Origin of the sequence: Pseudomonas sp. AU12215 (genome assembly GCF_001675465.2) — a bacterium.
In the GTDB taxonomy this organism is placed as follows: Bacteria; Pseudomonadota; Gammaproteobacteria; order Pseudomonadales; family Pseudomonadaceae; genus Pseudomonas; species Pseudomonas nitroreducens.
The window spans coordinates 55,125-101,100 of record NZ_MACM02000179.1; the positions used below are offsets into that span (position 1 = coordinate 55,125).

At 65.7% G+C, this 45,976-nt stretch carries 43 protein-coding genes and 1 pseudogene (1 of these 44 running past the window's edge); 34 read left to right on the top strand and 10 right to left on the bottom strand.

The window, feature by feature from the left end:
- The 3 genes from xdhB to A9513_RS31010 form a co-directional block, all read left to right on the top strand.
- Positions 1–134: the final stretch of a xanthine dehydrogenase molybdopterin binding subunit gene (gene xdhB, locus A9513_RS31000; protein WP_065086397.1), read on the top strand. Its footprint begins 2,206 nt before the window's first position; only the last 134 of its 2,340 coding nucleotides appear in the window; its start codon lies beyond the left edge, outside the window; the stop codon is at positions 132–134.
- Positions 131–991, top strand: a complete 861-nt coding sequence (xdhC, locus tag A9513_RS31005; RefSeq protein ID WP_038803470.1) for a xanthine dehydrogenase accessory protein XdhC — start codon at positions 131–133, stop codon at positions 989–991. The genes xdhB and xdhC overlap by 4 nt, the downstream gene beginning before the upstream one ends.
- A 108-nt stretch (positions 992–1,099) precedes the next feature.
- Positions 1,100–3,028, top strand: a complete 1,929-nt coding sequence (locus A9513_RS31010; RefSeq protein ID WP_024766267.1) for a methyl-accepting chemotaxis protein — start codon at positions 1,100–1,102, stop codon at positions 3,026–3,028.
- Positions 3,029–3,499: 471 nt separating this feature from the next.
- On the opposite strand, the gene A9513_RS31015 is transcribed toward A9513_RS31010, so the two are convergent.
- The 4 genes from A9513_RS31015 to A9513_RS31030 all read right to left on the bottom strand — a co-directional run bounded on the left by A9513_RS31015 (position 3,500) and on the right by A9513_RS31030 (position 6,419).
- Positions 3,500–4,090, bottom strand: a complete 591-nt coding sequence (locus tag A9513_RS31015) for a YigZ family protein (RefSeq protein WP_037009957.1) — start codon at positions 4,088–4,090, stop codon at positions 3,500–3,502.
- Positions 4,087–4,755, bottom strand: a complete 669-nt coding sequence (locus A9513_RS31020; protein ID WP_024766265.1) for a TetR/AcrR family transcriptional regulator — start codon at positions 4,753–4,755, stop codon at positions 4,087–4,089. Before A9513_RS31020 ends, A9513_RS31015 begins: the two co-directional genes overlap by 4 nt.
- A gap of 160 nt (positions 4,756–4,915) precedes the next feature.
- A complete protein-coding gene (locus A9513_RS31025) occupies positions 4,916–5,398 on the bottom strand; it encodes a hypothetical protein (protein ID WP_065086398.1) in 483 nt (160 codons plus the stop codon).
- Between the two features lie 184 nt (positions 5,399–5,582).
- Positions 5,583–6,419, bottom strand: a complete 837-nt coding sequence (locus tag A9513_RS31030) for an outer membrane protein OmpK (protein WP_024766263.1) — start codon at positions 6,417–6,419, stop codon at positions 5,583–5,585.
- Positions 6,420–6,992: 573 nt separating this feature from the next.
- On the opposite strand from A9513_RS31030, the gene A9513_RS31035 reads away from it, so the two are divergent.
- From A9513_RS31035 to A9513_RS31135, 21 genes are all read left to right on the top strand, one after another.
- Positions 6,993–7,784, top strand: coding sequence for a helix-turn-helix transcriptional regulator (locus A9513_RS31035; RefSeq protein ID WP_024766262.1), 792 nt, complete (start codon positions 6,993–6,995; stop codon positions 7,782–7,784).
- A 348-nt stretch (positions 7,785–8,132) separates the two neighbouring features.
- On the top strand, positions 8,133–9,440 hold the full coding sequence (locus A9513_RS31040) for an MFS transporter (protein ID WP_024766261.1): 1,308 nt from the start codon (positions 8,133–8,135) through the stop codon (positions 9,438–9,440).
- 143 nt (positions 9,441–9,583) lie between these two features.
- Complete coding sequence (locus tag A9513_RS31045) at positions 9,584–10,207, top strand: ATP-binding cassette domain-containing protein (protein ID WP_065086399.1); 624 nt, start codon at positions 9,584–9,586, stop codon at positions 10,205–10,207.
- Positions 10,204–11,004, top strand: a complete 801-nt coding sequence (fetB, locus tag A9513_RS31050) for an iron export ABC transporter permease subunit FetB (RefSeq protein WP_024766259.1) — start codon at positions 10,204–10,206, stop codon at positions 11,002–11,004. The genes A9513_RS31045 and fetB overlap by 4 nt, the downstream gene beginning before the upstream one ends.
- A 49-nt stretch (positions 11,005–11,053) precedes the next feature.
- Positions 11,054–11,737 (top strand): SDR family oxidoreductase, encoded by a 684-nt coding sequence (locus tag A9513_RS31055; RefSeq protein ID WP_065086400.1) that lies wholly within the window; start codon positions 11,054–11,056, stop codon positions 11,735–11,737.
- Between the two features lie 278 nt (positions 11,738–12,015).
- Entirely contained in the window at positions 12,016–13,374 is a 1,359-nt protein-coding gene (locus A9513_RS31060; protein WP_024766257.1) for an 8-oxoguanine deaminase, read from the top strand.
- Between the two features lie 520 nt (positions 13,375–13,894).
- Complete coding sequence (locus tag A9513_RS31065) at positions 13,895–15,082, top strand: methyl-accepting chemotaxis protein (protein ID WP_065086401.1); 1,188 nt, start codon at positions 13,895–13,897, stop codon at positions 15,080–15,082.
- 181 nt (positions 15,083–15,263) lie between these two features.
- Positions 15,264–15,629 carry a response regulator gene (locus tag A9513_RS31070; RefSeq protein WP_024766255.1) on the top strand — a complete coding sequence of 122 codons (366 nt, stop codon included), beginning with the start codon at positions 15,264–15,266 and terminating at the stop codon, positions 15,627–15,629.
- Positions 15,630–15,640: 11 nt separating this feature from the next.
- The gene (locus tag A9513_RS31075) at positions 15,641–17,542 is read left to right on the top strand and encodes a chemotaxis protein CheA (protein WP_065086402.1); all 1,902 of its coding nucleotides are present in this window, start codon (positions 15,641–15,643) and stop codon (positions 17,540–17,542) included.
- The gene (locus tag A9513_RS31080; RefSeq protein ID WP_024766253.1) at positions 17,529–18,014 is read left to right on the top strand and encodes a chemotaxis protein CheW; all 486 of its coding nucleotides are present in this window, start codon (positions 17,529–17,531) and stop codon (positions 18,012–18,014) included. The genes A9513_RS31075 and A9513_RS31080 overlap by 14 nt, the downstream gene beginning before the upstream one ends.
- Positions 18,015–18,035: 21 nt before the next feature.
- A complete protein-coding gene (locus A9513_RS31085) occupies positions 18,036–20,060 on the top strand; it encodes a methyl-accepting chemotaxis protein (RefSeq protein WP_065086403.1) in 2,025 nt (674 codons plus the stop codon).
- A gap of 364 nt (positions 20,061–20,424) precedes the next feature.
- On the top strand, positions 20,425–21,267 hold the full coding sequence (locus A9513_RS31090; RefSeq protein ID WP_065086404.1) for a CheR family methyltransferase: 843 nt from the start codon (positions 20,425–20,427) through the stop codon (positions 21,265–21,267).
- On the top strand, positions 21,267–21,860 hold the full coding sequence (gene cheD, locus A9513_RS31095) for a chemoreceptor glutamine deamidase CheD (RefSeq protein ID WP_024766251.1): 594 nt from the start codon (positions 21,267–21,269) through the stop codon (positions 21,858–21,860). The genes A9513_RS31090 and cheD overlap by 1 nt, the downstream gene beginning before the upstream one ends.
- Positions 21,861–21,875: 15 nt before the next feature.
- On the top strand, positions 21,876–22,931 hold the full coding sequence (locus tag A9513_RS31100; RefSeq protein ID WP_038803468.1) for a chemotaxis response regulator protein-glutamate methylesterase: 1,056 nt from the start codon (positions 21,876–21,878) through the stop codon (positions 22,929–22,931).
- 190 nt (positions 22,932–23,121) lie between these two features.
- Positions 23,122–25,110: a biofilm regulation protein phosphatase SiaA gene (siaA, locus tag A9513_RS31105; RefSeq protein ID WP_024766250.1), complete on the top strand. Its 1,989-nt coding sequence runs from the start codon at positions 23,122–23,124 to the stop codon at positions 25,108–25,110.
- 10 nt (positions 25,111–25,120) lie between these two features.
- Positions 25,121–25,663 carry a biofilm regulation protein kinase SiaB gene (gene siaB, locus A9513_RS31110; protein WP_024766249.1) on the top strand — a complete coding sequence of 181 codons (543 nt, stop codon included), beginning with the start codon at positions 25,121–25,123 and terminating at the stop codon, positions 25,661–25,663.
- Between the two features lie 25 nt (positions 25,664–25,688).
- Entirely contained in the window at positions 25,689–26,069 is a 381-nt protein-coding gene (gene siaC, locus A9513_RS31115; protein WP_024766248.1) for a biofilm regulation phosphoprotein SiaC, read from the top strand.
- Between the two features lie 5 nt (positions 26,070–26,074).
- Entirely contained in the window at positions 26,075–26,863 is a 789-nt protein-coding gene (siaD, locus tag A9513_RS31120; protein WP_024766247.1) for a biofilm regulation diguanylate cyclase SiaD, read from the top strand.
- 89 nt (positions 26,864–26,952) lie between these two features.
- Positions 26,953–27,756 (top strand): NYN domain-containing protein, encoded by an 804-nt coding sequence (locus A9513_RS31125; protein WP_024766246.1) that lies wholly within the window; start codon positions 26,953–26,955, stop codon positions 27,754–27,756.
- Between the two features lie 87 nt (positions 27,757–27,843).
- On the top strand, positions 27,844–28,158 hold the full coding sequence (locus A9513_RS31130) for a DUF2845 domain-containing protein (protein WP_024766245.1): 315 nt from the start codon (positions 27,844–27,846) through the stop codon (positions 28,156–28,158).
- Between the two features lie 105 nt (positions 28,159–28,263).
- Entirely contained in the window at positions 28,264–28,689 is a 426-nt protein-coding gene (locus A9513_RS31135; RefSeq protein ID WP_024766244.1) for a GNAT family N-acetyltransferase, read from the top strand.
- A 108-nt stretch (positions 28,690–28,797) separates the two neighbouring features.
- On the opposite strand, the gene A9513_RS31140 is transcribed toward A9513_RS31135, so the two are convergent.
- The 3 genes from A9513_RS31140 to A9513_RS31150 all read right to left on the bottom strand — a co-directional run bounded on the left by A9513_RS31140 (position 28,798) and on the right by A9513_RS31150 (position 32,122).
- Positions 28,798–30,294: a CoA-acylating methylmalonate-semialdehyde dehydrogenase gene (locus tag A9513_RS31140; RefSeq protein WP_024766243.1), complete on the bottom strand. Its 1,497-nt coding sequence runs from the start codon at positions 30,292–30,294 to the stop codon at positions 28,798–28,800.
- 172 nt (positions 30,295–30,466) lie between these two features.
- Positions 30,467–30,775, bottom strand: a complete 309-nt coding sequence (locus A9513_RS31145; protein WP_065086405.1) for a cupin domain-containing protein — start codon at positions 30,773–30,775, stop codon at positions 30,467–30,469.
- Positions 30,776–32,122 (bottom strand): aspartate aminotransferase family protein, encoded by a 1,347-nt coding sequence (locus tag A9513_RS31150; RefSeq protein WP_024763736.1) that lies wholly within the window; start codon positions 32,120–32,122, stop codon positions 30,776–30,778.
- A gap of 137 nt (positions 32,123–32,259) precedes the next feature.
- Between A9513_RS31150 and A9513_RS31155 the strand changes: the two genes are divergently transcribed.
- From A9513_RS31155 to argE, 5 genes are all read left to right on the top strand, one after another.
- Positions 32,260–33,180: a LysR family transcriptional regulator gene (locus A9513_RS31155; protein WP_024763735.1), complete on the top strand. Its 921-nt coding sequence runs from the start codon at positions 32,260–32,262 to the stop codon at positions 33,178–33,180.
- 411 nt (positions 33,181–33,591) lie between these two features.
- Entirely contained in the window at positions 33,592–34,923 is a 1,332-nt protein-coding gene (locus A9513_RS31160) for an NAD(P)/FAD-dependent oxidoreductase (protein WP_024763734.1), read from the top strand.
- 3 nt (positions 34,924–34,926) lie between these two features.
- Complete coding sequence (locus tag A9513_RS31165; protein WP_015474916.1) at positions 34,927–35,337, top strand: RidA family protein; 411 nt, start codon at positions 34,927–34,929, stop codon at positions 35,335–35,337.
- A 124-nt stretch (positions 35,338–35,461) separates the two neighbouring features.
- On the top strand, positions 35,462–36,136 hold the full coding sequence (locus A9513_RS31170; protein ID WP_024763732.1) for a DUF1028 domain-containing protein: 675 nt from the start codon (positions 35,462–35,464) through the stop codon (positions 36,134–36,136).
- A 106-nt stretch (positions 36,137–36,242) separates the two neighbouring features.
- Positions 36,243–37,394: an acetylornithine deacetylase gene (argE, locus tag A9513_RS31175; RefSeq protein ID WP_024763731.1), complete on the top strand. Its 1,152-nt coding sequence runs from the start codon at positions 36,243–36,245 to the stop codon at positions 37,392–37,394.
- A 471-nt stretch (positions 37,395–37,865) separates the two neighbouring features.
- Here argE and A9513_RS31180 read toward each other — a convergent pair whose 3' ends face one another.
- From A9513_RS31180 to A9513_RS31190, 3 genes are all read right to left on the bottom strand, one after another.
- Complete coding sequence (locus A9513_RS31180) at positions 37,866–38,510, bottom strand: HAD family hydrolase (protein WP_024763730.1); 645 nt, start codon at positions 38,508–38,510, stop codon at positions 37,866–37,868.
- Positions 38,511–38,595: 85 nt separating this feature from the next.
- The gene (locus A9513_RS31185) at positions 38,596–39,735 is read right to left on the bottom strand and encodes a hypothetical protein (protein WP_052239099.1); all 1,140 of its coding nucleotides are present in this window, start codon (positions 39,733–39,735) and stop codon (positions 38,596–38,598) included.
- 195 nt (positions 39,736–39,930) lie between these two features.
- Positions 39,931–40,473, bottom strand: a complete 543-nt coding sequence (locus A9513_RS31190; protein WP_065086406.1) for a gamma carbonic anhydrase family protein — start codon at positions 40,471–40,473, stop codon at positions 39,931–39,933.
- Positions 40,474–40,549: 76 nt separating this feature from the next.
- On the opposite strand from A9513_RS31190, the gene prlC reads away from it, so the two are divergent.
- The 5 genes and pseudogenes from prlC to A9513_RS35900 form a co-directional block, all read left to right on the top strand.
- Positions 40,550–42,595, top strand: coding sequence for an oligopeptidase A (gene prlC / locus A9513_RS31195; RefSeq protein ID WP_024763728.1), 2,046 nt, complete (start codon positions 40,550–40,552; stop codon positions 42,593–42,595).
- Positions 42,595–42,864, top strand: coding sequence for a YheV family putative zinc ribbon protein (locus A9513_RS31200; RefSeq protein WP_024763727.1), 270 nt, complete (start codon positions 42,595–42,597; stop codon positions 42,862–42,864). The genes prlC and A9513_RS31200 overlap by 1 nt, the downstream gene beginning before the upstream one ends.
- Positions 42,865–43,103: 239 nt before the next feature.
- Positions 43,104–44,726, top strand: a complete 1,623-nt coding sequence (locus A9513_RS31205; RefSeq protein ID WP_255302911.1) for an inorganic phosphate transporter — start codon at positions 43,104–43,106, stop codon at positions 44,724–44,726.
- Between the two features lie 84 nt (positions 44,727–44,810).
- A pseudogene (locus A9513_RS31210) lies at positions 44,811–45,035 on the top strand (radical SAM protein); the annotation flags it as partial.
- An 85-nt stretch (positions 45,036–45,120) separates the two neighbouring features.
- Positions 45,121–45,976: hypothetical protein (locus tag A9513_RS35900; RefSeq protein WP_141678557.1), on the top strand; the 856-nt coding region annotated here is incomplete at its 3' end.

Sequence of the window (45,976 nt, forward strand, 5' to 3'; positions counted from 1 at the left end):
CGGTGTGGTCGGCGCTGCGCGACGCCATCGCCAGCCTCGCGGATTACCGCCTGAGCCCCGACCTGGATACACCGGCGACACCAGAGCGGGTACTCTGGGCCTGCGAGGCGATGCGCCAGGAGAACCGAGCATGACCCGAACCTGGATGGACGCCGTCGCCGGCCTGCGCGACAGCGCCGAGGGCTACGTGCTGATCACGGTGATCGGCGTGCAGGGCTCCACGCCCCGCGAGTCCGGCAGCAAGATGCTGGTCACCGCCGGGGAAATCTTCGACACCATCGGCGGCGGTCACCTGGAGTTCGCTGCCATCGAGCACGCCCGCAAGCTGCTGCTCGGAGGCCGCGACAGCCAGGCGCTGGAACACTTCCCCCTCGGCGCACGGCTGGGCCAGTGTTGCGGCGGGCGTGCCAGCCTGCTGTTCGAATGCTTTGCCGCGCGTGGACCCCAGGTCGTGCTGTTCGGTGCCGGCCACGTCGGCCGCGCCCTCGCGCCATTGCTGGCAGGTTTGCCGTTGCGCCTGGAGTGGGTCGACAGCCGCGCGGCGGAACTTCCCAAGGCCGTCCCTGACGGTGTGCGCATGCGCCTGCTGGAGGAACCCGAGGACGCCGTGCACGAAGCGCCGCCGGGCAGCTACTTCCTGGTCATGACCCACAACCATCCACTGGATTACGCCATTGCCGAAGCCGTGCTCAAGCGCGGCGACGCCGGCTTTCTCGGCATGATCGGCTCGCGCACCAAGGCGCGGCGCTTCCAGATGAGGCTGGAGCAGCACGGTTATCCACCGCAGGTGATCGAGCAGATGCATTGCCCCATCGGTCTTGGCGAAGTGCCCGGCAAACGCCCGCTGGAAGTGGCCATCTCGGTCGCCGCCCAGGTCATCGCCCGTTATCACCAGGACGCCCCTGCCCGGCAGACGCGCGAAGGCGTGGAATGGGCCGCGCTATGTAGCGAAGGTGCGTGCGGCGACACGCCAGCGGACGCAAAAACCTGACCAGTGGGACAACAGTTTTTCCCGCTGCCGCCGATACACTCAACGACCCCGTCTCTTCGCCCGCCGCCCGGCGGGCGTTTCGTTGTGCGTCCGGAGGAAAACAAGAAAATGCGCCTGCGAAGTATCCAGACCCAGCTCATCCTCAGCATGGGCGCCGCCCTGCTCATCAGCCTGCTCATCGTCCTGGGCCTCTATGCCGTGCTGGTCAACCGCCTGAGCGAGCGCTACCTGCTCGAACAGGCGCTGCCCGCGAGCATCCAGGCGATTGCCAATGACTTCGAGAAGCGCCTCACCGGCCCCATCACCGCAGCGGCCGGCATCGCCGACAACACCCTGGTGCAGGACTGGCTGGCCGCCGGCGAAAGCCCCGCGCAACTGGCCGAGTTCACCCGCTACCTGGGCGGCATCCGCGCCTCGCAGAAGGCCTTCTCCGCGCTGATCACCTCCAACGCCAGCGGCGCCTACTACAGCGACAAGGGCAAGGAACGCACGCTGAGCCGCAGCGAGCCGAAGGACAGCTGGTACTTCCAGTTCATCGACAGCGGCAAGCCGCGCATGTGGAACATCGACACCGACGGCAGCACCGGCGAACTGGCGCTGTTCATCGACCAGCGTGTGGAGCGCGACGGCAAGCTGCTCGGCATCGCCGGCCTGGGCCTGGAGATGCGCGAACTGTCGACGCTGATCAGCGACTTCCGCTTCGGCCAGTCCGGGCGCGTGTACCTGGTGAAGAACGACGGCCAGGTACAGATCCATCCCGACGCCACGCTGCCCAAAGGGCGCAGCCTGGGCGACCTGATCGGGCCCGGCGCGGCGAGCGCACTGCTCGGCCAGCAGGGTTTCCACAGCGCTCGCTTCGAACGCAACGGCGAGGCCTACCTCGCCGCCAGCCTGCCGCTGCATGACCTGGGCTGGACCCTGGTGAGCGAAGTGCCGGAGGCGGAAATCTATGCCGACGCCCGCGAGGCGCTGGCCTTCTCCGGCCTCGCCGGAGCAGTGGTCGCCCTGCTCTGCCTGGCGCTGGTGATACTCATGGCGCGCAGCCTCGCCAGGCCGATCCGCCAGGTGACCAGTGCGCTGCTGGAGATCGGCGGTGGCGGGGGTGACCTCACCCGCCGCCTGGACGACAGCCGCGCGGACGAACTGGGCGACCTGGCGCGCGGCTTCAACCGCTTCCTCGAAGGCCAGCGCGCGCTGATCAGTGCCGTGCTTGGCACCAGCCAGCAACTGCTGCGCACCGTCGGCGAAGTGGCGCAGGTGGTGGACAACACCGCCGACCGTGCCGGCCGCCAGCAGGAAATGACCGACATGGTCGCCACGGCAGTGAACGAGATGGGCAGCACGGTGCAGGAAATCGCCCGCAACGCCGAGCAGGCGGCCAGCGCATCGCAGCAGGCGCGCGACGAAGCCGGCGAAGCGCGGCGGGTGGTCGGCGGCTCGCTGCAGGTCGGCCAGCGCATGTCCGGGGAGATCGGCGAGGCGGCCGGCGCGGTCGGCGAACTGGCCGGGCAGGTGGCGAGCATCGACCAGGTGCTGGCAGTGATCCGCGGCGTCTCCGAGCAGACCAACCTGCTTGCCCTCAACGCCGCCATCGAGGCGGCGCGCGCCGGCGAACTGGGCCGTGGCTTCGCCGTGGTCGCCGATGAGGTACGCACGCTGGCCAGCCGCACCCAGGGCTCCACCGACGAAATCCTCACGATCATCCAGCGCCTGAAGGGCGGCGCGGAGGCCGCAGTGCGCTCGATGCAATCCAGCCAGCAGACCACCGGGCAGAGCCTGGCGGCCAGCGAACAGGCCGGCGCTTCCCTGGGCGCCATCGCCGACCAGGTGGAGCGCATCAGCGACATCAACCACCAGGTCGCCACGGCCACCGAGGAGCAGTCGGCGGTGACCGAGGAGATCAACCGCAACGTGCAGGGCATCGCCGATCTCGCCCACGCCACCACCCGCGAAGTGCAGCATGGCCGCGAGCAATGCCGCGAGCTGCGAACCCTGGCCGACGACCTGGCGCGGCAGATGGCGCAATTCCGTCTTTGAAGGCACTGGCGCCGGCCATGCGCCGGCGCCTTTTCCCCAGAGTTACCCACAGATTTTCAAAGCGAAGCGGCAGGCTTTTCGCCAAGGCTGGCGGTGGATGACGGCCGATAAACTCACGATGTGTCTCAACGACGAGACACCTTGCCCACACGTTGCCCACAGATTGTCCAGAGAGTTGCCCCCAACCTGTCGGGTGCCGTCCGCCCATCCAGCCAAAAGCCCGGACCCAGGCCCCGCAAGCCCTGCATCAATCCAGTGAATAATTTACCGAATGGTCAGGAGTGATCCCGAGCGGCGTTTCCGGCGCAATTCATCCACAACTTTTCCACAGCTTGTTCATATTTTGCTCAACAGGCCGGCGACGAATTGCTCAGAAAATGAGCGATGCCCTGCAGCCTCCGGACGGCGCAGGCAGGAGCCGACCTGCCACAGGTTATCCACAGGTGGTTCCACGGGATTTGGGGAGAAGAATCAGGCGTCCAGCAAGCGCGCCCGGATACGACCGCGGCTGAGGTCACCGAGCAGCTTCTGCAACGGCTCGATCCGGGTGGTCGGCAGGACCGCCGTCACCTGCACGCCCTCCCCACCGAAGGTTTCGTCCTCGATGCTGGCACCGAGCGCAAGGACTCGCGCCTTGAACAACGCATGCTCGGCGAAGGTGCAATCGAAGGCCAGCCGGCTGCTGGGCACCAGTTCGACCCGCTCGGCGTCCTGCAGGCATTTCGCCGCGCAACCCCCATAGGCGCGGGCCAGGCCGCCGGTACCGAGCTTGATACCGCCGAACCAGCGGCTGACCACGACGACCACGCGGTCCATGTCCTGCCCTTCGATGGCCACCAGCATGGGCCGGCCGGCGGTGCCGCCGGGCTCGCCGTCATCGCTGAAGCGGTACTGGTTGCCCAGCTTCCACGCCCAGCAGTTGTGCCCGGCACTGGCGTCCCGGTGCGCGGCGAGGAAGGCCTGGGCCTCGGCCTCGCTGGCAATAGGTGCGGCCACGCACTGGAAGCGGCTCTTGCGGATGTCTTCTTCGTAGCGGGCGAGGCCGGCCAGGGTGAAACTCATGCGGAGGTCGGCGGCGTCAGCCCGCAACCCTTGAGGATGATGCGGATGAGGTTGTCGCTGGCGTCGCTGAAGTCCTGCCTGGACATGCGCTTGCGACCGGTGACGAAACCGATCTGGGTAGCGAAGTCGGCGTAGTGCTGGGTGCTGCTCCAGATCAGGAAGATCAGGTGCACCGGGTCCACGGTGTCCATCTTGCCGGCCTCGATCCAGGCCTGGAACACGGCGGCGCGGCCGGCGAACCAGGTGCGGTAGTCCTGGCTGAAGTGTTCGGAGAGGCATTCGCCACCACTGATGATCTCCATGGCGAAGACCCGCGAGGCCTGCGGGTAGCGGCGGGAGAATTCCATCTTGGCGCGGATATAGGTGGCCAGGGCCACCGCGGGGTCATCATCCACGGTGAGGTGGTTGAAGGTGCTGTCCCACAGTTCGAGGATGTTGCTCAGCACCGCTACGTACAGCCCCAGCTTGTTGCTGAAGTAGTAGTGCAGGTTGGCCTTGGGCAGGCCGACGCGCTGGGCGATGGTGTTCATGCTGGTGCCCTTGAAGCCGTGGCGAGCGAACTCCTCCTCGGCGGCGGCGAGGATGGCTTCCTCGTTCTTCTGGCGAATGCGGCCGGCGGGCTTTTCGCCGTTGGGTGCGGTATGGGCGGGTACCTGGAGGGTCATGCGGGATATCCGTGCATTGAGCGGTGGCGCTGCATGGATAACCCAGGCGGGTAGCGGGATTCAAGCGCAACAAGGAAAAAGCTGGGAACCGGCCTGCGGGCAGCGGCCGGTTCCAGCCTTGAGACAGCGATGCCCCCGGCACAGACCGGAGGCACTGTGGTTAGCGGGTTGTGCCAGTGGTGCCGGAAGAGCTGTGGTGCCCGCCGCCACCATGGTTGCCGATGGCAGCACCGACGGCGACGATGGCGGCGCCGATACCGACGGCAGCACCTACCGACATATTGCCGTAGAGCGGACGAGCAAGACCCAGCCCCGCGCAACCGTCCGGAACCGGCACAACCGCGACACCGCGCTGCTTGGCATCCTGATCATCCTGGCGCGCCTGCTCAGCCGCCGCCTGGTCATCCTGCTTGCCGCCGCCCCACAACGGTTGGCATTCGGTCGTGGCGACCACAGCCTTTTCTTCCCGCGCTGGCTCCTCGGGAGCTGCTGGCTGCGTGTGCGTTACCACGTCCTGGTAGAAGCCGCCCGCGTGCGTCCTGTCGTGGAGCTCAGTGGGAGGAATGCTCGGATGCCCGAGCGGCGCTGCCAGCACGGGGGTGCATATGCTCGCGACGATGGTCGCGATCAACAGTTTCTTCATGGCTCACATCTCCTTGGTGAAGCTAAAGAGAGACAAAGCTAGAGCAGCGCAGCGCCTCGACCAATTGGGGCGCAGCTGTTCGGAATGTCGGCAATTTCCGAAGTTTTTGCGGGACAATCTACGAAAGGTGCAGCGGCGGCATCAGAAAGAACCACCCCGCCAGGCGGCGGGGTGAGTCGTGACATCAGAAGTGGTACTTGACCAGTGCGCTGACGGTGTTCTGGTCGGTGGTGAAGAACTGCGAGTCCTTGATGCCGTACTTGTCGGACCAGTAGTCGTACTCGATACCGACGTACAGGTGCTTGGCCTCGTAACCCATGGCCTTGCCCAGGTCGTACTTCACCTGCGGGTTGAAGTGCAGGTTGGCGTGGTAATCCGACTGGTTGCGGCGGCTGGAGCTGGCGTCCTTGTTGTTCACGACCCAGTCCATGAAGCCGTCGAACAGGATGTCGGAGTTGCCCACCGGGAAGGTGATGGCCCAGGCCGGGGTGATCTGCCAGGCGCCGGACGGCACGCGGTTGCCGTCGGGCTTGCGGTAGTAGAAGTTCAGCTGGAAGTAATCGAAGCCCGGCAGCGCCAGGTCGAAGCCCGGGCCGAGCAGGTAGGACTCGACGTCGCCTTCGCCGAACTCGTAGGTGCTGGCCAGCAGCACGTCCTTGATCGGGCCGAAGGACAGGTCGGTGCCGGTGATCTTGCCGAACGACAGGCGCGGGCTGAACTCGCCGTAGTAGGTGTTCTTGCCGTTGGTGGCGCTTTCCTTGCCGTTGTAGTTGATCTGGTCGACGAAGAACCAGATGTCACCCCAGGTCCAGGCGCTCGCGCTCTCGAAGGTGAAGGTCTGCTGGATCGGCGGGTCTACCTTGAAGTTCTTGCCCCACAGGTAGGTCAGGCTTTCGTTGTGCCAGATCAGCGGGCCGTCATTGGATGCCGGAGCCGGGGTCAGGTCTTCACCGCCAGCCATGGCCTGCCCGGCCGCGAGCAGCCCGCCGGCGAGCAGCAGGGATGCGAGAGTGCGAGTCATGCGTTGCTCCTAATCAGTGCAGTCGTGTTGCGTTTTTTAATTGTCGGTGGAACCTGTCCGGTCGGTCAGGCCTGGCGAGGAAAAGCAAGATTGGAGCCAATCCTGACCAGATGTTCCATTTTTATGACGAACCCCTCGGGATCCGCTCCTTTGGCAGAGAAGACGCAGGTGCACGGGCCGGGCCATTTCTTGACCCACAGGACAACTTCGCCTGATTCAAGGGCATCGCGCCATCGGCAAGCACAGGAATGGCAACCACTAACCGGCAGATTGGATACATGGATAACCTGTGTTGAAACGAATCAACACAAATTATGTATACAAGTCTCTTGTGGGAAATCTACCCAACAGCCCTCGGTGCACACCACGCGTTTTTCCGGGCGCGGATGATGCCAGACAAGAGCATCGACTACACCTGTCAGGTTGACTCGGGCCGCCGGGCGGTCTCGCTTTGCGCCGCCGCCGAGGGCACTGGACACTGCGGTTTCCCGGCACAGCCAGGCGCCGTGCTTGAGGCTCCAGGGCTGGCCTGCCAGACTTTGGCCATCAGCGACACTTTCCAAAGATGTACCGATGAAAGGACAACCCCCCGAGCTACAACGCCTGATTCCGGTGCTCGACCGCCTGCCGCGGCCAGTCTACGCGCGTGCCGAGCGGCTACGCGCGGGCTCCTGGACCAGCCGGCACCACCACGCGTGGGTGCAGCTGTCCTATGCCATCACCGGCGTACTGGGTGTACACACGGCCGAAGGCAGCTTCTTTGCCCCGCCGCAGCGGGCCATCTGGATTCCGGCCTTCCTTGACCATGAGGTGGTGACCTCGACCCAGGCGGAAATGCGCAGCCTGTACATCCGCGACGACGCCTGCCGTTGGGCGCCGGACCGCTGCCGGGTGCTGGAGGTGACGCCGCTGGCGCGCGAGCTGGTCAAGAGCTTCTGCGAGCTGCCGGTGGATTATCCACAGGGCGACAGTGCCGAATCGCGGCTGGTGGAAGTGCTCCTGGACCAGCTGCGCCACCTGCCGGAGGTCGCCTTCTCCCTGCCGATGCCACAGGAGGGACGGCTGCTGCAGTTGTGCCAGACGCTGATCGACCACCCCACCGACAGCCATACCCTGGGTGACTGGGCGCAGCGCATCGGTACGTCGGAGAAGACCTTGTCGCGGCTGTTCCAGCGCGAGACCGGCATGACCTTCCGCCTGTGGCGCCAGCGCCAGCGTCTGCTCGCCTCCCTCGGCTCGCTGGAGGCGGGCGACAGCGTCACGGCGGCGGCGCTGGATTGCGGCTACGACTCCACCTCGGCCTATATCGCCTCGTTCAAGGGGTTGTTCGGCTTTACGCCGGGGGATTTGTTCCGCCAGCGGTGACCGTGCCGGCGGGTACCGATTGCGGACGAAGTCCGCTCCCGCCCAAAGCCTGACCCCGCGTGGGAGCGGAGTCCGTCCGCGATTGGCTGAGCCCCCCAGACGAAGCTGAAGCGCCCTTCTACAGGCGCCCACCTATCGGCGGATTTCCGCTCAACATCCCCGCCAATCGGCGCCGCTTCGCCTGCCGCCGCCACCCCATAAATAGACAAGACCCTAGTGCCACGCGGCTTTCTGGCCTTGGCACGGTGCCTGCTATCGCCCTCGGCACTGCGCCGCCCTCGCGGCGCGCCGGCGTGACGTAACCCGTAGTCCGCACGCCTGACGACAACAACGACAAGAGGAATACCCATGGATAGCGCAAGCGCCGTCTCCGCTTCTGCCGCACCCCGCACGACTTCCCAGCGCATCAAGTCGATCTTCAGTGGCTCGGTCGGCAATCTGGTCGAGTGGTACGACTGGTACGTCTACGCCGCCTTCTCGCTGTACTTCGCCAAGGCATTCTTCCCCCAGGGCGACATGACCGCCCAGTTGCTGAACACCGCCGCGATCTTCGCCGTGGGCTTCCTGATGCGCCCGATCGGCGGCTGGCTGATGGGTATCTATGCCGACCGCAAGGGCCGCAAGGCCGCCCTGCTGGCCTCGGTCCTGCTGATGTGCTTCGGCTCGCTGATCATCGCCCTGACCCCCAGCTATGAAACCATCGGCGTCGGCGCACCGATCCTGCTGGTGCTCGCGCGCCTGCTGCAGGGCCTGTCGGTCGGCGGCGAATACGGCACTTCCGCAACCTACCTGAGCGAAATGGCCAACAAGGAGCAGCGCGGCTTCTTCTCCAGCTTCCAGTACGTGACCCTGATCTCCGGCCAGCTCATCGCCCTGGCGGTACTGATCGTGCTGCAGCAGACCCTGACCGTCGAGCAGCTGGAAAGCTGGGGCTGGCGTATTCCGTTCTTCATCGGCGCGCTGTGCGCGGTCGTAGCCATGTTCCTGCGTCGCGGCATGGAAGAGACCGAATCCTTCAGCACCAAGAAGGACGAGCCCAAGGAAAGCCTGATCCGCACCCTGTTCCGCCATCCCAAGGAAGTCCTGACCGTGGTCGGCCTGACCATGGGCGGTACGCTGGCCTTCTACACCTACACCACGTACATGCAGAAGTACCTGGTGAACACCGTGGGCATGAGCAAGAACGACTCGACCATGATCTCGGCGGCCACGCTGTTCCTGTTCATGCTGCTGCAGCCCATCGTCGGCGCGCTGTCGGACAAGATCGGCCGTCGCCCGATCCTGATCGCCTTCGGCGTGCTGGGCACCGTGTTCACCTACCCGATCCTCAGCACCCTGCACACCATCGACACCTGGTGGGGCGCGTTCTTCCTGATCATGGCCGCGCTGGTCATCGTCAGCGGCTACACCTCGATCAACGCCGTGGTGAAGGCCGAGCTGTTCCCCACCGAGATCCGCGCCCTGGGCGTGGGCCTGCCGTACGCGCTGACCGTGTCCATCTTCGGCGGCACCGCCGAGTACGTGGCGCTGTGGTTCAAGAGCATCGGCATGGAGAGCGGCTTCTACTGGTACGTCACCGCGTGCATCGCCTGTTCGCTGCTGGTCTACGTGACCATGAAGGACACCCAGAAGCACTCGAAGATCACCACCGACTGATTGGGCTCCTTGCCCAGGCCCCGGCGCACACTCTCCGGGGCTGTTTATCCACAAGGCCCGGCATACGCCGGGCCTTGTCGTTTCTGCGGTGACCCGCGACGCTGCGCTATCCTCGCCAGCGTCACGATCGCGTAGGCATTTCCATGAACCTCTCTCCCTTTCCTGTCGGCACGTTGAGCGCCCGCGGCCTGCGCGGCGCGCTCAGCGGGCCCTTCGATCTCGACCTGGAACCCGGCCACTGCACGGTCCTCAGCGGCCCGTCGGGCATCGGCAAGAGCCTGCTGCTGCGCATGCTCGCCGATCTCGACCCGAACCAGGGCGCGATCAGCCTCGGCGGGGTGAACCGCGAGAGCCAGCCGGCCCATGTCTGGCGGCGGTGGGTGACCTACGTACCGGCCGAATCCGGCTGGTGGGAAGACGACGTCGCCGCGCACTTCACCGATCTCGACGGCGTAAGCCGGCTGCTCCCGCAGCTCAATCTCGATCCCGCGAGGCTGCAGGCCCAGGTCGCGCAACTGTCCACCGGCGAGCGACAGCGCCTGGCGCTATTGCGCGCACTGGTGCAACGCCCGCACTTCCTGCTGCTGGACGAACCCACCGCCGCGCTGGACCCGGACAATCGCGAACAGGTCGAACGCCTGTTGCTGGCGGTCAAGGCGCAAGGCATGGGCCTGCTGGTGGTGACCCACGATGCCGACCAGGCGCAACGTCTCGGCGAGCGGCAACTGCACCTGGACCACGACGGACTGACGGAGCGACACCCATGACACCGCTGCAATTGAGCGTGCCGGAACTGGCCCTGGCGGCGCTACTGATCCTTGCGGCGGCGGCGCTGTCCTGGGCGCTGCGCCTGGGCCTGCAACGCACGCTGCTGGTTTCCGCTGCACGCCTGGTGGTGCAGTTGGTACTGGTCGGTCTGTTCCTGCGCCAGGTATTTGCGCTGTCTTCGCCCTGGCTGACGGCGCTGGTGGTCGCCGTCATGCTGGGCGCGGCGACCTTCGAGGTCGGCTCGCGGCAGCGTCGGCGACTGACCGGCTTCTGGCACCTGGGCATCGGCGGCGGCGCGGTCGGTATCGCCACCCTGGGCATCGCCCTGTTCGCCCTCGCCGGCAGCCTGCGCCCGACGCCCTGGTACGACGCGCGCCACGCCATTCCGCTGGTGGGTATCATCCTCGGCACGGCGATGAACGCCGCCAGCCTGGCGCTGAACCAGGTGTTCGCCAGCGTCACCCGCGAGCGGGCGGCCATCGAAGCGCGCCTGGCCCTGGGCGCCGACCGCCATACCGCGCTCAGCGGACTGATTCGCCGCGCGCTCTACACCGGGCTGATCCCCACCCTGAACCAGATGGCTGCCGCCGGTATCATCACCCTTCCGGGCATCATGACCGGTCAGATCCTCGCCGGCATGGACCCACTGGACGCCGCGCGCTACCAGATCCTGCTGATGTTCCTGCTCGCCGGCGCCGGATTCATCGCCGCGCTGGGCGCGGTGTACCTGTCGCTGTGGCGGCTCACCGACCCGCGCGAGCGCCTGCGCCTGGATCGCCTGCGTGCCGACGATTGAGCGGCGCTGGCGTATGCTGGGCAACCTTCCCCCGCCACAGGAGCCTGCCATGACCACCCCGAAATCCGCCTTGATCATCGGCGCCTCGCGCGGCCTGGGCCTGGGCCTGGTGCGCGAGCTGCTGGACCGTGGCTGGGACGTCACCGCCACCGTGCGCGACGCCGCCCATCCCGGCGAACTGGCCGCACTGCCGGTGCGCGTCGAGTCGCTGCTGCTGGACGACGTGCACTCCCAGGACCGCCTCGCCGAAGCCCTGGCCGGCACACGCTTCGATCTCATCTACATCAACGCCGGCATCTACGGCCCGCCGCACCAGTCGGCCATCGACGCCAATCTCGCCGATGTCGGCCACCTGTTCATGGTCAACGCCATCGCCCCGCTGCGCCTGGCCGAACGCCTGCTGCCGCGCCTGGACGGCGACAACGGCGTGCTGGCCTTCATGACCTCCGAACTGGGCAGCGTCGCCGGCAATGAATCCGGCGGCATGGCGCTGTACCGCGCGAGCAAGGCGGCGCTCAATTCGCTGACCCGCAGCTTCGTCGCCGAACTGGGCGAAACCGGCATCACCGTGCTCAACCTGCATCCGGGCTGGGTGCGCACCGACATGGGCGGCGAGTCCGCGCCGCTGGACGTGCCGACCAGCGTGAAAGGCCTTGCCGACCAGGTCGAAGGCCACGCCGGCCGTGGCGGCCAGTTCTACCTGGACTACCAGGGAACGACGATCGACTGGTGACGACGGCATTCGAGCCCGTTACTATGAGCGTTCTCTTGACCCCCATGTCAGGTTCTGCGAGCTAGAGCCAGGCAAGGCGGCGGTTGGCGAGAAAGCGCAGTTGACTCCAGTCAATGAGCATTTCTCGACAATCGCCAACGCCGCATGGCCGACGCGCAGCGAACCGCTAGGGTGCGAGGGAACCTGGATCAGCAGACAGGGTGAACACTGAGCTGGCTTCCCATGAACCCATGGAGCCGGCTCGAACGAACGGCTCCGTCCGTTTGGAGAATTCATCCATGTCTTCCCCGCGTCTCTGGCTGCGCAACCCGCTGGCCATCTTCACCGCTAATGATCAGGACGCTCGTGGCGGCATCGTCGTCCAGGACGGCCGCATCGTCGAACTGGTCGCTGCCGGCCAGCAGCCTTCGGCCCCCATCCAGCAGACCTTCGACGCCAGCCAGCACGTGCTGACGCCCGGCCTGATCAACACCCACCACCACTTCTACCAGACCCTTACCCGCGCCTGGGCGCCGGTGGTGAACCAGCCGCTGTTCCCCTGGCTGAAGACGCTCTACCCGGTATGGGCGCGCCTGACCCCTGACCAGCTCGGCGTGGCCACCAAGGTCGCACTGGCCGAACTGCTGCTCTCGGGCTGCACCACCGCCGCCGACCACCACTACCTGTTCCCCGACGGCCTTGAGCAGGCCATCGACGTGCAGGCCGGCGTGGTCCAGGAACTGGGCATGCGCGCCATGCTCACCCGCGGCTCCATGAGCCTGGGCGAAGCCGACGGCGGCCTGCCGCCGCAACAGACCGTGCAGAGCGCCGAGGCCATCCTCGACGACAGCCAGCGGCTGATTCGCGAGTACCACCAGCGCGGCGAAGGCGCCCAGGTGCAGATCGCCCTGGCACCCTGCTCGCCCTTCTCGGTCACCCCGGAAATCATGCGCGCCAGCGCCGAACTGGCCGAGCGCGAAGACGTGCGCCTGCACACCCACCTCGCCGAAACCCTGGACGAAGAGGACTTCTGCCTGCAGCGCTTCGGCCAGCGCACCGTGGATTACCTGGACAGCGTCGGCTGGCTCGGCCCGCGCACCTGGCTGGCCCACGGCATCCACTTCAACGATGAGGAAATCCAGCGCCTGGGCGCCGCCGGCACCGGCGTCTGCCACTGCCCCAGCTCGAACATGCGCCTGGCCTCGGGCATCTGCCCGACCGTGGCGCTGGAAGCCGCCGGCGCGCCGGTGGGCATCGGCGTGGACGGCTCGGCCTCCAACGACGCCTCCAACATGATCCTCGAAGCCCGCCAGGCCCTGTACATCCAGCGCCTGCGCTACGGCGCCGAACAGATCACCCCGGAGCGCGCGCTGGGCTGGGCCACCCGCGGTTCGGCGAAACTCATCGGCCGCAGCGACATCGGCGAGCTGGCCGTGGGCAAGCAGGCGGACCTGGCGCTGTTCAAGCTCGACGAACTGCGCTTCTCCGGCAGCCACGACCCGCTCTCCGCGCTACTGCTGTGCGGCGCCGACAAGGCCGACCGGATCATGATCGGCGGCACCTGGCGCGTCGTCGACGGTGAGGTCGAAGGCCTCGACCTCAAGCGCCTGATCGCCGACCACACCCAGGCGGCGCGCAAGCTGCTCGGTACGCTGTAAATACCTTCCGCGCCCATACGAGCGGAGCCCCTCACCCTAACCCTCTCCCGCAAGCGGGAGAGGGGACCGTTCGGTGCAGGGAGAACCTCCAGCGTCAGCCGGCACAATCTGCCCCCTCTCCCTATGGGAGAGGGTTGGGGTGAGGGCAAGCCCCGAGCGAATATCGGCTCGCCTGTAATCCGCTCTACCCAGCCTGCCGACAAGCTTCCTGACCGAAGACCATCACGTGGCTCCGGATGCCATTCCAGCCGGCACGTTTTGTCATCGAAAAATCGCTACAACCCGCGCCACACAAGGGCTGCGCACTACCGCCCGTCGCCATCCGAACAGCCGCGATAAACGGTCATTCAGTGAAAACCCCTCTAGATCAAGGGTCTATCCCTTGCGACGGGAATATGCCGTCAGTTTGACATCACCCATTGGCACTCTAGTTTTAAATCGCCGGGCCGAATTCCTGCTCAAGAGGTTGTCAGCAGCCGTTTGGCCCGGTCACCGGCGCCCGGCAATGGAGTGCACGTCAATGCGCGATTCACAGTTGGACCCTCTGGCGGTTCAAGGAGCCGGCCAGGATTGGCCGCGGCGCCTCATCATCCAGACCCTGCCCTGGGCGGTGGTCGCCGTGCTCTGCGCGGTCGGCGTGCCGTTCTGGTGGATGCTGCCGGTGGGCTGGATCTCCAGCCTGGTGCTGAGCAGCCTGCTGTGCGGCACCGGCAAGGCCGCCGCCGAGGCGCAGGCAGTCAAGCTGCACAGCGAGGAGCTGCCTCAGTGGCGCCCGCTGCAGGAAGCCGTGGAAGGCCACCTGGCCCAGCTCAACGGCCATACCCACCAGATCGACAGCCTCCTGCACCAGGCGATCCGGCAACTGACCGACAGCTTCCACGCCCTCGCCGATCGCATCGACACCCAGCGCGGCCTGTCCCACTCGCTGATCGAGCGCTACGATGGCCGCGGCCACATGGACGGCGACATCGATTTCCAGCGTTTCATCCACGCCACCCAGGAAACCCTCGGGCTGTTCGTCGAAGCCACCCTGGAGACCAGCCGCACCTCACAGCAACTGGTGGAGCGCATGGACCGCGTGACGCACAAGATCGCCGAGATCCTGCAATCCACCCAGGACATGGACGCCATCGCCAAGCAGACCAACCTGCTGGCCCTCAACGCCGCCATCGAAGCCGCCCGCGCCGGCGAAAGCGGCCGCGGTTTCGCCGTGGTAGCCGACGAGGTACGCGCGTTGTCCACCCGTTCCACGCACTTCTCCCAGGCCATCCGCGAGCACGTCGACGTGGTCTACCACGAGATCAAGGACGCCGAGGGCGCCATCAGCCAGTTGGCCGACAAGGACATGACCTTCGCCCTGGATTCACGCCAGAAGATCCAGCACATGCTCGACGATCTCGACGCCATGAATCAGCACACCGTGAAGGTAGTGCAGGAGCTGGACCGCATCTCCCTGGAAGTGGGCGACGGCGTCAACGCCGCGGTCACCGCCCTGCAGTTCCAGGACATGAGCAGCCAACTGCTCGGCCAGGTCGGCAAGCACAGCGCGCGCCTCGGCGCCCTCGCCGTCGGCCTCGGCGCGCTGGATGGTCGCGAACCCGGCGAGTGGGGCGAGCGCCTGCGTGGCGAAGTCGCCGAACTCGGTCGCCCCCTGAGCAACCCGGTCGCCCAGACCAGTCTCAGCGCTGGCGAAGTGGAACTGTTTTGACGTGATCCGAGCGCAGGAGGCATCGCCATGTTGCAGTCCGTCATTGCCCGCTTTAACGAACACTGGCTGGCCAACCTCGCCCTGATCGGCTGAGCCCCACACCCTTTCCGCGCGCCGGGATGGCGCGAGTTCCGCGCGCCTGGCGACAAGCAACGCATTGCACCCAAGGAGAATCAACGCAATGGGAAAACAGATTCTGATCGTCGATGACTCGGCCTCCATCCGGCAAATGCTGAGCTTCACGCTCAAGTCCGCCGGCTACGAGGTGGACGAGGCCGTGGACGGCAAGGACGGCCTGGGCAAAGCCCAGCGCAAGTCCTACCAACTGGTCTTCACCGACCAGAACATGCCGAACATGGACGGCCTGTCGCTGATCCGCAGCCTGCGCGACATGGCCGGCTACCGCAGCACGCCGATCCTGATGCTGACCACCGAGTCCAGCGACGCCATGAAACAGCAGGGCAAGAGCGCCGGCGCCACCGGCTGGCTGGTCAAGCCGTTCGACCCGCCGAAACTGCTGGAAGTGACCCGCAAGGTCCTGCCCTAGGGGAACCCTGAATGGCTACCGGTATGGAGCAATTCCTCCAGGTCTTCTTCGAGGAAACCGACGAACACCTGGCGACCCTCGAACTCCTGCTGATCGGGCTCGACCTCGATCAGCCGGACGCCGAGACGCTCAATGGCATCTTCCGTGCGGCGCACTCGATCAAGGGCTCCAGCGGCATGTTCGGCTTCGACGACCTGACCGCCGTGACCCACGAACTGGAGACGCTGCTCGACCGCATCCGTTGCGGGCAGACTGCCCTGCACGTGGACATGATCGGCGCCTTTCTCGAAGCCCGCGACGTATTGCAGCGCCTGCTCGACGCACACCGCAGCCAGGTACCCGATCCGGACGTGCCCGTCGCCGCCACCGTGGAGCGCCTGCGGGCCTGGCTGGCAGCACCGGCTGCAGCCACCGCCGATGACCACTCCGGCCTGTTCGAAGACACCCTTGTCGCGGCAGAAGCCGGCGCCAGCGACGAGGACTTCGGCTTCTTCGACGATGCGCCCGGCACGCCCGGCGCCAGCGCAGCGGTCGCCAGCAGCGACGACGATTTCGGTTTCTTCGACGACGCCCCCGGCGCGCCAGGCGCCAGCCCCGTCGAGCCCTACGGCATCTTCGACAAGGCACCGGGCGCCCCCGCCGCCGCTCCAGCCGCCGCCATCGAAGCGCCGAAAGCCGCACCGACCGTGGCGAAGGCAGCCGCCGCGCCGCGCACCGACAGTGAATCCAGCTCCATCCGCGTCAGCGTCGAGAAGATCGACAGCCTGATCAACCTGGTGGGCGAGCTGGTGATCACCCAGGCCATGCTCAGCCAGCTCAGCGAAGACCTCGACCCGACGCACTTCGAGCGCCTGCAGCAGGCCCTGGCGCAGCTGGAGCACAACACCCGCGACCTGCAGGAATCGGTGATGTCGATCCGCATGCTGCCGATCAGCTTCATCTTCAGCCGCTTCCCGCGCCTGGTGCACGACACCTCCGCGCGCCTGGGCAAGCAGGTCGAACTGATCCTCCAGGGCGAGCACACCGAACTGGACAAGAGCGTCATCGAAAAGCTCAGCGACCCGCTCACCCACATCGTGCGCAACAGCATCGACCACGGCATCGAAACGCCCGCCGAACGCCTGGCGGCCGGCAAGCCGGCGCAGGGCTCGGTGAAACTCGCCGCCAGCCACCAGGGCGGCAGCGTGGTGGTGGAAATCTCCGATGACGGCCGCGGTCTGTCCCGCGAACGCATCCTCGCCAAGGCCCGCGAGAAGGGCCTGCCGGTGCACGACGGGATGAGCGACGCGGACGTCTGGCAATTGATCTTCATGCCGGGCTTCTCCACCGCCGAAGCAGTCACCGAGCTATCCGGCAGGGGCGTGGGCATGGACGTGGTGCGGCGCAACATCCAGGCCATGGGCGGGCGGATCGACATCGACTCCGCGCTCGGCATGGGCACCCGCATGAGCATCCGTCTGCCGCTGACCCTGGCCATCCTCGATGGTCTGATCGTCGCGGTGGAGCAGGTCAACTACGTGGTACCGCTGACCTACATCGTCGAATCGCTGCAGGCCCGCGCCGACGATGTGCGCGGCCTCGCCGGCGAGGAGTCGACGGTGATCCGCGTGCGCGGCGAATACCTGCCGCTGTTCTCCCTCAACCAGTTGCTGCGCATCGGCGCCGAGCCCATGCCGGCGGAGCAGGGGATCGTGGTGATCCTCGAATCCGAGGGCAAGAGCTTTGCCCTGCAGGTGGACGAACTGGTCGGCCAGCAGCAGGTGGTGATCAAGAGCCTGGAACAGAACTTCCGCCGGATCGACGGGATCGCCGGCGCCACCATCATGGGTGACGGCAGCGTCGCCCTGATCCTCGATGTCGATGCCCTGCCACGTCTGGCGGCACAAGGAGAGCCCACCCATGAGCGCAGCTGAAGCCAGCGCAGCAAGCAACCCGGTGCAGGAGTACCTGACCTTCACCCTGGGCCGCGAGGAATACGCCATCGATATCCTGCGGGTGCAGGAGATCCGTGGCTACGACCAGGTCACGGCGATCGCCAACGCCCCCGCCTTCATCAAGGGCGTGATCAACCTGCGCGGCGCCATCGTTCCCATCGTCGACCTGCGCATCAAGTTCAACCTGGCCGACATCAGCTACGACCAGTTCACCGTGGTGATCATCCTCAACGTCGGCCGGCGCATCGTTGGCGCGGTGGTGGATTCGGTCTCCGACGTGATCGCCCTGGCCGGCGAGGAAATCAAGCCGCGCCCGGAATTCGCCGCCAGCTTCGACACCGAGTACCTGCTGGGCCTGGCCACCGCGGGTGAGCGGATGCTCATCCTGGTGGACATCGAAAAACTCATGACCAGCCGTGAGATGGCGCTGGTCGACGAAACCGCCGCCTGATCGCGACCGAGGACAAACAACATGGGTCTGTTCAACGCACACGCCGTGGCGCAGCAACGCGCCGACCGCATCACCGCCATCCTCCACAGCCTGGTGGACGGCAACCTCGACGTCGCCATCGGCGAAACCCCCGCGCCCGGCTACGAGCGCCTGTACGACGGGCTGCGCAATGTCCAGCGCAGCCTGCGCGAGCAGCGCACGGAACTGGCCCAGGCCGAAGCCCTGGAGGCCGGGCTGGTGGAGATGACGCGCCAGCACGAGCTGGGCTGGATCGACGAGGTGATCCCGGTGGACAAGTTCGCCGGCCGCCCGGCGCGCATCGCCAAGGGCATCAACGACCTGGTCGCCGCGCACATCGCGGTGAAGATGAAGGTGGTTGCTACCGTGACCGCCTACGGCAAGGGTGACTACTCGGTGGAGATGGACCGCCTGCCGGGCAAGAAAGCCATCATCACCGAGGCCATCGACGGCGTGCGCGACAGCCTCAAGGCCAACGCCGACGCCGCCGAGTACAACGCGCGGATCAAGAGTGCGCTGGATAACGTCTCGGCCAACGTGATGATCGCCAACAACGATCTCGACATCATCTACATGAACCGCACCGTCACCGAGATGCTCGGCAATGCCGAGGCCGACATCCGCAAGCAGCTGCCGAACTTCAACGCCAGCCGCCTGATGGGCGCCAACATCGACATGTTCCACAAGAACCCGGCGCACCAGCGCGGCATGCTCGCGCACCTCACCGCGCGGCATAAGGCCGAGCTGAACCTGGGTGGCCGCCGCTTCGCCCTGGACGTGGTGCCGGTGTTCAACGATGCCGGCGAGCGCCTGGGTTCGGCCGTGCAATGGACCGACCGCACCGAGGAGTTCCGCGCCGAGCAGGAAGTCTCGCAACTGGTGGATGCCGCCGTCGCTGGCGACTTCAGCAAGCGCATCGAGGCCTCCAACAAAGAGGGCTTCTTCCTGAAGATCGCCACCGGCCTGAACAGCCTGGTGGACACCGCCGACAAGGGCCTGCGCGATGTCACCCGGGTGCTCGGCGCCCTGGCCCAGGGCGACCTGACCCAGCGCATCGACGCCGACTACCAGGGCACCTTCGGCGAGCTGAAGGACTACGCCAACGAGACCGCGCAGAGCCTGTCGCGTATGCTCGGGCAGATCCGCGAGGCCGCCGACACCATCCACACCGCCGCCAGCGAGATCGCCAGCGGCAACGCCGAGCTCTCCACCCGCACCGAGCAGCAGGCTTCCAGCCTGGAAGAAACCGCCTCGAGCATGGAAGAACTGACCAGCACCGTGAAGCTCAACGCCGAGAACGCGCGCCAGGCCAATTCGCTGGCGGTGAACGCTTCCGAAGTCGCCACCGAGGGCGGCAGCGTGGTGCAGAAGGTGGTGGGCACCATGTCGGCCATCAACGACTCGGCGCGCAAGATCGCCGACATCATCGGGGTGATCGACGGCATCGCCTTCCAGACCAACATCCTCGCGCTCAACGCCGCGGTGGAAGCGGCGCGCGCCGGCGAGCAGGGCCGCGGCTTCGCCGTGGTGGCCGGGGAAGTACGCACCCTGGCGCAGCGCTCCGCCGCCGCCGCCAAGGAGATCAAGACGCTGATCAACGACTCGGTGGACAAGGTCGAGAGCGGCAACACCCTGGTCGCCCAGGCCGGCCAGACCATGAGCGACATCGTGGTCGCCATCAAGCGCGTCACCGACATCATGGCGGAGATCGCCGCCGCCTCCGCCGAGCAGAGCAGCGGCATCGAGGAAGTGAACGGCGCCGTGTCGCAGATGGACGAGATGACCCAGCAGAACGCGGCCCTGGTAGAAGAGGCCGCTGCGTCGGCCGAGGCCCTGCAGGAGCAGGCCGGCATGCTCAACCAGCAGGTCGGGGTGTTCAAGCTGGAGACCATCGCGGCCACCGTGGTGCCGCTGGCCTCCGCCCGCCCGGCCCGCGCCGAGCCGGTGGCGCACGCCTCGCGCGCCGCTCGCGGCGTGGCCAAGGCGGTACGCGCCAAGGGCAAGGAAGACGACTGGGAAGAGTTCTGATCGGGCGGGGATGAGGGATGGCGGCGGCCGGAGCAATGGGAGGGTCGGCTGCCGCGCGCGGGCCAGGGATGGTCAGGCGATGGTTGCTGGTGTGGGTGCCAAAAGCCCCTCACCCTCACCCTAACCCTCTCCCGGAGGGAGAGGGGACTGATCGGCATGGCTGGAAGTACCGCGACACCCGGACACACCGAACGGCCCCCTCTCCCTCCGGGAGAGGGCTGGGGTGAGGGCAATACCCCGCACAGAACCTTCCCGATCCAACGAAGCAGGGCGCATAACGCCACAGGCGTTATCCGCCATCGCGGCCAATCACCCATTCCGGGTCATGCGCCTCGGCAATCCGTCCACGCAGTGAGACCCACCAATGCCCATCCACCTGCCCGCCCCCGAGCACGAATTCCACTACACCCGCCGGGACTTCCAGCAGGTGCGTGAGCGCCTCTACCGGCACGCCGGCATCAGCCTCTCGGAGAACAAGCAGCAGCTGGTCTACAGCCGCCTCTCGCGACGCCTGCGCAGCCTGCGCCTGGGCAGCTTCGCCGAGTACTTCGCCTACCTGGAAAGCCATGAGGAAGAGTGGCAGCAGTTCGTTAACGCACTGACCACCAACCTCACCGCCTTCTTCCGCGAGAAGCATCATTTCGACCACCTGGGGCGCTTCGCCGCCGAGCAGCTGGGCGACCACCAGCCGCTGCGCTTCTGGTCCACCGCCTCGAGCACCGGCGAGGAGCCCTACTCCATGGCCATGACCCTGGTGGACGCACTGGGCAGCTTCGCCCCGCCCATCGAGCTGATCGCCTCGGACATCGATACCGGCGTACTCGGCCAGGCGCGCCAGGGCATCTATCCGCTGGAGCGCATCGAGGCGCTGAGTCCTGCGCAGAAAAAGCGCTTCTTCCTCCGCGGCACCGGCGGCAACGCCGGCAAGGCGCGGGTCGTGCGCGAGCTGCGGCAGATGATCGATTACCGGCAGATCAATCTGCTGGACCGCGACTGGGGTATCCCCGGCAACCTGGACGCAATCTTCTGCCGCAACGTGATGATCTATTTCGACAAGCCGACCCAGACCCGCCTGCTCGAACGCATGGTGCGCCTGCTGCGGCCGGGCGGGCTGTTCTTCGCCGGGCACTCGGAAAACTTCGTCCACGCCAGCCACCTGGTCCGTTCGGTAGGGCGCACAACCTACCAGGCGGTGGGGAGCCATTGATGGGCGCCGCCCTCGACCAACCCAATCGCTACTACGACCCGCGCTTCGGCATGGAAGCGGTGAAGCTGCTGCCCGGCGAGTGCTACGTCACCGCCGAGCCGCTGATGCTGGTCACCGTGCTCGGCTCCTGTGTCTCGGTCTGCCTGCGCGACCGCAGCAGCGGGCTGGGCGGCATGAACCACTTCATGCTGCCCGGCGACACCGGCGTGCAGGGCCTGCTGTCCAACTCCGGGCGCTACGGCGTGCACGCCATGGACCTGCTGATCAACGGCCTGATGCGTCGCGGCGGCCAGCGCCGGCACTTCGAGGCCAAGGTGTTCGGCGGTGGCTCGGTGTTGAAGAATCTCAGTGCCGACGTCGGCCAGCGCAACGTCGAGTTCGTCCTCGACTACCTGGACAACGAAGGCATCCCGCTGGCCGCCCAGGACTTGCTCGACGTGCACCCGCGCAAGGTCTACTTCTTTCCCGGCAGCGGCCGGGTGCTGGTGCGCAAGCTGCGCACCCTGGCCAACGATACGGTGCTGCAACGCGAGCGGCAGTACTGCCAGCAACTGTCCCGCCGGGAGCGCGGCGGGAGCATTGATCTGTTCTGAACGGAGGGACGCCCGATGACCGTCAAGGTGCTGATCGTCGACGACTCGGCGCTGATTCGCAGCCTGCTCAAGGACATCATCCAGAACGACCCGGAACTGCAGTTGGTGGGCGCCGCGCCCGACGCCTTCGTTGCCCGCGACCTGATCAAGCAGCACGCGCCGGACGTCATCACCCTCGACGTGGAAATGCCGCGCATGGACGGCCTGACTTTCCTCGACAAGCTGATGAAAGGCCGACCGACGCCGGTGCTGATGATCTCCTCGCTGACCGAGAAGGGTTCCGAAGCCACCCTGCGCGCCCTGGAGTTGGGCGCCATCGACTTCATCGCCAAGCCGCGCCTGGGCATCGCCGAAGGCATGCAGGCCTATGCCGAGGAAATCTGCGCCAAGCTCAAGGCCGCCGCCCGCGCCCGGCTGCCCCGCGCCCGCCCCGCCACCGTCGCGGGTGCACCGGCAACGAGCAGCGCGCCGCTGCTGAGCACCGAGAAGATTTTTGCCATCGGCGCCTCCACCGGCGGTACCGAGGCCATCAAGGAAGTCCTGCTCGGCTTGCCGCCGGACTGCCCCGGCACCGTCGTGACCCTGCACATGCCACCAGGCTTCACCAAGTCCTACGCCGAGCGACTGGACCGTCAGACGCGCTTGTCCGTGCGCGAGGCCCGCGATGGCGACCGCATCCTCCCCGGCCACGTGCTGCTCGCCCCTGGCGATTACCACATGGAAGTGCAGCGCAGCGGTGCCAACTACGTGGTGCGCCTGCACCGCGAGGCGGCGGTGAACGGCCACCGGCCGGCGGTGGATGTAATGTTCAACTCCCTCGCCCGCTGTGCCGGGCGCAACCTCATCGCTGCCCTGCTCACCGGCATGGGCAAGGATGGGGCCCGCGGCTTGCAGGCGATCCGCCAAGCCGGCGGCCACACCGTCGCCCAGGACGAGGCCACCTGCGTGGTCTACGGCATGCCCCGCGAGGCAGTGGAACTGGGCGCCGCCAAGGAAGTCCTGCCGCTGGAGCGCATCGCCGGGTCTCTCCTACAACAGGCGCGACAGAGCGGAAGTGGGAACCGCGTCTAGTTATGAGGGAATCATCCGGTACAGCTGCGCGACTTTTCATACAGGGTCTAGACTCGGGCCAATTGACCGGCGCCAATTATATGGCGATCCGATATCAATTTGGTTTGATTGTGCCCGTATACAAAATGCACAATTGAGCTTTCGCCAAAAGACCGGCACACGGCGGGCGACACGGGGATATGAGATAGCCATGGCGGCAAGATGGGGGTTGCGCGGCAAATCGGTGGTGGCATTGCTCATCGCCTGTCTCCTGGCGCTGGTACCGGCGGTGATGCTGGGCTGGAAGGCCATGGAAGACATCCGCACGCATTTCGGCCTCGCCTTCGCGAGAAACTTCACGCTGCTCAACCAGCAGAAGATCATCGCACCGGTAATCCGCGAACTGGCGCTGTCGCGGCGCCTGGCCGAATCGGTGGTGACCCAGGACTGGCTGCTGGCCGAAAACGACCCGGCGCGCCGCTCGCTGTTCTTCCGCGAGGCCGAAGGCTTCCGCGCCGACCAGCACAACTATTCCTATTTCGTCGTGGTGGACTCCTCGCGGCACTACTACTTCAACGACTCCAGCTCGCCGCTCTCCAACTCCCCGCGCTACACCCTGAGCGACACCGACCCGCAGGACCGCTGGTACTTCGATACCCTCGCCCGCGACGAGACCTACAACATCAACGTCAACTACGACGCCAAGCTGAAGGTCACCAAGGTCTGGTTCAACATGGTCGTACGCGCCGGCAACGAGAAGGTCGGCCTGGCCGGTGGCGGCCTGGACCTTACCGAATTCCTCGACCAGTTCATCTCCCGCCGCGAGGCCGGGGTAACACCCATGATCGTCGACCCGGACGGCGCCATCCAGGCGCACCCGGACACCAGGCTGATCGCCTATTCCTCCGGCTCCAGTGGCCAGGCCAAGCACCACGTGTTCGACCTGCTGGGCAATGACCAGGAGCGCACCGCCCTGCGCCAGACCCTGCGCCAGGCCGAGGCCAACCCCGGCGAAGTGGAAACCATGTGGGGCACCATCGACGGCAAGGAACAGCTGATCGCCACCGCCTACATCCCGCAGCTGCGCTGGCACGTGCTCAGCGCCATCGACCTGCACGCCGCCCAGGTGCTCGACAGCCGCTGGATCTGGCCGCTGGTAGGCACCCTCGCCGGGTTGCTGGCGATCCTGCTGATCGGCTTCGCCTACACCGTCGACCTGCTGGTGCTGCGCCCGCTGCGCGGCCTCAAGCAGTCGGCCAAGGCGATTGCCGCCGGGCAGTACGACAGCCCGCTGCCGCGCACCCGCCCGGACGAGATCGGCGAGCTTTCCAGCGCCTTCGCCAGCATGGCCGACCAGGTCCGCCGGCACACCGAGGAGCTGGAAGACAAGGTCCAGCAGCGCACCCAGGCGCTGGAAAAGGCTAACCGCGAGATGGCCGCCGCACAGAAGAAGATCGGCGACTCCATCGACTACGCCAGCCTGATCCAGCGCGCCATCCTCCCCGACCGCCAGCTGAAGGCGTCCCTGGGCGAGCACCACTTCGTCCTGTGGAAGCCGCGCGACGTGGTCGGTGGCGACTTCTACATCTATCGCGAAGGCCCAGTGGACAGCCTGATCGGCGTGGTGGACTGCGCTGGCCACGGCGTGCCCGGCGCACTGATGACCATGCTCGCCCTGGCCGCCATCGACCACGCCATCGACAGCGTAAAAAGCCACGACCCGGCCGCCATCCTGCATGAAACCGACCACGTGATGCGCGGCATGCTCGGGCAGGAGGAGTTCACTCACTCGCTGGCCACCAACATGGACGCAGGCCTGGTGCGTGTCGACCACCAGAGCAAACTGCTGCATTTCTCCGGGGCGAAGATTTCCCTGTTCGCCAGCGACGGCAACGACGTGCGCGAATACAAGGGCGCGCGCCGAGCCATCGGCGACAAGCGCCAGGGCGACTATCAGGACGTGGAAATCCCGATGGAAGCCGGCTGGACCTATTACCTGTGCACCGACGGCTTCCTCGACCAGGCCGGCGGCGAGCACGGCTTCGGCTTCGGCAACAGCCGCTTCGCCGCCCTGCTGCGCAACCACGCCCGCCGACCATTGGCAGAGCAGGCCGACGTATTCGCCGCTACCCTCGCCCAGTATCAAGGCGAGCAGCCGCAGCGCGACGACATCACCATTCTCTCTTTCCGCTTCGACTAGGGGTTAATCCATGGAATCGCTAGATCTGTTGGCCATGCGCGAGAGCTACACCCGGCAACGCATATTGCTCTGCTTCAACGGGCCCATCTCGCGCAGCCTGATCGAGGAGATCGGCCACGCGCTGCGCAACTACATGCAGGCCGAGCAGGCCCACCCCAGCGAAGCGATGGACGTGTTCGCCGTCTACATCGAGATGACCCAGAACATCCGCCACTACGCCTCCCTGCGCGGCTACAACGACCAGGAAGCCTCGGCCACCGTGGCCATTGCCCGCGACGACGAAGGCCACTACGTGGTCTCCGCCGGCAACCTGGTGGAGCTGGCCGACGGCCAGGGCCTGGTACGCAGCATCGAGGCCATCGCCGGGCTGGACAAGGCCCAGCTCAAGGCCGCCTACAAGGAACAGCTGCGCCGCCCGCGCGACGCCGAAGCCTCCACCGGCGCCGGCCTGGGCCTGCTGGACATTGCCCGCAAGTCCAGCGCGCCACTGAAGACCTCACTCACCGAACAACCCGACGGCCGCGCCTTCTTCAGCCTGCGCGCCGTGATCTGATCTGCGAAATTCAGGAAGACCCGATATGAGCGATCTCCACGTCAACGGCACCCAATCCACCCCACAGATCCACGGCGACTGGCAGGCCGGCATCCTCGCGATGCAGGGCGACTCCTACCCGGAGAACTCCTATGAGCTGTTCGGCCAGGTCATCGAATGGGTCGAGCGCTTCCTCACCCAGGAACAGCGCCCGCTGGAACTCGACCTGCGCCTGCTGTACCTCAACACCAGCTCGATCAAGGCCATGATGGACATCTTCGACCTGCTCGAAGAAGCCCACGGCCAGGGCCGCACCACCCGCGTGGCATGGCACTATGACCGACGCAACGAACGCGTCGCCGAACTGGCCGAGGAATTCCGCGAGGACTGTACCTTCCCGTTCGTCATCCAAGCCTACGACGAGTAAGTGCCATGACTAGCGAGCGCGAGCTGGACCTGCTGATCGAAGACCTGCTGGCCGACCCACAGTACGAAGGGCACCCCCTGCGCGAGGCCCTGTACCAGAAGCACCAGCAGTCCCTCGACCAGCTCGCGCGCCTGGAGCGCATCGCGCGGATTTCCGACGGCTTCCAGTCCATGGCCCGGCAGCAGAACAGCACACTGTCCGAGCGCTACCACAAGCAACTGCGCCAGCTGGAAAAGGTCGCGCGCATCTCCGACCGCTACCAGGACATGATGCGCGACCTCAACGTCGCGCTGAAGGAAGCCTCGACCCACGACACCCTCACCGGCATCGCCAACCGCCGACTGCTGATGGAGCGCCTGCGCGAGGAAAGCGAGCGCGCCCAGCGCCACGGCGAGTCCTACGTGCTGGCCATGCTCGACGTCGATCGCTTCAAGCAGGTCAATGACACCTGGGGCCACGAAGTCGGCGACCGCGTGCTGGTGGAAATCGGCCGCGCCATGGAGTCCGCCCTGCGCCAGTACGACCTCTGCGGCCGCTGGGGCGGCGAGGAGTTCCTGCTGATCCTGCCGGATACTCGCCTCACCGACGCCGCCGCGATCATCGAGCGCGTGCGCAACGACATCCGCTGCCTCGCCGTGCGCGTGGGCACCAATGCCCTGTCCGTGACCGCCAGCTTCGGCGTCGCCGAGCATCATCCGGGCGAAAGCTATTCCCAGACCCTGAGCCGGGCCGACGCCGCCCTGCTGGACGCCAAGCGCAGCGGGCGGGACAAATGCGAGTTCGCCACCGATTGAACGAACGCCGACGCGAGCACGCGTTCACGCAGGTGGTATCCGCAGCCCAATCCGATTAAGGTCCGAGGACCGCAAGGAAAGGATGCAACATGGCCACCAGATCCCCCACCCCGCGCCAGCAGACGCACCTCGCCGTCCTGATCGACGCCGACAACGCCCCCGCCGCCATTGTCGAGGGCCTGTTCGAGGAGATCGCCAAGTACGGCGTCGCCAGCGTCAAGCGCATCTATGGCGACTGGACCAAGCCCAACCTGGGCAAGTGGAAGCAGGTGCTGCTGGACCACTCCATCCAGCCCATGCAGCAGTTCGCCTACACCAGCGGCAAGAACGCCACCGACAGCGCGCTGATCATCGACGCCATGGACCTGCTCTACACCCGCCGCTTCGACGGCTTCTGCCTGGTCTCCAGCGACAGCGACTTCACCCGCCTGGCCGCACGCCTGCGCGAGGAAGGGCTGACGGTCTACGGCTTCGGCGAGGAGAAGACGCCCAAGCCGTTCGTCTCCGCCTGCGACAAGTTCATCTACACCGAAATCCTCCGCGCCACGCCCGAAGCCCCCGTCGAGCCGGTGCCCGTCACCGACAAGACGGCCGCCCCGAGCGCCAACGACACGCCCAAACCCGCGGCCAAGCGCAAATCGCAAAAGGTCCCGCTGGACTTCATCGCCAAGGTGCTCGACGACATCGACGGCGACGATGACGACTGGGTCCAGCTGGGCGCTCTGGGGCAGAACATCGGCAAGCTGCAACCCGCGTTCGACCCGCGCCTGTATGGCTTCAAGAAGCTCAGCGACCTGATCAAGGGCCACCCCAAGCGCTTCGAGCTGCAGGCACGCGGCGGCGGTAGCGGCGGCAAGGACCTGTATGTGCGCAACGTGGGCACCGCGCGCTGAGAACATCGCCCTGCACTGCCCCCGCTCAACGAACACGCCACGCCTGACGGTTAAAGTCGGGCGTGAGCACCTCTGCGGAGCAATCCCATGCGCTTCCTGCTGATCCCCCTGCTGGCCCTGCTCGCTGCGAGCGGCGCCCATGCCGGCACATTGCGCTGCGGCACCAGCCTGATCAACGAAGGCGATCCGATGGACGAAGTCCTCGCCAAGTGCGGCGAGCCTGCCAAACGCGTGATCGTCCCTCCCAGGCCTCCTCGGCGCGACTCGACCGGTAAGCTCATTCCTGGCGAAGCCCAGCTGGAAACCTGGATGTACGGCCCCAGCGGCGGGGCCTACCGTTACCTGTTCTTCCGCGATACCAAGCTGCTGTCGATCAACATGTCGCGCAAGGAGCTACTCTGAGCTTCCCGCGCCACTCGTCCCAGCACGCCCGCCGCTACCAAAGACGCCTACCCATGGCGGCGGCATCTCCCTAGACTGGTCGCCTTCGCCAATCCGGAGGGCACCATGCAAACCACCTTCAACTTCACCCTCGGCATCGACCCGCAGGCGCGCGACGTCGTGGTCAAGGGCCTGCTCGCCTACAACCTCGGGCAGATGGGCCGCAGCAACACCTACGACGACTTCGAACTCTACGCCCGCGACCCGGATGGCGAAGTGGTCGGCGGCATGTTCGGCCAATCCGGCATGGGCTGGCTCTACATCGACTACCTCTGGCTGCAGGACGACCAGCGCGGCAGCGGCCTGGGCAGCCAGCTCATCGCCCTGGCCGAAGACGAAGCCCGTCGCCGCGGCTGCGTCGGCCTGTTCCTCTACACCTACAGCTTCCAGGCCCCCGGCTTCTACGAGAAACAGGGCTTCGAGCGCATGGGCGTGCTCGAGGATTGCCCGCCGGGGCATCAGCGCATCTACCTGAAGAAACACCTGGGCTGATCGCCGGGTTCTGCGTAGGCGAGACCATTCGCACACCGCACCAGCGCTCCGCTGAAAATAAAAAAGGCCGGTCAACTGACCGGCCTTTCTCTTACCGCTTATTCACCATCAGCCATTGCTGGGGAAGGCGAACTGCGCCGCTTCGTGCGACTTGCGCTGCGGCCAGCGCTGGGTGATGGCCTTGCGCTTGGTGTAGAAGCGCACGCCATCCGGGCCGTAGGCGTGCAGGTCGCCGAACAGCGAACGCTTCCAGCCGCCGAAGCTGTGGTAGGCCACCGGTACCGGCAGCGGCACGTTGACGCCGACCATGCCGACTTCGATCTCGTCGCAGAACAGGCGCGCCGCTTCACCGTCGCGGGTGAAGATGCAGGTGCCGTTGCCGTATTCGTGGTCGTTGATCAGTTGCATGGCTTCTTCCAGGCTGTTCACGCGCACGATGCACAGCACCGGGCCGAAGATTTCTTCCTGGTAGATGGTCATGTCCGGGGTCACCTTGTCGAACAGGGTGCCGCCGACGAAGAAGCCGTTCTCATGACCGGCGACCTTGTAGTTGCGGCCGTCGACCAGCAGCTGGGCGCCCTGCTCGACACCGGCGTCGATGTAGCCGGTGACTTTCTGCTGGGCAGCGCCGGTGACCAGCGGGCCCATGTCCAGGCCGCAGGAGGTGCCGGCGCCGATTTTCAGGGCCTTGATCTGCGGAACGATCTTCTCGACCAGCGCGTCGCCGATCTGGTCGCCCACGCACACGGCCACGGAGATGGCCATGCAGCGCTCGCCGCAGGAGCCGTAGGCCGCCCCCATCAGGGCGCTGACGGCGTTGTCCAGGTCGCAGTCGGGCATCAGCACGGCGTGGTTCTTGGCGCCGCCCAGGGCCTGTACTCGCTTGCCGCGCTTGGTGCCTTCGGAATAGATGTACTCGGCGATCGGGGTCGAACCGACGAAGCTCAGGGCTTTGACTTCCGGGGCCTCGATCAGCGCGTCGACGGCGGTCTTGTCGCCGTGCACCACGTTCAGCACGCCCTTGGGCAGGCCGGCTTCTTCGAACAGTTCGGCGATCAGCAGGGTGGAGCTCGGGTCACGCTCGGACGGCTTGAGGATGAAGGTGTTGCCGCAGGCGATGGCCAGCGGGTACATCCACAGCGGCACCATGGCCGGGAAGTTGAACGGGGTGATGCCGGCGACCACGCCGATCGGCTGGAAGTCACTCCAGGCGTCGATGTTCGGGCCGACGTTGCGGCTGTATTCGCCCTTGAGGATTTCCGGGGCGGCGCTGGCGTATTCGACGTTCTCGATGCCGCGCTTGAGTTCACCGGCGGCGTCTTCCAGGGTCTTGCCGTGTTCTTCGCTGATCAGCTGGCTGATGCGCGCTTCGTTGGCTTCGAGCAGTTGCTTGAAGCGGAACAGCACCTGGGCGCGCTTGGCCGGCGGGGTGTTGCGCCAGGCCGGGAAGGCGGCCTTGGCGGCGTCGATGGCCTGCTGCACGGTTTCGCGGCTGGCCAGCGGAACCTTGCGGATGGCTTCGCCGGTGGACGGGTTGAAGACGTCGGCGGTGCGGCCGGTGTCGGCGATCATTTCGCCGCCGATCAGGTGCTTGACGGTGGTCATGGGAAGTCTCTTCTCGCTGAAAGTGTGGGGCGGGGCTCGCGAGGAGCCCCTCTCCCTAGCCCTCTCCCTGAAGGGAGAGGGGATTGTTCGGTATGAAGCGTGGGCTGCAAGGCACGCCGGCAGTCACTCTAAGGTGACTCGTCGCGGCATGCCTTCTCGCGTGCCCGCGCGCTCAGTGGGCGTGCGGCCGACCGTCCTTGAGCTCGATCTCGATGAAGGCCACTTCGTGATCGCACGGGTTGATCACGTTGTGCTCCGTACCGATCTGGCGGGTGTAGCTCTGGCCCAGGACCAGCGGCGCGCGCCGCTCGCCCTCGGGGGTTTCCAGCAGCAGCTCGCCGTTGGTCACCGGGACCACGACGTACTCCATGCCGTGACGGTGCCAGCCGGTCTCGGCACCGGGAGCGAAACGCCACTCGGTGACCAGGACCTTGTCGTTGTCGATCTGTACCGTCGGGACGGCCTTCGGACGCTCGCTCACTTACGCTACACCATTGAGGGCGTCGCCGACGGCGCTGAACAGGCGGTCCAGGTCCTCGGGCTTGGCGTTGAAGGTCGGGCCGAACTGCAGGGTGTCGCCGCCGAAGCGTACGTAGAAGCCTTCTTTCCACAGCTTCATGCTGGCTTCGAACGGACGCACGATGGCATCGCCGTCACGGGCGCCGATCTGGATGGCGCCGGCCAGGCCGCAGTTGCGGATGTCGACGACGTTCTTCGCGCCTTTCAGGCCGTGCAGGGCCTTCTCGAAGTGCGGAGCCAGTTCCAGGGACTGCTGGATCAGGTTTTCTTTTTCCAGCAGGTCCAGCGCGGCGAGACCGGCGGCACAGGCGACCGGGTGCGCGGAGTAGGTGTAGCCATGGCCGAACTCGACGGCATACTCCGGCAGGTTCTGGCCCATGAAGGTGTCGTAGATTTCGCTGCTGGCAATCACCGCGCCCATGGGGATGGCGCCGTTGGTGACCTGCTTGGCGACGTTCATGATGTCCGGCTTCACGCCGAAGAACTCGGCGCCGGTGGCCTTGCCCATGCGGCCGAAGGCGGTGATCACTTCGTCGAAGATCAGCAGGATGTTGTGCTGGTCGCAGATTTCGCGCAGGCGTTGCAGGTAGCCCTTCGGCGGCACCAGCACGCCAGCGGAACCGGACATCGGCTCGACGATGACGGCGGCGATGTTGGAGGCGTCATGCAGCTCGATCAGCTTGAGCAGTTCGTTGGCCAGCTCGACGCCGCCCGTCTCGGCCATGCCCTTGGTGAAGGCCAGGCCCGGCTGCAGGGTGTGCGGCAGGTGGTCGACGTCCATCAGCTGGCCGAACATCTTGCGGTTGCCGCCGATGCCGCCCAGGGCGGTGCCGGCGACGTTCACACCGTGGTAGCCACGGGCGCGGCCGATCAGCTTGGTCTTCTGCGCCTGGCCTTTCAGGCGCCAGTAGGCGCGGGCCATCTTGATCGAGGTGTCGGCGCACTCGGAGCCCGAGCCGGTGAAGAACACGTGGTCGAGGCCGGCCGGGGTCAGCTGGGTGATCTTCTCGGCCAGCTTGAAGGACAGCGGGTGGCCGTACTGGAAGGCAGGGGAGTAGTCGAGGGTGGTCAGCTGCTTGGCCACCGCGTCGGCGATTTCCTTGCGCGAGTGACCGGCGCCGCAGGTCCACAGGCCCGACAGGCTGTCGTAGATCTTGCGGCCCTTGTCGTCCACCAGCCAGCTGCCTTCCGCGGCGACGATGATGCGCGGGTCTTTGTGGAAGTTGCGGTTGGCGCTGAAGGGCATCCAGTGGGCCTTCAGGTTCAGTTCGCTGGCCACCGACGGGGTGACGTTCACTTGCTGGTTCATGCAGCTTGTCCTCGAAGACAGTCTTGTTGGGCGCGCAGGCCGCGGCGGGCCTGGCGCGATGACAGTAGATTGGGCCTGACTTAACGTGAGTTAAAGCTTATTCTTCTTACGTTCAGTTTCGGATTGGTAAAACTAAAATGGCGAAACAACGGGCGCCGTCCCTGGGCCAGGTCAGCGATTTCGAGATCCGCCTGCTGCGCATCTTCAAAACCATAGTCGAGTGCGGCAGCTTCTCGGCCGCCGAGAGCACGCTGGGCATCAGCCGCTCGGCGATCAGCCTGCACATGGGCGACCTGGAAAAGCGCCTGGGCATGCGCCTGTGCCAGCGCGGCCGGGCAGGTTTCGCACTGACCGACGAGGGCCGCGAGGTCTATCGCGCCACGCAATCGCTGTTGGCGGCGCTGGAGGGCTTCCGCGCCGAGGTCAACGAGCTGCACCAGCACCTGCGCGGCGAGCTGAACATCGGCATCATCAACAACCTGGTGACCCTGCCGCAGATGCGCATCACCCATGCCCTGCGCGCGCTGAAGGCCAGCGGGCCGGGCGTGCGGATCAATATCGGCATGACCACGCCCAACGAGATCGAGCTGGGAGTTCTCGACGGGCGGTTGCATGTCGGCGTGGTGCCGCTCATCAGCCCGCTGTCGGGGCTGGAATACTCCTCTTTATACGAGGAGCGTTCGCTGCTGTTCTGCAGCCAGGAGCACCCGCTGTTCGAGCGCGACGATGCGGGCATCACCGTGCAGGAAATCCACGCCTGCGACGCGGTGGCGCCAAGTTACCGCATCCCGGCCGAGGCGCAGGAGCGCCACCAGGAGCTGTCCGGCAGCGCCACGGCCTCGGACCGCGAGGGCATGGCCTTCCTGATCCTCACCGGCAGCTACATCGGCTACCTGCCCGACCACTACGCCGCCGACTGGGTCGCCCAGGGCCGCCTGCGCGCGCTGCGGCCGGAGCGCTTCCACTACGACATCCCGCTGACCGTGGTGACCCGCAAGGGCCGCCGGCCGAACCTGGTGCTGGAGCGGTTTCTCGAGGCGGTGGCGCAGAGCCGCTGAGCCTGACACTTTCAGGGGCACGGCAGGCCTGCGGCCCCTCACCCTAACCCTCTCCCGGAGGAAGAGGGGACTGATCGGCGCAGGATGAATCCACGGTGTCCGCCGGCACGATCGGCTCCCTCTCCCTCTGGGAGAGGGCCGGGGTGAGGGTGTTTTTGACTTGATCGGAACAGGCAGGGCACGCACAAGGCACCTCCTGCCTATCCAATTTGTCGCCCCAGCCACCAAAAATCCTATACCCCCTCCCCTGCAGCCCGCGGGCCGCGGGGTTTGCGTGGGTGCAGCTTTTCCCTAGCCTGCGACTACAAAAAACATAATTTCGCTATTCCCAGCCTCTGAACAGAATGCGGCCAACACCTCCTCCCTAGCCGCAACAAGAACAAACGTGATCAGAGTCTGAGGAAGCAAGCCATGACCGACCTGAATCCAGGCGCCTTCGGCAAGAAGTCGCTTGATAACCTGGAAATCGACACGCTGGTCGTTGGCGCCGGACAAGCCGGCGTGGCCATGAGCGAGCACCTGACCCAACAGGGCGTGCCGCACATCGTGCTGGAAAAGAGCCGCATCGCCGAAGCCTGGCGCACCGGACGCTGGGACTCGCTGGTCGCCAACGGCCCGGCCTGGCACGACCGCTTCCCGAACATGGAATTCCCGGTCGGCCCGGACGACTTCCCGCACAAGGAGCAGGTGGCGGATTACTTCGTCGCTTACGCCAAGCAGTTCAACGCGCCGATCCGCACCGGCGTGGAAGTGAAGAAGGTCACCCGCAACGAAGGCCGCCCCGGCTTCACCGTGGAAACCTCCGAAGGCACGATCCAGGCCCTGCGCGTCGTCTCCGCCACCGGCCCGTTCCAGCGCCCGGTGATACCGGCCATCGCGCCGAAGGACGAAGGCCTGTACCAGATCCACTCGGCCAAGTACTACAACCCGCAGCAGCTGCCCGAAGGCGCCGTGCTGGTGATCGGCGCCGGCTCTTCCGGCGTGCAGATCGCCGACGAGCTGAACCGCGCCGGCAAGAAGGTCTTCCTGTCGGTGGGCGCCCATGACCGCCCGCCGCGCTCCTACCGCAACCGCGACTTCGTCTGGTGGCTGGGCGTGCTCGGCCTGTGGGACGCCGAGGAAGTGCAGCCGGGCCGCGAGCACGTGACCATCGCCGTGAGCGGTGCCCGTGGTGGCGAGACCATCGACTTCCGTCGCCTGGCCAACGAGGGCATCACCCTGACCGGCCTGACCAAGGCCTTCGCCGACGGCAAGGTGAGCTTCCAGGACGACCTGGTGGCCAACCTGAAGGCCGGCGATGACAACTACCTCGGCCTGCTCGACGCCGCCGACGCCTACATCGAGCGCAACGGCCTCGACCTGCCGCTGGAGCCGGAGGCCCGCAAGGTCTACGCGGACGCCGAGTGCATTCGCCATCCGATCCAGGAGCTGAACCTCGCCGACGCCGGCATCACCGCGATCATCTGGGCCACCGGCTACGCCGTGGACTTCAACTGGCTGCAGGTGAATGCCTTCGACGACAAGGGCAAGCCCAAGCACCAGCGCGGCGTCTCCCGCGAGCCGGGCGTGTACTTCGTCGGCCTGCCGTGGCTGTCCCGTCGCGGTTCCACCTTCATCTGGGGCGTGTGGCACGACGCCAAGCATGTGGCCGGCCACATCGCCACCCAGCGCCGTTACGTCGAATATCAGGACGCCTCGCAGCGCGAAGGCTCCTCCGTTCAGAAAGCCGCATCCTGGGAGTAAGAGATGCCTACCCATACTCGCATCCGCATGTTCAACACCAAGGACACCTACCCGAACCAGACCCTGGACAACGACCTCTGCCAGGCCGTGCGTGCCGGCAACACCGTGTACGTGCGCGGCCAGGTCGGTACCGACTTCGAGGGCAACCTGGTAGGGCTGGGCGATCCGCGTGCCCAGGCCGAACAGGCGATGAAGAACGTCAAGCAACTGCTGGAAGAAGCCGGCAGCGACCTGTCGCACATCGTCAAGACCACCACCTACCTGATCGACCCGCGCTACCGCGAGCCGGTGTACCAGGAAGTCGGCAAGTGGCTGAAGGGCGTGTTCCCGATCTCCACCGGCCTGGTGGTCTCGGCCCTCGGTCAGCCGCAGTGGCTGATGGAAATCGACGTCATCGCGGTCATTCCGGACTGAAAGCGACTGCGCTAGGCCAGTCAAGGCGGGGCCGTCGCTCGTAACGCTTTCAAGCGTGCAGGCGATGCGGATTTTCCGCATCGCCCTTTGTCGTTTTAGCTAGTAGAACAAGCAAGGAGCCACCATGACCTTCTCCATCGTCGGCCGCTGCGCCGAAACCGGACAATTGGGTATCGCCATCAGCTCCTCGAGCATTGCCGTGGGCGCCCGCTGCCCCTGGGTACGCGCCGGCGTCGGCGCGGTGGCCACGCAGAACATCACCCTGCCGGCCCTCGGCCCGCAGATCCTCGACCAGCTCGAAGCCGGCCTCGAACCCGGCGCGGCGCTGGACAAGGCGCTCTCCAGCAACGGCTATAGCCAGTACCGCCAGGTGACGGTGATCGACCAGCACGGCAAGGTCGCGCTGTTCACCGGTAGCGAAGCGCTGGGCGTGTACAACGCCGTGGCCGGGGAAAACTGCGTGGCGGCGGGCAACCTGCTGTCCTCCCCCGCAGTGATCGAAGCCATGACCCAGGCCTTCGAAGGCGCCAACGGCTGCCTGGCCGAGCGCCTGCTCGCCGCGATGCAGGCCGCGATGGCCGCCGGTGGCGAAGCCGGTCCGGTGCACTCGGCCGCGCTCAAAGTCGTCGGCGACCTGGTCTGGCCGATCGTCGACCTGCGTGTGGACTGGGCGGATGAAGCGCCCATCGATGAGCTGGAAAAACTCTGGGTGGCCTACAAGCCGCAGCTGGAGGACTACCTTGTGCGCGCCCTCGACCCGACCAAGGCACCGAGCTACGGTGTGCCGGGCGACGAGTAACGCCATGCCCCCTGTAGGAGCGAGCTTGCTCGCGAACAGCCTCCGCAGCGGGGCGGGTTCGCGAGCAAGCTCGCTCCTACGAAGAGCCAAAAAGCAGGACCCGACCATGCCTTCCAGCCGTGAAATCCTCGCCGACCTGATCGCCTTCGACACCGTCAGCCGCAACTCCAACCTGGCGCTGATCCACTACATCCGCGACTACCTCGCAGGCCACGGCATCGCCTGCGAGCTGTTTCACGATGCCGAAGGTGGCAAGGCCAACCTCTACGCCACGCTGGGACCGCAGGATCGCGGCGGCGTGTGCCTGTCAGGCCACACCGACGTAGTGCCCACCGACGGCCAGCCGTGGACGGTCCCGCCGTTCGAGCTGACCGAGCGCGATGGCCGTCTTTACGGACGCGGCACGGCGGACATGAAGGGCTACATCGCCTGCGTGCTGGCGGCAGTGCCGGCGTTCCTCGCCCAACCGCTGCGCCTGCCGGTGCACCTGGCGTTCTCCTACGACGAGGAAGTCGGCTGCCTGGGCGTGCGCTCGCTGCTCGCCGCGCTGGAACACCGCGAGCACAAGCCGATGCTGTGCATCATCGGCGAGCCCACCGAACTCAAGCCGGTGCTCGGCCACAAGGGCAAGCTCGCCATGCGCTGCCAGGTACACGGCGCGCCCTGCCACTCGGCCTATGCGCCGCAGGGCGTGAATGCCATCGAATACGCGGCGAAGCTGATCGGCCGCCTCGGCGAGATCGGCACCCGCCTGGCGGAGCCTGCGCGCCACGACCCGCGCTTCGATCCGCCCTATTCCACCGTGCAGACCGGCGTGATCAGCGGCGGCCGCGCGCTGAACATCGTGCCCGCCGAGTGCCAGTTCGATTTCGAAGTGCGCGCGCTGCCCAGCGATGATCCGCAACAGGTCGCCGATGACCTGCGCGCCTTCGCCGAGGCCGAGCTGCTGCCGAAGATGCGCGCGGTGAAGGCCGAGACGGATATCCGCTTCAGCGAACTCTCGGCCTATCCCGCCCTGGTCACCGACCAGCAGGCCCAGGCCGCCGAGCTGATCGCGCTGCTGAGCGGTTCGCGCGACTTCACCACCGTCGCCTACGGCACCGAGGGTGGGCTGTTCGACCAGGCCGGCATTCCCACCGTGGTCTGCGGTCCGGGCAGCATGGACCAGGGCCACAAGCCGGACGAATTCGTCAGCCTGGAGCAGTTGGCCAGGTGCGACGAGATGATGGGGCGGCTGGCGGAGTGGTTGCGCGCCTGAAGCACCGCGCGGTCTAACCGTTTTCGTAGGAGCGGACTGCGTCCGCGATGTGCAACCGGCTTGCTTGGAGCGGCCGGGAATCGATCGCGGATGAATCCGCTCCTACGAGATACCTCCGCRCTTGGGCCATCCCTCACCCTAGCCCTCTCCCAAGGGGAGAGGGGACCGTTCGGTGCAGGATSAAACCTTCRCGTCAGTCGGCTCGGACTGCCCCCTCTCCCTGAGGAGCGGGGCGCGCAGCCAGGGTTGGGGTGAGGGGGAAGAYGCAGCGACGGACTATCCAGAGAAGACGGTTGCTCCTACAACAGCCAAACCCCTCACGCTGAGCCGGCCGCACATCTGGTTGGGAACGCACGGGGGCATACCACGGTACGGGCTGTCACGTCGGTTCGCGAGCAAGCTCGCTCCTACAGGGAGCAATTGCTCTTCGTGGGAGCGAGCTTGCTCGCGAACAGTCCCGGCACAGGAATATCAGGCAAACGCCGCGCGCAGCTCGTCCATGCTCGCGAAGTAGTGCGCCGGGCTTTCCGCCATCAGTTCCTCGCGGCTGCCAAAGCCATAGCCGACACCGGCAGCGGACAGGCCATTACGATGGGCGCCGATCAGGTCGTGCTTGCGGTCGCCGATCATCAGCGTCTGCGCCAGGTTCAGCTTCTCGATAGCCAGCAGATGCTCGATCAGCTCCACCTTGTTGGTCCGCGTGCCGTCCAGCTCGCTGCCGTAGATCACTTTGAAGTGTTTGGCGAAGTCGAAGTGGCGGGCGATTTCCGCCGCGAACACGGTCGGCTTGCTGGTGCAGATGTATAGCGCACGGCCCTGGCCAGCGAGCAGTTGCAGGAGCTCGCCGACGCCGTCGAACACCTTGTTCTCGTACAGCCCGGTGTCCTTGAAGCGCACGCGGTAGTGGTTCACCGCCTCCCAGGCACGCGCCTCGTCGAAGTCGTAGGTGCTCATGAAGCACTGCAGCAGCGGCGGGCCGATGAAATGTTCGAGCTGGCGCAGGTCCGGCTCATCGATGCCCAGTTGGGCGAGCGCGTACTGGATCGAGCGGGTGATGCCCTCGCGCGGGTCGGTGAGGGTGCCGTCGAGGTCGAAGAGGATGTTCTGGTAATGCATGGGATCAGCGTCCGGCCGCGAAAGTCGGGCGGGAAGGATACTGTGCATGGCCGCCTGCGCGAAGCGCGGAGCGCCGAACGACACCTCAGGGCGCCGAGCCCTGGCCCTGCCTGAGCACCCGGAAGCCACCGCTGACGCTCACCGGCTCGGCCTCCCCGGCACCATAGGTCTGCACGCTTGAGTCATCGTCTGGCTCGTCCTCGGGTTGTGCCAGGCGGCCGGTCAGGCTGGCCTGGACGCGGGCGCCCAGGTGATCGACGCCGGACATCACCCCGCCCTCCGGATCACGCATCAGCGCCAGCCATTGTTCGTCGAAGGCAGCGTTGATCTCCTTGCGCAGCTGGGTCTCCACCTCGGGCCGTTCCTTGTCGTTGCCGGCCATGCTGAACAGGGTGAAGGCCACCGAGATGACCGAACCGGCGACCTTGCCCGCTGCGCCAGCCACCACGCCGGCGATGCTGCGGTTCTTCAGTTCATTGACCAGCTTGGCGCTGGTGCGCTGCGCCACCGGCGAGACGCCGCTGACCTTGGTGCCGGCGCCGGCCTTGCCGGAGGCGCTGCGAATCTCCTGCATCAGTGCGGCGAAGGCGGGCAGCTTGCCGATGTCCTTGGCGTTCACCACGTCATACAGCGAGGCATCGCGACTGGAGGGCGGGCCGAGGCCGATGGCCGGAACGCCCATCAGGTGTTCATCGAAGGCCTTCTGCGGGATGCCGCGGCGCTGGGGAATTTCCTTCACCGCCACACTCAGCAGTTCGATGTAATGCCGCGTGGCCTTCTCCATTACCGAGTCGGGATCGACCTGTTTAGCCACTGGGACGAGCACCTGCTTGCGGTACTGCTCCTGCAGGTAGGCGGCGAGTTTGTCGACGGTGGGGTCGAGGTCGCCGTGGGAGCCCATCTTGTACCAGGCGACCTTCATGCCCAGCCATTGCTGGGTCCAGTAGCTGGAGAACCAGGGGATGAATTTCTCGTCGGTGCGCTGGTAAACCAGGTCCATCCATTGCTGCATCGCTTCTTCGGCGTAGGCACGGGCCTGGGAAGTGGCGGCCAGGGAGGCGGCACCGATGTCGGCATCGACCTGGCGCCGGGTGGCTTCGGTGAGCGGAGCGGTGGGTGTGGCGGGGTGATGGGCACAGCCGCCCAGCGCCAGCAGAAGCAGCGCAACGACACCGCCACGCCGCCAGGGCGAAACGGTGGAGCAGAAGGAACACAGACTGTTCATGGCCGCCCGCCGGCTCGGCGGCATCCCCGGCGCCGCCCGCTACTGACTTCGGCCGGGCACGCCCTGGCGTCCGGTCACCTTGGCTCAGTATAGGGCGCGAGGTCTGGCGCGGCGGGCCGTCTGGCGGTTTGGCCGGGGCTTGCTCGCGAACCGCCCAACCGAATGAGCACGATCAGAACATGGGCGCAGGTGCGATCATCCGGCAACCCCCTCGGCAATATGCTGATCCTTCAGCTTCACGTAGTTGCCGGCGGTATAGCTGAAGAACGCGCGCTCCTTGTCCGTCAGCGGGCGGGCCTTCTTCACCGGGCTGCCGACATAGAGGAAGCCGCTCTCCAGCACCTTGCCCGGCGGCACCAGGCTGCCGGCGCCGAGGATCACCTCGTCCTCGATCACCGCACCGTCCATCACGATGGACCCCATGCCCACCAGGATGCGGCTGCCGATGGTGCAGCCATGCAGCAGCACCTTGTGCCCGATGGTCACTTCGTCGCCGATGGTCAGCGGGAAGCCGTCCGGGTTGAACGGGCCGGCGTGGGTGATGTGCAGCACGCTGCTATCCTGCACGCTGGTGCGCGCGCCGATGCGGATGCGGTGCATGTCGCCGCGGATCACCACCAGCGGCCAGACCGAGCTGTCGGCGCCGATCTCCACGTCACCGATGACCACGGCGCTGGCGTCGACGAAGACGCGCTCGCCGAGAGATGGCGTTTTGCCCTGATACGAACGAATAGTCACGATAGAGTCTCTCTGGCTGCGAATAGGCCCGATTGTATTTAAGATGGCCGAGTGTTTCTTCAGCCAAGGTGCCACCGTGAGCGCGAATCCTCTTCTGCAGAGCTACGACCTGCCGCCCTTCTCGTCCATTCGCCCCGAACACGTGAAGCCGGCCATCGAGCAGATCCTCGCCGACAACCGCGCGGCCATCGCGCGTATCCTCGCCCAGCAGAACGGCACCCCGACCTGGGCCGGCCTGGTGCTGGCCATGGACGAACTGCATGACCGCCTGGGCAAGGCCTGGAGCCCGGTCAGCCACCTCAACGCGGTGTGCAACAGCGCCGAGTTGCGCGACGCCTATGAAGGCTGCCTGCCGCTGTTGTCCGCCTACTGGACCGAACTGGGCCAGAACTCCGAGCTGTTCAAGGCCTACGAGGCTCTCGCCAGCAGCCCCGAGTCGAAGGGTTACGACGTCGCCCAGAAGACCATCCTCGAACACGCCCTGCGCGACTTCCGTCTGTCGGGTATCGACCTGCCGGCCGACCAGCAGCAGCGCTACGCCGAGATCCAGACGCGCCTGTCCGAGCTGGGCAGCCGCTTCTCCAACCAGTTGCTGGACGCCACCCAGGCCTGGACCAAGCACGTCACCGACGAAGCCGCCCTCGCCGGCCTGACCGACTCGGCCAAGGCGCAGATGCAGGCCGCCGCGCAGGCCAAGGAACTCGACGGCTGGCTGATCAGCCTGGAATTCCCCAGCTACTACGCGGTCATGACCTACGCCGAAGACCGCGCCCTGCGCGAAGAGGTCTACGCCGCGTACTGCACCCGCGCCTCCGATCAGGGCCCGAATGCCGGGCATAACGACAACGGCCCGGTGATGGAGGAAATCCTCGACCTGCGCCAGGAGCTTTCGCACCTGCTGGGCTTCAAGAACTTCGCCGAGCTGTCGCTGGCCACCAAGATGGCCGAGACGCCCGAGCAGGTGCTGAACTTCCTCCGCGACCTGGCCGTGCGCAGCAAGCCCTTCGCCGCCCAGGACCTCGAGCAGCTCAAGGCCTACGCCGCCGAGCAGGGTTGCGCGAACCTGTCGAGCTGGGACGCCAGCTACTTCGGCGAGAAGCTGCGCGAGGCGCGCTACAGCGTGTCCCAGGAAGCCCTGCGCGAATACTTCCCGATCGACAAGGTGCTTGGCGGCCTGTTCGCCATCGTGCAGAAGCTCTACGGCATCCAGATTCGCGAACTGAACGACTTCGAGCGCTGGCACCCGGACGTGCGCCTGTTCGAGATCGAGGAAAACGGCCAGCACGTCGGCCGCTTCTACTTCGACCTCTACGCCCGCGCCAACAAGCGTGGCGGCGCCTGGATGGACGGCGCCCGCGACCGTCGCCGCACCGCCGGTGGCGACCTGCAGGCGCCGGTGGCCTACCTGGTGTGCAACTTCACCCCCGCGGTCGGCGGCAAGCCGGCGCTGCTGACCCACGATGAAGTCACCACCCTGTTCCACGAGTTCGGCCATGGCCTGCACCACCTGCTGACCCGCGTCGAGCATGCCGGTGCTTCCGGCATCAACGGCGTGGCCTGGGACGCCGTGGAGCTGCCCAGCCAGTTCATGGAGAACTGGTGCTGGGAGCCCGAAGGCCTGGCGCTGATCTCCGGCCACTACGAGACCGGAGCGCCGCTGCCGCAGGACCTGCTGGAGAAAATGCTCGCCGCGAAGAACTTCCAGTCCGGCCTGATGATGGTCCGCCAGCTGGAGTTCTCCCTGTTCGACTTCGAGCTGCACGCCACCCATGGCGACGGCCGCAGCGTGCTCGACGTGATCGAGGCGATCCGCGCTGAAGTCGCGGTGATGCGCCCGCCGGCGTACAACCGTTTCGCCAACAGCTTCGCGCACATCTTCGCTGGCGGTTACGCGGCCGGTTACTACAGCTACAAGTGGGCCGAAGTGCTGTCCGCCGACGCCTTCTCGCGCTTCGAGGAAGAAGGCGTGCTCAACCCGGCGACCGGCGCGGCCTTCCGCGACGCGATCCTGGCCAAGGGCGGCTCCCAGGAGCCGATGGCGCTGTTCGTCGCTTTCCGCGGCCGCGAACCGTCCATCGACGCCCTGCTGCGCCACTCGGGCCTCTCCGAGGAGGCGGCGTGATGAGCGAGGTGAAGAAACGCTTCATCGCCGGGGCCGTCTGCCCGGCGTGCAGCGAGCAGGACAAGATCGTCATGTGGGATGTCGACGGGGTGCCGCACCGCGAATGCGTGGCCTGTGGCTACGCCGATACCCTCAACGCCCAGGGCCAGTCGGTGCCGAAAGAGCTGTCCACCCGCGTCAACACCAGCGCGCTGGAAAAGCCCAAGGACCCGAAGGTGCAGGGGGTTCAGTTCTTCCCTAATCCGAAGCTGAAGAAACCGCAGGAATAAGGCTCGACTGAGTCATGGAAAATGCCCCGGCTTGCCGGGGCATTTCTTTTCATAGCACCCAAAGCGCAGCGCGCCAGCACCGGCATCAAGGAACATGGCTGCTGCCCCGTCATAGCATGAGCGCCGATCCCGCTTTACCGGCCAGCCCATGATCGCCATGGCCGGCTAGTCTGTAGGGCATCGCCGCAAGGAGTCCGCCGTGACCCAGACGTCCCCACTGACCCGAAGGAAGCCCTCACGTGCTTGACCGCTTTGGCATGCTGGAGGTGATGCGCGCCTCGCGCCTGACGCAGTTCCCGATCAGCCCCGTGCTGCGCGAAACCCATGGCTTCAAGGGGCGCCTGACCTTCTTCCTGCTGCTGGCTGGCGCGCTGGTCTTCACCTTCGCCGCGCTCGGCCATGACATCCGCGCCAGCGGCACCCACCTGGAGCCTGGCTGGTCAGTGCTGGTACTGGTGGTCGCGTTGCTGATCGCCCTGGGCTTCGAGTTCATCAACGGCTTCCACGACACGGCCAACGCGGTGGCCACGGTCATCTATACCAATGCACTGCCACCCCGATTCGCGGTGGCCTGGTCGGGATTGTGGAATTTTCTCGGGGTGCTCTTTTCCAGCGGTGCGGTGGCCTTCGCCATCGTCTCGCTGCTGCCGCTGGACCTGCTGCTGAAGGTCGATAGCAGCGCCGGGTTGGCGATGATCTTCGCCCTGCTGATCGCCTCGATCCTGTGGAACCTCGGCACCTGGTGGCTGGGGTTGCCGGTGTCCTCGTCGCACACGCTGATCGGTTCCATCGTCGGCATCGGCCTGGCCCACGGCGCCATGGCCGGGCACATCGGCATATCGGGCAACGCCTGGTCGCAGCTGACGACAGTGGGTTACGCACTCTTTCTGTCGCCGGTGGTGGGCTTCTTCGCCGCGTTCGTGCTGCTGCGAGTGATGAGTTCCACCATCCGCAACCGCGCGCTGTTCCATGCACCGGAAGGCCGCACGCCGCCACCCCGATGGATTCGCGCGATCCTCATCCTCACCTGTACCGGTGTGTCTTTCGCCCACGGCTCCAACGACGGGCAGAAGGGCATCGGCCTGATCATGCTGATCCTGATTGCCACCGTTCCCCTGGCATTCGCGGTGGATCGCGCCCATTCCCCGGAGCAATCCCGCCAGTTGCTCGTCCTCATCCAGACCAGCCAGGAGCAATTGCACCGCAGCGGCGGCACGCCTGCGGCGGACCCGCGCCAGGCCCTCTTGAGCTATCAGGAAGACGAAGTGGTGCGTCCCGAACTGCTGCCATCGCTGGGCAGCGTGATCGGTGACATCGGTACACGGCTGCAGCGCCACGGACAGTTGGACAAAGTGCCCGCCGAAGCGGTGCAGGACCTGCGCAACGACCTCTACCTGAGCCTGGAAACCATCCGCCTGCTGGACCGCAGCGGCCACCGCTTCGATCTGGAAACCTGGAGCAGCCTGCAGGCGCTGCGCCATGAGGCCGACCGCACCATCCGCTTCATTCCCGTGTGGGTGAAGGTCGCGGTCGCCCTGGCGCTGGGGCTGGGTACGCTGGTTGGCTGGAGGCGCATCGTCACCACGGTGGGCGAAGGCATCGGCAAGACCCCGCTGACTTATGCACAGGGCGCCTCGGCACAACTGGTGGCCATGCTCACCATCGGCGCGGCGGATGGCTTCGGCCTGCCGGTGTCGACCACACAAGTGCTCTCCTCGGGAGTGGCGGGGACCATGGCGGCCAACGGCAGCGGCCTGCAATGGCCGACCATCCGCAACATGCTGCTGGCCTGGGTGCTGACGCTGCCCGCCGCCATCGGCCTGGCGGCAGGGTTGTACTGGTTATTCACCCAGGTACTTTAGCCACCGCCCGGCAGTTATCACTGGCTGTGGAAAACTCCGTGGATTACTGTATTCATATACAGTAATTCTTCAGAGCTTTCCCACATGTCCACTTCCCTCCCACCCCGCGGCCGGGGCACCGCCAGCAATCCGCACAACCGCTTCGCGCCGACCACCTCGGTGCCTGTGGATAACGATTGGTATGACGAAGTGCCCAAGCCCCAGGTGACCGAAATCCGCACCGAGCGGGCGAAGACGGTGATCTCGCGCAACCAGTCGCCGGACTTGCCCTTCGACCGTTCGATCAATCCCTATCGCGGCTGCGAGCATGTTATCGTTGACAAAGAAATGTATGGCCAGAGTGTCTAGCTATCCTTGATACTGCTGGCTAGAGACCCATCCAAATGGACGTCAGATGCCTCGCAAGCCTTTCTCCAAGTCTGCACTTGAGTCGCGAGAACGACCGACCCTCCAGCGAAAGCTCCCAGAAAACACCCCCCAAGCGATTCAAGAAAGAAGCACTGCTAGGGGACAAGTCGATGTTTCAGCTCAAGGGTTGCTTGTCCGAAACAAGACTACTGGCACAAGGGAATACGTCCGTGACTTCACAGATCTTGTCACTGAGTATCCGCACCATAAATTAATTGTCCAGCAGTTACTTATAGGTGCGCAGCTCCATTCCGCAAAGAGATTGATCACATATCAATCCCATCAAGACATCTATTACTCAATTCAAGAGTTTGTGCTGTTTCTTAACAGCGCTGAGCCGATCAATAAATCAGTCAAAGGTGTTGCTGATGTCGATGGGCAGGTATGCGTGAATTTTAGGTCATTTCTAATTCGTTCGTATCCAGGTCGCACCGTAAATAGAAAAAGATACGGCGCATTAAAAAATATCTTCCTTTCGTTGAAAAATAAATATAAAGGGCAGGGCTGGGTCGGCAAAGGGTTTGAATGGCCGACTGGACCGGGGATGAACGAGCAAATAACAGAAGGATACAGCAGGGAGATTCATAATAAGCTTGTGGAGGGATGCCTGATCGATATTAAGTTTATTATGAAGTGGATGGAGAGTTACAACAGTGTAGTGGAAGGCGAGAAGCCAATTCTGGCATACGATCTTTCATTAGAAAACTTGATGTTTGATCTGGTTGTAAAAGAGCAAACTAAAAGATCCAACGGGTCAATCAAGGCGACACACATTAAAGGGTTTGAGTGGGTTATACGCTCCACTGGAGATGTTAAAGAATACATACGGGCAAATGGAATAA

Coding starts and splice junctions, on each gene's coding strand:
- xdhC (WP_038803470.1), top strand. CDS start 131: ATGACCCGAACCTGGATGGACGCCGTCGCCGGCCTGCGCGACAGCGCC.
- A9513_RS31010 (WP_024766267.1), top strand. CDS start 1,100: ATGCGCCTGCGAAGTATCCAGACCCAGCTCATCCTCAGCATGGGCGCC.
- A9513_RS31015 (WP_037009957.1), bottom strand. CDS start 4,090: ATGAGTTTCACCCTGGCCGGCCTCGCCCGCTACGAAGAAGACATCCGC.
- A9513_RS31020 (WP_024766265.1), bottom strand. CDS start 4,755: ATGACCCTCCAGGTACCCGCCCATACCGCACCCAACGGCGAAAAGCCC.
- A9513_RS31025 (WP_065086398.1), bottom strand. CDS start 5,398: ATGAAGAAACTGTTGATCGCGACCATCGTCGCGAGCATATGCACCCCC.
- A9513_RS31030 (WP_024766263.1), bottom strand. CDS start 6,419: ATGACTCGCACTCTCGCATCCCTGCTGCTCGCCGGCGGGCTGCTCGCG.
- A9513_RS31035 (WP_024766262.1), top strand. CDS start 6,993: ATGAAAGGACAACCCCCCGAGCTACAACGCCTGATTCCGGTGCTCGAC.
- A9513_RS31040 (WP_024766261.1), top strand. CDS start 8,133: ATGGATAGCGCAAGCGCCGTCTCCGCTTCTGCCGCACCCCGCACGACT.
- A9513_RS31045 (WP_065086399.1), top strand. CDS start 9,584: ATGAACCTCTCTCCCTTTCCTGTCGGCACGTTGAGCGCCCGCGGCCTG.
- fetB (WP_024766259.1), top strand. CDS start 10,204: ATGACACCGCTGCAATTGAGCGTGCCGGAACTGGCCCTGGCGGCGCTA.
- A9513_RS31055 (WP_065086400.1), top strand. CDS start 11,054: ATGACCACCCCGAAATCCGCCTTGATCATCGGCGCCTCGCGCGGCCTG.
- A9513_RS31060 (WP_024766257.1), top strand. CDS start 12,016: ATGTCTTCCCCGCGTCTCTGGCTGCGCAACCCGCTGGCCATCTTCACC.
- A9513_RS31065 (WP_065086401.1), top strand. CDS start 13,895: ATGCGCGATTCACAGTTGGACCCTCTGGCGGTTCAAGGAGCCGGCCAG.
- A9513_RS31070 (WP_024766255.1), top strand. CDS start 15,264: ATGGGAAAACAGATTCTGATCGTCGATGACTCGGCCTCCATCCGGCAA.
- A9513_RS31075 (WP_065086402.1), top strand. CDS start 15,641: ATGGCTACCGGTATGGAGCAATTCCTCCAGGTCTTCTTCGAGGAAACC.
- A9513_RS31080 (WP_024766253.1), top strand. CDS start 17,529: ATGAGCGCAGCTGAAGCCAGCGCAGCAAGCAACCCGGTGCAGGAGTAC.
- A9513_RS31085 (WP_065086403.1), top strand. CDS start 18,036: ATGGGTCTGTTCAACGCACACGCCGTGGCGCAGCAACGCGCCGACCGC.
- A9513_RS31090 (WP_065086404.1), top strand. CDS start 20,425: ATGCCCATCCACCTGCCCGCCCCCGAGCACGAATTCCACTACACCCGC.
- cheD (WP_024766251.1), top strand. CDS start 21,267: ATGGGCGCCGCCCTCGACCAACCCAATCGCTACTACGACCCGCGCTTC.
- A9513_RS31100 (WP_038803468.1), top strand. CDS start 21,876: ATGACCGTCAAGGTGCTGATCGTCGACGACTCGGCGCTGATTCGCAGC.
- siaA (WP_024766250.1), top strand. CDS start 23,122: ATGGCGGCAAGATGGGGGTTGCGCGGCAAATCGGTGGTGGCATTGCTC.
- siaB (WP_024766249.1), top strand. CDS start 25,121: ATGGAATCGCTAGATCTGTTGGCCATGCGCGAGAGCTACACCCGGCAA.
- siaC (WP_024766248.1), top strand. CDS start 25,689: ATGAGCGATCTCCACGTCAACGGCACCCAATCCACCCCACAGATCCAC.
- siaD (WP_024766247.1), top strand. CDS start 26,075: ATGACTAGCGAGCGCGAGCTGGACCTGCTGATCGAAGACCTGCTGGCC.
- A9513_RS31125 (WP_024766246.1), top strand. CDS start 26,953: ATGGCCACCAGATCCCCCACCCCGCGCCAGCAGACGCACCTCGCCGTC.
- A9513_RS31130 (WP_024766245.1), top strand. CDS start 27,844: ATGCGCTTCCTGCTGATCCCCCTGCTGGCCCTGCTCGCTGCGAGCGGC.
- A9513_RS31135 (WP_024766244.1), top strand. CDS start 28,264: ATGCAAACCACCTTCAACTTCACCCTCGGCATCGACCCGCAGGCGCGC.
- A9513_RS31140 (WP_024766243.1), bottom strand. CDS start 30,294: ATGACCACCGTCAAGCACCTGATCGGCGGCGAAATGATCGCCGACACC.
- A9513_RS31150 (WP_024763736.1), bottom strand. CDS start 32,122: ATGAACCAGCAAGTGAACGTCACCCCGTCGGTGGCCAGCGAACTGAAC.
- A9513_RS31155 (WP_024763735.1), top strand. CDS start 32,260: ATGGCGAAACAACGGGCGCCGTCCCTGGGCCAGGTCAGCGATTTCGAG.
- A9513_RS31160 (WP_024763734.1), top strand. CDS start 33,592: ATGACCGACCTGAATCCAGGCGCCTTCGGCAAGAAGTCGCTTGATAAC.
- A9513_RS31165 (WP_015474916.1), top strand. CDS start 34,927: ATGCCTACCCATACTCGCATCCGCATGTTCAACACCAAGGACACCTAC.
- A9513_RS31170 (WP_024763732.1), top strand. CDS start 35,462: ATGACCTTCTCCATCGTCGGCCGCTGCGCCGAAACCGGACAATTGGGT.
- argE (WP_024763731.1), top strand. CDS start 36,243: ATGCCTTCCAGCCGTGAAATCCTCGCCGACCTGATCGCCTTCGACACC.
- A9513_RS31180 (WP_024763730.1), bottom strand. CDS start 38,510: ATGCATTACCAGAACATCCTCTTCGACCTCGACGGCACCCTCACCGAC.
- A9513_RS31185 (WP_052239099.1), bottom strand. CDS start 39,735: ATGAACAGTCTGTGTTCCTTCTGCTCCACCGTTTCGCCCTGGCGGCGT.
- A9513_RS31200 (WP_024763727.1), top strand. CDS start 42,595: ATGAGCGAGGTGAAGAAACGCTTCATCGCCGGGGCCGTCTGCCCGGCG.